Source organism: Loigolactobacillus binensis (assembly GCF_005405165.1).
GTDB lineage: Bacteria > Bacillota > Bacilli > Lactobacillales > Lactobacillaceae > Loigolactobacillus > Loigolactobacillus binensis.
In genome coordinates this window covers 1-57,671 of the sequence record NZ_BJDN01000010.1, presented here as the reverse complement: position 1 = coordinate 57,671, position 57,671 = coordinate 1, and the positions used below count along the sequence as shown (strand labels likewise).

At 42.6% G+C, this 57,671-nt stretch carries 55 protein-coding genes and 1 riboswitch (1 of these 56 running past the window's edge); of the genes, 10 read left to right on the top strand and 45 right to left on the bottom strand.

Going from position 1 to position 57,671, the window contains the following annotated elements:
* The 7 genes from xerD to dnaE all read right to left on the bottom strand — a co-directional run.
* On the bottom strand, positions 1-492 hold the 5' portion of the coding sequence (xerD, locus tag FFM78_RS06340) for a site-specific tyrosine recombinase XerD (RefSeq protein ID WP_137637634.1). Its footprint begins 396 nt before the window's first position; 492 of the gene's 888 nt are visible here — the first part of the coding sequence; its start codon is at positions 490-492; its stop codon lies off the left edge, out of view.
* A 24-nt stretch (positions 493-516) separates the two neighbouring features.
* On the bottom strand, positions 517-1,002 hold the full coding sequence (gene fur / locus FFM78_RS06335; RefSeq protein ID WP_137637633.1) for a ferric iron uptake transcriptional regulator: 486 nt from the start codon (positions 1,000-1,002) through the stop codon (positions 517-519).
* A gap of 33 nt (positions 1,003-1,035) precedes the next feature.
* Entirely contained in the window at positions 1,036-1,914 is an 879-nt protein-coding gene (locus FFM78_RS06330; RefSeq protein ID WP_137637603.1) for a CvfB family protein, read from the bottom strand.
* A gap of 36 nt (positions 1,915-1,950) precedes the next feature.
* A complete protein-coding gene (locus FFM78_RS06325; protein WP_137637602.1) occupies positions 1,951-2,415 on the bottom strand; it encodes a DUF441 domain-containing protein in 465 nt (154 codons plus the stop codon).
* A 184-nt stretch (positions 2,416-2,599) separates the two neighbouring features.
* On the bottom strand, positions 2,600-4,360 hold the full coding sequence (gene pyk, locus FFM78_RS06320; RefSeq protein WP_137637601.1) for a pyruvate kinase: 1,761 nt from the start codon (positions 4,358-4,360) through the stop codon (positions 2,600-2,602).
* A gap of 61 nt (positions 4,361-4,421) precedes the next feature.
* Positions 4,422-5,381 (bottom strand): 6-phosphofructokinase, encoded by a 960-nt coding sequence (pfkA, locus tag FFM78_RS06315; RefSeq protein ID WP_137637600.1) that lies wholly within the window; start codon positions 5,379-5,381, stop codon positions 4,422-4,424.
* Between the two features lie 143 nt (positions 5,382-5,524).
* Positions 5,525-8,869, bottom strand: a complete 3,345-nt coding sequence (gene dnaE / locus FFM78_RS06310; protein ID WP_137637599.1) for a DNA polymerase III subunit alpha — start codon at positions 8,867-8,869, stop codon at positions 5,525-5,527.
* Between the two features lie 205 nt (positions 8,870-9,074).
* Between dnaE and FFM78_RS06305 the strand changes: the two genes are divergently transcribed.
* A complete protein-coding gene (locus FFM78_RS06305; protein WP_137637598.1) occupies positions 9,075-9,257 on the top strand; it encodes a YjzD family protein in 183 nt (60 codons plus the stop codon).
* Between the two features lie 34 nt (positions 9,258-9,291).
* Here the strand turns inward: FFM78_RS06305 and clpB are convergent, their stop codons facing one another.
* From clpB to rpsU, 15 genes are all read right to left on the bottom strand, one after another.
* On the bottom strand, positions 9,292-11,892 hold the full coding sequence (gene clpB / locus FFM78_RS06300; protein WP_137637597.1) for an ATP-dependent chaperone ClpB: 2,601 nt from the start codon (positions 11,890-11,892) through the stop codon (positions 9,292-9,294).
* 193 nt (positions 11,893-12,085) lie between these two features.
* Positions 12,086-13,324, bottom strand: a complete 1,239-nt coding sequence (gene pepT / locus FFM78_RS06295; protein ID WP_137637596.1) for a peptidase T — start codon at positions 13,322-13,324, stop codon at positions 12,086-12,088.
* Positions 13,325-13,353: 29 nt separating this feature from the next.
* Positions 13,354-14,478, bottom strand: coding sequence for a Nif3-like dinuclear metal center hexameric protein (locus FFM78_RS06290; RefSeq protein WP_137637595.1), 1,125 nt, complete (start codon positions 14,476-14,478; stop codon positions 13,354-13,356).
* Positions 14,471-15,169 carry a tRNA (adenine(22)-N(1))-methyltransferase gene (locus tag FFM78_RS06285; RefSeq protein ID WP_137637594.1) on the bottom strand — a complete coding sequence of 233 codons (699 nt, stop codon included), beginning with the start codon at positions 15,167-15,169 and terminating at the stop codon, positions 14,471-14,473. Before FFM78_RS06285 ends, FFM78_RS06290 begins: the two co-directional genes overlap by 8 nt.
* A gap of 281 nt (positions 15,170-15,450) precedes the next feature.
* On the bottom strand, positions 15,451-16,566 hold the full coding sequence (gene rpoD / locus FFM78_RS06280; RefSeq protein WP_137637593.1) for an RNA polymerase sigma factor RpoD: 1,116 nt from the start codon (positions 16,564-16,566) through the stop codon (positions 15,451-15,453).
* Positions 16,567-16,701: 135 nt separating this feature from the next.
* Complete coding sequence (gene dnaG / locus FFM78_RS06275) at positions 16,702-18,564, bottom strand: DNA primase (protein ID WP_137637592.1); 1,863 nt, start codon at positions 18,562-18,564, stop codon at positions 16,702-16,704.
* 154 nt (positions 18,565-18,718) lie between these two features.
* Positions 18,719-20,800, bottom strand: a complete 2,082-nt coding sequence (gene glyS / locus FFM78_RS06270; protein WP_137637591.1) for a glycine--tRNA ligase subunit beta — start codon at positions 20,798-20,800, stop codon at positions 18,719-18,721.
* A 2-nt stretch (positions 20,801-20,802) separates the two neighbouring features.
* Complete coding sequence (glyQ, locus tag FFM78_RS06265; RefSeq protein WP_137637590.1) at positions 20,803-21,705, bottom strand: glycine--tRNA ligase subunit alpha; 903 nt, start codon at positions 21,703-21,705, stop codon at positions 20,803-20,805.
* A gap of 267 nt (positions 21,706-21,972) precedes the next feature.
* Complete coding sequence (recO, locus tag FFM78_RS06260) at positions 21,973-22,749, bottom strand: DNA repair protein RecO (protein WP_137637589.1); 777 nt, start codon at positions 22,747-22,749, stop codon at positions 21,973-21,975.
* Positions 22,750-22,768: 19 nt separating this feature from the next.
* Entirely contained in the window at positions 22,769-23,680 is a 912-nt protein-coding gene (gene era / locus FFM78_RS06255; RefSeq protein WP_137637588.1) for a GTPase Era, read from the bottom strand.
* A gap of 25 nt (positions 23,681-23,705) precedes the next feature.
* Complete coding sequence (locus FFM78_RS06250; protein WP_137637632.1) at positions 23,706-24,095, bottom strand: diacylglycerol kinase family protein; 390 nt, start codon at positions 24,093-24,095, stop codon at positions 23,706-23,708.
* On the bottom strand, positions 24,079-24,555 hold the full coding sequence (gene ybeY / locus FFM78_RS06245) for an rRNA maturation RNase YbeY (protein ID WP_137637587.1): 477 nt from the start codon (positions 24,553-24,555) through the stop codon (positions 24,079-24,081). Before ybeY ends, FFM78_RS06250 begins: the two co-directional genes overlap by 17 nt.
* Positions 24,556-24,583: 28 nt before the next feature.
* Complete coding sequence (locus FFM78_RS06240; RefSeq protein ID WP_137637586.1) at positions 24,584-25,552, bottom strand: PhoH family protein; 969 nt, start codon at positions 25,550-25,552, stop codon at positions 24,584-24,586.
* 231 nt (positions 25,553-25,783) lie between these two features.
* Entirely contained in the window at positions 25,784-26,230 is a 447-nt protein-coding gene (locus FFM78_RS06235) for a GatB/YqeY domain-containing protein (protein WP_137637585.1), read from the bottom strand.
* A gap of 29 nt (positions 26,231-26,259) precedes the next feature.
* Positions 26,260-26,436, bottom strand: coding sequence for a 30S ribosomal protein S21 (rpsU, locus tag FFM78_RS06230; RefSeq protein ID WP_010010010.1), 177 nt, complete (start codon positions 26,434-26,436; stop codon positions 26,260-26,262).
* A gap of 268 nt (positions 26,437-26,704) precedes the next feature.
* On the opposite strand from rpsU, the gene FFM78_RS06225 reads away from it, so the two are divergent.
* Positions 26,705-27,538, top strand: a complete 834-nt coding sequence (locus FFM78_RS06225) for a pyruvate, water dikinase regulatory protein (RefSeq protein WP_137637584.1) — start codon at positions 26,705-26,707, stop codon at positions 27,536-27,538.
* Between the two features lie 157 nt (positions 27,539-27,695).
* On the opposite strand, the gene FFM78_RS06220 is transcribed toward FFM78_RS06225, so the two are convergent.
* On the bottom strand, positions 27,696-28,613 hold the full coding sequence (locus FFM78_RS06220; RefSeq protein WP_137637583.1) for a deoxyribonuclease IV: 918 nt from the start codon (positions 28,611-28,613) through the stop codon (positions 27,696-27,698).
* A gap of 113 nt (positions 28,614-28,726) precedes the next feature.
* On the opposite strand from FFM78_RS06220, the gene brnQ reads away from it, so the two are divergent.
* Positions 28,727-30,091: a branched-chain amino acid transport system II carrier protein gene (gene brnQ, locus FFM78_RS06215; protein ID WP_137637631.1), complete on the top strand. Its 1,365-nt coding sequence runs from the start codon at positions 28,727-28,729 to the stop codon at positions 30,089-30,091.
* Between the two features lie 69 nt (positions 30,092-30,160).
* Here brnQ and FFM78_RS06210 read toward each other — a convergent pair whose 3' ends face one another.
* Complete coding sequence (locus tag FFM78_RS06210) at positions 30,161-30,892, bottom strand: MIP/aquaporin family protein (protein WP_137637582.1); 732 nt, start codon at positions 30,890-30,892, stop codon at positions 30,161-30,163.
* Positions 30,893-31,205: 313 nt separating this feature from the next.
* Complete coding sequence (locus tag FFM78_RS06205) at positions 31,206-32,081, bottom strand: YitT family protein (RefSeq protein WP_137637581.1); 876 nt, start codon at positions 32,079-32,081, stop codon at positions 31,206-31,208.
* Positions 32,082-32,290: 209 nt separating this feature from the next.
* Between FFM78_RS06205 and FFM78_RS06200 the strand changes: the two genes are divergently transcribed.
* Positions 32,291-32,509, top strand: a complete 219-nt coding sequence (locus FFM78_RS06200) for a P8 family protein (RefSeq protein WP_137637580.1) — start codon at positions 32,291-32,293, stop codon at positions 32,507-32,509.
* A gap of 57 nt (positions 32,510-32,566) precedes the next feature.
* On the opposite strand, the gene aspS is transcribed toward FFM78_RS06200, so the two are convergent.
* On the bottom strand, positions 32,567-34,336 hold the full coding sequence (gene aspS / locus FFM78_RS06195; protein WP_137637579.1) for an aspartate--tRNA ligase: 1,770 nt from the start codon (positions 34,334-34,336) through the stop codon (positions 32,567-32,569).
* Positions 34,329-35,630, bottom strand: a complete 1,302-nt coding sequence (gene hisS, locus FFM78_RS06190; RefSeq protein WP_137637578.1) for a histidine--tRNA ligase — start codon at positions 35,628-35,630, stop codon at positions 34,329-34,331. Before hisS ends, aspS begins: the two co-directional genes overlap by 8 nt.
* A gap of 397 nt (positions 35,631-36,027) precedes the next feature.
* On the opposite strand from hisS, the gene FFM78_RS06185 reads away from it, so the two are divergent.
* Positions 36,028-37,335 carry an N-acetylmuramoyl-L-alanine amidase family protein gene (locus FFM78_RS06185; protein ID WP_171001851.1) on the top strand — a complete coding sequence of 436 codons (1,308 nt, stop codon included), beginning with the start codon at positions 36,028-36,030 and terminating at the stop codon, positions 37,333-37,335.
* A 114-nt stretch (positions 37,336-37,449) separates the two neighbouring features.
* Here FFM78_RS06185 and FFM78_RS06180 read toward each other — a convergent pair whose 3' ends face one another.
* From FFM78_RS06180 to FFM78_RS06115, 14 genes are all read right to left on the bottom strand, one after another.
* A complete protein-coding gene (locus FFM78_RS06180) occupies positions 37,450-37,773 on the bottom strand; it encodes an AzlD domain-containing protein (RefSeq protein WP_137637577.1) in 324 nt (107 codons plus the stop codon).
* Positions 37,766-38,548, bottom strand: coding sequence for an AzlC family ABC transporter permease (locus FFM78_RS06175; RefSeq protein ID WP_137637576.1), 783 nt, complete (start codon positions 38,546-38,548; stop codon positions 37,766-37,768). Before FFM78_RS06175 ends, FFM78_RS06180 begins: the two co-directional genes overlap by 8 nt.
* A gap of 74 nt (positions 38,549-38,622) precedes the next feature.
* On the bottom strand, positions 38,623-39,255 hold the full coding sequence (locus FFM78_RS06170) for an HAD-IA family hydrolase (RefSeq protein ID WP_137637575.1): 633 nt from the start codon (positions 39,253-39,255) through the stop codon (positions 38,623-38,625).
* Positions 39,256-39,330: 75 nt separating this feature from the next.
* On the bottom strand, positions 39,331-39,777 hold the full coding sequence (gene dtd, locus FFM78_RS06165; RefSeq protein WP_137637574.1) for a D-aminoacyl-tRNA deacylase: 447 nt from the start codon (positions 39,775-39,777) through the stop codon (positions 39,331-39,333).
* A gap of 39 nt (positions 39,778-39,816) precedes the next feature.
* Entirely contained in the window at positions 39,817-42,057 is a 2,241-nt protein-coding gene (locus tag FFM78_RS06160; RefSeq protein ID WP_137637573.1) for a RelA/SpoT family protein, read from the bottom strand.
* A 211-nt stretch (positions 42,058-42,268) separates the two neighbouring features.
* Positions 42,269-42,616 carry a hypothetical protein gene (locus FFM78_RS06155; protein ID WP_137637572.1) on the bottom strand — a complete coding sequence of 116 codons (348 nt, stop codon included), beginning with the start codon at positions 42,614-42,616 and terminating at the stop codon, positions 42,269-42,271.
* Positions 42,617-42,642: 26 nt separating this feature from the next.
* Complete coding sequence (locus FFM78_RS06150) at positions 42,643-43,386, bottom strand: 16S rRNA (uracil(1498)-N(3))-methyltransferase (protein WP_137637571.1); 744 nt, start codon at positions 43,384-43,386, stop codon at positions 42,643-42,645.
* A 2-nt stretch (positions 43,387-43,388) separates the two neighbouring features.
* Positions 43,389-44,333, bottom strand: coding sequence for a 50S ribosomal protein L11 methyltransferase (gene prmA / locus FFM78_RS06145; RefSeq protein WP_137637570.1), 945 nt, complete (start codon positions 44,331-44,333; stop codon positions 43,389-43,391).
* A gap of 33 nt (positions 44,334-44,366) precedes the next feature.
* Positions 44,367-44,852 carry a DUF3013 family protein gene (locus FFM78_RS06140; protein WP_137637569.1) on the bottom strand — a complete coding sequence of 162 codons (486 nt, stop codon included), beginning with the start codon at positions 44,850-44,852 and terminating at the stop codon, positions 44,367-44,369.
* Positions 44,849-45,478, bottom strand: a complete 630-nt coding sequence (locus tag FFM78_RS06135) for a DNA-3-methyladenine glycosylase (RefSeq protein ID WP_306438922.1) — start codon at positions 45,476-45,478, stop codon at positions 44,849-44,851. The genes FFM78_RS06140 and FFM78_RS06135 overlap by 4 nt, the downstream gene beginning before the upstream one ends.
* An 81-nt stretch (positions 45,479-45,559) precedes the next feature.
* Positions 45,560-45,934, bottom strand: coding sequence for a hypothetical protein (locus tag FFM78_RS06130; protein ID WP_137637567.1), 375 nt, complete (start codon positions 45,932-45,934; stop codon positions 45,560-45,562).
* Between the two features lie 442 nt (positions 45,935-46,376).
* Positions 46,377-47,267 carry a sce7725 family protein gene (locus tag FFM78_RS06125; protein WP_137637566.1) on the bottom strand — a complete coding sequence of 297 codons (891 nt, stop codon included), beginning with the start codon at positions 47,265-47,267 and terminating at the stop codon, positions 46,377-46,379.
* A gap of 41 nt (positions 47,268-47,308) precedes the next feature.
* A complete protein-coding gene (locus FFM78_RS06120) occupies positions 47,309-47,950 on the bottom strand; it encodes a hypothetical protein (RefSeq protein ID WP_137637565.1) in 642 nt (213 codons plus the stop codon).
* A gap of 16 nt (positions 47,951-47,966) precedes the next feature.
* Positions 47,967-48,170 (bottom strand): hypothetical protein, encoded by a 204-nt coding sequence (locus tag FFM78_RS06115; protein WP_137637564.1) that lies wholly within the window; start codon positions 48,168-48,170, stop codon positions 47,967-47,969.
* Between the two features lie 177 nt (positions 48,171-48,347).
* Between FFM78_RS06115 and FFM78_RS06110 the strand changes: the two genes are divergently transcribed.
* Positions 48,348-50,021, top strand: coding sequence for a phosphoenolpyruvate carboxykinase (ATP) (locus FFM78_RS06110; RefSeq protein ID WP_137637563.1), 1,674 nt, complete (start codon positions 48,348-48,350; stop codon positions 50,019-50,021).
* Positions 50,022-50,164: 143 nt separating this feature from the next.
* Here FFM78_RS06110 and FFM78_RS06105 read toward each other — a convergent pair whose 3' ends face one another.
* Complete coding sequence (locus FFM78_RS06105) at positions 50,165-51,262, bottom strand: FAD:protein FMN transferase (RefSeq protein ID WP_137637562.1); 1,098 nt, start codon at positions 51,260-51,262, stop codon at positions 50,165-50,167.
* A 160-nt stretch (positions 51,263-51,422) separates the two neighbouring features.
* On the opposite strand from FFM78_RS06105, the gene FFM78_RS06100 reads away from it, so the two are divergent.
* Entirely contained in the window at positions 51,423-52,010 is a 588-nt protein-coding gene (locus tag FFM78_RS06100; RefSeq protein WP_137637561.1) for a hypothetical protein, read from the top strand.
* 76 nt (positions 52,011-52,086) lie between these two features.
* Here the strand turns inward: FFM78_RS06100 and FFM78_RS06095 are convergent, their stop codons facing one another.
* On the bottom strand, positions 52,087-53,829 hold the full coding sequence (locus tag FFM78_RS06095) for a putative glycosyltransferase family protein (RefSeq protein WP_137637560.1): 1,743 nt from the start codon (positions 53,827-53,829) through the stop codon (positions 52,087-52,089).
* A gap of 227 nt (positions 53,830-54,056) precedes the next feature.
* Positions 54,057-54,656 carry an ECF transporter S component gene (locus FFM78_RS06090; RefSeq protein ID WP_137637559.1) on the bottom strand — a complete coding sequence of 200 codons (600 nt, stop codon included), beginning with the start codon at positions 54,654-54,656 and terminating at the stop codon, positions 54,057-54,059.
* A 124-nt stretch (positions 54,657-54,780) separates the two neighbouring features.
* Positions 54,781-54,904: riboswitch (FMN riboswitch) on the bottom strand.
* Positions 54,905-55,138: 234 nt separating this feature from the next.
* Here FFM78_RS06090 and FFM78_RS06085 point away from each other — a divergent pair.
* A complete protein-coding gene (locus FFM78_RS06085; RefSeq protein ID WP_137637558.1) occupies positions 55,139-55,366 on the top strand; it encodes a hypothetical protein in 228 nt (75 codons plus the stop codon).
* A gap of 38 nt (positions 55,367-55,404) precedes the next feature.
* Here FFM78_RS06085 and FFM78_RS06080 read toward each other — a convergent pair whose 3' ends face one another.
* The gene (locus FFM78_RS06080) at positions 55,405-56,283 is read right to left on the bottom strand and encodes an RluA family pseudouridine synthase (protein WP_137637557.1); all 879 of its coding nucleotides are present in this window, start codon (positions 56,281-56,283) and stop codon (positions 55,405-55,407) included.
* 153 nt (positions 56,284-56,436) lie between these two features.
* Between FFM78_RS06080 and thiD the strand changes: the two genes are divergently transcribed.
* Together thiD and FFM78_RS06070 are read left to right on the top strand one after the other, a co-directional pair.
* Positions 56,437-57,243 carry a bifunctional hydroxymethylpyrimidine kinase/phosphomethylpyrimidine kinase gene (thiD, locus tag FFM78_RS06075; RefSeq protein ID WP_137637556.1) on the top strand — a complete coding sequence of 269 codons (807 nt, stop codon included), beginning with the start codon at positions 56,437-56,439 and terminating at the stop codon, positions 57,241-57,243.
* Between the two features lie 97 nt (positions 57,244-57,340).
* Complete coding sequence (locus FFM78_RS06070; protein ID WP_137637555.1) at positions 57,341-57,538, top strand: hypothetical protein; 198 nt, start codon at positions 57,341-57,343, stop codon at positions 57,536-57,538.
* The last annotated feature ends 133 nt before the right edge of the window (positions 57,539-57,671 follow it).

The following is a 57,671-nucleotide window of genomic DNA, read 5'->3' as shown; positions in this document are numbered from 1 at the left end:
GATCAAGCCTAAGCTTAAATGCAATTCAGCCATTTTCAAATGGGTCAATTCGCTGACACGTAAGCCAGTGGCATAAAGTACTTCGAGAATTGCGCGATCGCGAATGCCAATGGCGTTGGTCGTATCCGGTACAGCCAACAACCGTGTGATCTCTGCTTGGGACAGTACCTGTGGGAGGTGCTGCTGTTTTTTAGGTGAATCCACCTGCTGCATTGGATCAATGGTCAACTGTTCAGTTTCCACTAAATACCGATAAAATTTACGTAGGCTGGAAACCATTCGAATCACACTATTATTGGCCATTTTTTGTTGTTTCAATGTTGCCAAAAAATTAAGGATCACAAAACGATCCTGATCAAAATCAGTTAACTTTTGTTGCTGTAAATATGAACTAAATTTAGTTAAATCACGGGTATAACTGCTAACCGTGTTTTGGGCTAGGCCTTTTTCTACTAATAAATAGCGCTTAAAATCGGCCATTTGATTGGTCATAACATCCAATATACGTCAACTCGCTTATTGCTTCTTTGTTTTAGCAGCCTTAGCCTCACGATTACGCCGCTGGCAATCAGCACATAATCCTTGAAAAGTCAGCTTATGATCCTGAACTTGAAAGTGATACTGTTGTTCAACTAAACGTTCAACATCATGTAGTAGATCCTCATGTACTTCTTCGATCTTTCCACATTGAACACATTGCAAATGGTGATGAAAGTGATGTTGTGGTCCTTCACGGCGCAGGTCATACCGAATCAAACCATCGGTAAAACTAACCTTATTAACGATCCTTAAATCAGTTAAAATTTCTAAAGTCCGATAAACGGTCGCTAAACCAATATCCGGCGTCGATTTTTTAACTAATAAGTAAACTTCTTCAGCACTTAAATGACCTGTCTCATTTTGTAATAAGGAAACGACCGTTGCTTCCCGTTGAGGTGTTAGTTTAAAACCCGCTTGATGCAATTGCGCTTTAATCTTTTTAACGTATGCCTGATCGACCATGTAGATCCCCTCACTTTTACTCACATCAATTATTTACTGTTCAATCTGCGCCACTAAAATTGTTTCGCCAGCAACCTGCTTGACCACGCCAGCCTTCATCAAATGACCTAACGCCCGCTTAAATTGACCCTTACTAATACCAAAATACTGTTTGATCGCATCCGGACTGCTTTTATCCGTATAAGGCATTTTCTGACCAGGTTGATGTTGTAAAACTGCTAAGATCATTTGCGCATCATCCCCAATTGCTTCATAGGCGCGGGGCCGTAAAGATAAATTTAAAATCCCATCTGGCCGTACCCCGATGACGCGTGCCTTAACGTGTTGGCCTAAGCGTGGCTCAGCATCACGTTCACTAGGATGGATAAACCCTAAATAATGTTCCGCAGTAAAAACATAGCTGCCAACCACTTTTAAACGATAGACAGTACCGTTAATATTGGCATTTTTTAATGAAGGTGCTGCCTTTTGGGCCATATGCTGGAATCGTTCTTCATCAGCAAGCCGTCCCCATAAACGCTCCTTATCGTCAACTTCCAGACTGACTAATAAATAATCACCTCGCGCCGGCCAAAGTTGTTTCATAGTTGGGAGCTCGTCTAAGGAAACGACCACGTCTTTATTAGGTAGACCGATATCAACGAAAACACCGAGATCATGACGCACGGCAACAACCGGAGCAAAGTCGAAGCGCCCAATTTGTACTCGGGGAATCTTAGTGGTGAGCTGTAGGTCGTGATCTTCATTTTCATAGGCAAAACCGGTGATTGCGTCGGTCACCTTATGAATTTTTTCCAATTCACTTTTGGCGATCCGGTAAGTAAAACCTTCTCGCTGTGCAAAATAATAATCTTGATTTTCGTCGGTGATGGTCACCGAAATCTTTTGGCCAATTGCCTGTTTTGCTGTCATAATAACTCCATTCTTAAAATATAAAATTTAATCAATTTATTTGATCAATGATAAAGATTGCATTACTTGAATAATCACAAAGGTCATCCCTGAAGCGATCACCGGACCAGCCGCAATACCTTTAAACAAAACTACACCCATGATCGTTCCAAAGACTAAGGCAACGGTGATCTCCGGACTTTGTGCGAGTAAACCGACCCCTTTACTGGATAAAATTGCCACTAAAATACCACAGGCCACAGCGATAAACCCGACCGGCGATTTAAAGGCATTAAACAGATCCTTAAACCCGATCTGACCCGTAGCAATCGGGACCAAAATTGCCACTGAAATTACCGTGACGCCCCAATTAATACCTTTAGCTTGGATCGTGGTTAACAGTTTTTGTGTGTGGGGAATCAATTTTAATGCTAAAACAACCACCGCCGCAATCACCAACGATTGATTTTTACCTAAAAAAGCGACTAGCAAAATAATCGCTAAAAATAACCAACTTTCCATGGGTCCTCCCTAATACTGAAATTAAAATCACTGATCACTGTTAATTACCAAGCCAAAATCGCCTGCAAAGCTGTAAAATCTAAATACATTTTTTGCGACCATTTTGCCAAACTTAGCCATTCTCAGATTAATCATAGCACAAAAAAAAGCCATCGTGTCAAACACGACGGCTTTAATTCAAAAATTACATTGCGTTAGAAGCACCACGGTAGATGATCCCACGACGAGAATCAACGGTGATCACTTCGTCGTCAGCAATCAATGAAGTTGCGTCAGTTGCACCAACGACAACTGGGATACCCATTGCAATACCCACAACGGCCGCATGGCTAGTCAAGCCACCAGCTTCAACGATCAATGCGCTTGATTTTTCAATTGCTGGTAAGTAATCTTTATCAGTTGTCTTAACAACTAAGATTCCACCTTCAACAGCTTTTTGATTAGCTTCAGCAGCTGAAGTCGCGATAACAGTCTTACCAATAACGGTTTGATCGCCAACACCTTGGCCTTCAACTAATTTTGAGCCGATCAATTGAATCTTCATAACGTTAGTTGTCCCACGTTCGCCAACTGGTACACCGGCAGTGATCAAGATCAAGTCGCCTTCTTTAGCGAAGCCCAAATCTTGGGCTTTTTGTGAAGCCAAGTTGAACATGTCATCAGTTGATGCAGGCTTGTCGGTTACGATTGGTTGAACACCCCAGTTAACGGCTAAGCCGCGACGAGTGCGTTCGTCAAACGTAATGGCCAAGATATCTGACTTAGGCCGATACTTGGAGATCATCCGGGCAGTGAAGCCAGATTCAGTCGCAGCAACAATCGTACGGATACCTAAGTTACGTGCAGTGTGGGCAACGGATTGACCAATTGCTTCAGTGACATCCGTTTTACTGAATTCCTTCAAAGCAAATGAATCAGCATCGACCATTGACTTTTCAGCGCGTTCAGCGATTTTAGCCATTGTCGCAACAGATTCAACTGGGTACTTACCATTAGCACTTTCGCCAGAAAGCATCGTTGCGTCAGTACCATCAAAGATGGCGTTGGCAACGTCAGTCGCTTCGGCACGAGTAGGCCGTGGGTTTTCTTGCATTGAATCTAACATTTGTGTTGCGGTAATAACGGGTTTGCCTAAAACGTTGCACATCTTGATCAAACGTTTTTGGATAATTGGAACATTTTCAACTGGAATTTCAACACCCATATCACCACGAGCAACCATCAAACCATCAGAAACCTTTAAGATCTCGCTGATGTTATCAATGCCTTCTTGGGATTCGATCTTAGGGAAGATTTGGACGTGTTCCATATGTTTTTCTTCTAATAATTCGCGAATATCTAAAACATCTTGTGCTTTACGAACAAAGCTTGCAGCAATGTAGTCAATGTCATGGTCTAAACCAAAGCGGATATCAGAGGCATCCTTTTCAGTAATACCAGGCAAGTTGATTGAAACACCAGGTGCGTTAACACCTTTACGGGAGCCAAGTAAGCCGTCGTTTTCAACTTCAACGACAAGTTCCTTGTTAGCTTCGTCTTTTTCAGTGATCTTCATGTCGATCAAGCCATCATCAAATAAGACATGCCCGCCAACCTGAACATCATCGTATAAACCTGGATAAGTAACCGCAATCTTATCCTTAGTCCCTTCAATAGATTCATCCATTGAAATACGTGTTACATCACCGGTTTTGAACGCAATTTTGCCTTCTTTTTCAACTGTAGTGCGGATTTCAGCACCTTTAGTGTCCAGCATAAAGCCGATCATTTTACCAGTTTCTTTAACTGCATCACGTGCTTGTTGCATCCGATCATCATGTTCAGCATGGTCACCATGTGAGAAGTTGAAACGGAATACGTTAGCACCAGCTTCGATCAATTTCTTAATTGTTGCTTTATCGGAACTAGCAGGACCAAGTGTACTTACGATCTTGGTTTTCTTCATAGGTAGAATCTCTCCCTTGGAATTTTTTATAAAAAGACATTAACGTCATTTTTACCTTGAATTAATACGAAATATTACTGTTTAAATCAAACAATGATAATTCGGCATGATGCTTGGAATCAAACAAGTCTAAAATGTCATGCGACACGATCTTGTTATTTTCGACACCAACTGCTAAGCCACCCTTACCTTGTAATAGTAAGTCAACTGCATAGGCACCCATTTGTGAAGCCATGACCCGATCCCGAGCAGTCGGTGAACCACCACGTTGAACGTGACCTAATACAGTAACCCGTGTATGGAAATCGCCAAACTTAGCTAATTCATCCGCAAATTCATCAGCGTGCATCACGCCTTCGGCTAAAATGATCAAGCTGTGTTTCTTACCACGATTACGACCGGCACGAATTTTATCCGCAATGGCCTGCATATCAAATTCCTTTTCGGGAACAATAATTGCTTCCGCACCACCAGCAACACCCGACCATAAGGCGATATCACCGGCACCGCGACCCATTACTTCAATGACAAAAGTCCGTTCATGACTAGTTGCTGTATCACGAATACGATCGACTGATTCCAATACGGTATTAACCGCAGTATCAAAGCCGATGGTAAAATCAGTGTAAGGGATATCGTTGTCAATCGTTCCTGGCAAACCGATTGCGTTATAACCATGTTCAGTCAAACGTAAAGCACCATGATAAGAACCATCACCACCGATAACGACTAACGCCTCAATACCAAACTTGTTTAATTGTTCAATACCTTTTAATTGACCCTCAACTTGAGCAAATTCTGGATATCTAGCTGAATACAAGAACGTCCCACCACGCTGAATCTTGTCACCAACTGAGGATTCATCCATTTTGAAGATATCCCCGGCAACTAAGCCAGCATAACCATAGTTAATTCCGTATACTTCTAATCCTTCGTGGATTGCTTTCCGAGTGACTGCACGAATTGCCGCGTTCATACCCGGCGCATCGCCACCACTGGTTAAAATCCCAATGCGTTTCATTTCTTCACCTCAGGCATTTTGATTAAGTTGTTAAAGCACAAACACTTGTACTCAAACCCAGACAATATCATACCACTTTTCAGAAAATATGTCTGCTTTATCTTTGAAATTTTCATCACAAATTAACTTTAAATCGTTTTCAATCACAGTGCTGGCAAGGATTGCGCTTTCACCACCACATTGTCTGCTCCTAAAACGGTCTTTAAGCGGTCAACCACCTCACTCGTCAGATCAATCCAATAAGCTTGATGCAACAATAATTTACGCTTAGTTGCTGGGTAAAATAACAATACCGGCGTTTGCCCCTTATTTTGTTGCAACAATTTTTGAACAGCAGTCGTTAATTCTTCCGTTAACCGTAGAAAAAGCATTTTTTGCGGCAATTGCTTAGCCAGCACACTGGCTGCCTGAACTTGTTCGGCGACTAATTGCAGTGCTCCCCGCTGCTCATCGGCCTTACCGGCTACATAAATAACCTGACCTTTTTCCAACCACTGACTGATTTGCCGATATAATCGCGGAAAAACCGTCACATCTAACTCTGCCGTAGGATCATTGGCCGTGATAAAAGCCATTTGCTCACCACGTTTAGTCCGAATCACCTTGATCCGCTTAACGAATAGCAAAACGGCCTGCCGCTTACCGATCACCAATTCACTGACATTCACAGTCGGTTTCAACCATTGTAAATTAGCGTATTTTTCCACTGGATGGCCGGAAAGATAGGCGCCTAAATAAGTTTCTTCTTGATCTAACTTTTCTGCTAAGGTTAAATCAGGAACTGCCTCTTCCTTCAAAGCCAACTCTTCGGCTAACAACTCACTTTGCCCGCTAAACGCCGTATTGGCGATCAACTGCGGCACACGCTTTAGTAAAGCACCACGATTGGGATTAAACTCATGAAAAGCGTCACTATAGATCAATGGTTCTAAATAACTCATACTAAGCCATTTAGCGTTGAGTTGTGCCAGGCGCTGTAGAAATTGTTCCAATGAAGTAAAGCGACCATTATTTCGCCGCTCAGTTAATAAATCAACGACAAATTGGCGGCGTAAACCCTTGATACATAACAACCCAAAAATAATTTTATTCGTCCGTTGGACAGTATAAGTCAACTGACTTTGATTGATGGCCGGCGGTAAAATCGTTAAATGCCGTTTTTTGGCCTCCGCCAAATAACTTTTGGTTTTAGTGGGATTACCGATCACTGAATTTAGTAATGCCGCAAAAAAAGCAGCCGGATAATGGGCCTTTAAATAAGCTAATTGAAAAGCCACCATACTATAAGCCACTGCATGGGAACGATTAAAGCCATAATCTGCAAAGCGCTCAATGTAATCATACATTTGCGTCGCAACATCTTGCGCGTACCCGCGGTTTTGTGCCCCGGTAACAAACTCGCTGCGCTTCGCGTCGATCACCGCTTTTTTCTTTTTACTCATAGCTCGGCGTAAACTATCGGCTTCACCTAAGCTAAAGCCACCCATGACGGCCGCAACTTGCATAACTTGTTCCTGATAAACTAATACTCCATAAGTCGGCGCCAAAATAGCAGCAACTCGTGAATCCGGATAGTCAGGTTCTTTTTGCTCATGCTTGCGCTTAATAAAAGTGGGAATATTCGCCATTGGTCCTGGTCGGTATAACGCATTGACCGCCACAATATCCTCAAAACCAGTCGGGTGTAATTCTCTTAGCACGTTTTTGATTCCCGCTGATTCAAACTGAAAAACGCCATCGGTATCTCCCTGTTGAAACAACGCAATCGTTGCCGTGTCGTTTAACGGAACTTGCGCGATGGGTAACACTTTACCAGTTTGTTGCTTAATTAAATTCAACGCGTTAGCCAAAATGCTTAAGTTACGCAAACCTAAAAAGTCCATTTTCAACAAACCTAAAGCTTCAACGTTACCCATCGGAAATTGGGTCAGCAGGATCCCTTCGCTGCCAGTTTGTAACGGTACATAATCAGTTAGATCCTGATCACTAAGTACGATCCCCGCCGCATGTGTCGAATAATGCCGGGGTAAGCCTTCTAACTTACAAGCGGTTGTATATAATAATTGATTCCGCGAGCTATCGCTGACTAAATTACGTAAACGTAGTGATTGCTGATAAGCAGTTTTTAGATCAATGTGTAACACATTGGGAATTGCTTTGGACCAATCGGCCAGCTCAAATTGAGTCAAACCCAACACCCGACCAACATCCCGTAACGCCTGCTTAGCCGCTAACGTCCCAAAAGTGATGATTTGCGCCATATGTTGCTGCCCGTATTTTTGATGGACATACTGTAACAACTGTTCCCGTTTATTATCCGGAATATCCAGATCAATATCCGGCATATTGTGCCGTTCTGGATTTAAAAAACGTTCAAATAACAAATTGTACTGCAGGGGGTCAACTTCAGTGATTGCTAAAGCATAAGCAACTAAGGCCCCAGCGGCCGAACCACGCCCCGGCCCGGTTAAAATATTGACTCGGTGGGCGTACTGCATCACATCCCAAATAATTAGAAAGTAATCATCAAAGCCCATTTTTTGGATCACGCCTAATTCATAATCTAACCGCTGTTGATAAGCAGGCGGGATCGTCCCCGCTGTAAAACGCTGCTGCAATCCTTGCTGGGCCACCTGCCGCAAAAAAGCGTGACTTGATTGCTCAGTTGGTACGGGAAATTTAGGTAGTAAATTATTGTGCAACTTAATGGTCAACTGGCTGCCTGCTGCCAACGTTGTTGTTGCCGTTACTGCTGCCGTTAAGCCGTTAGCACGATAACGCTCAGCCACAGAGCTGGCAGGCATTAAATAATGGGTCCCATCTGCTTGAGGCGTATCCGCTGCAAGTGTTGTGCCCGCCTTAATGTGCTGTAACACGGTAACGCTAAAAGCATCCTGTGCATCTAGGTAACGTACATCCTCTAAGGCAATCAGCGGTACATTACTTTGCTGACTGACCGTCTTTAACGCCGGAATATAAGGTTGTCCTTCTGGCTGTAAGCTAACGCCTAAATAAAGTTGTGCCGGTTGTAAAGCTTGCAATTGTTGAATGTACTGTTGTGCTTGGGTCAAGTCACTGGCAGCCAACAATTCAGGAAGTTCGGCCGCATACGCCGGTGTGATCACCGCCAAAGCCTGTAAATATGGCCGTAATTCATTTAACGACACTGGTGTTGTACTTGTCATTAAATGCGTTGATAATTTTAATAAAGCCTGATAACCGGCCTGATCAAGGGCATACACTAATAGCGGAGCCACTTGCTCAGTCGCCAATAATCCTTGGGGGGCAATCGTCAATCCTAAAATTGGCTTAATTGTCGCCGCTTGACAAGCATTATAGAAGTCGATACTGGCTGATAATGATTGAAAATCAGTTAAGGCCAACGCGGTATAACCCCGCTCCTGCGCACCTTTGACTAACTCGGCGATCGTCAACGAACTTTCAAGTAAACTATAGGCACTTTTTACTTGTAATTGAACAAAGGTCAACTCGCCACGTCCTTTCTGTCTTCCCTTTAATTATAACAAACGCCAACAGGTTCCCCTAATTGCTTGCCCAAGTTTTATTAGCGTCTCAGCGAATATCATTTTTATTAATTTCAGCATTGGCACGGCGGCTAAGTCATTGTTGATTCAATCCTTTAACTTAGCCGTAAATTATGCTAAAATCATCAAGGTAGAAAGAGGTGGCGACATGAAAGAAATTATCGTCGTGCTTTGGGCTGTGATCCTTGGTCAATTAGTTGGTTATATTGGTGCTGCCGTGACTTCATTGACCTATAGTCCAGTAACTGTGGCAATCATCTCGGCAATTTTCGGATTGATCGTTTGTATTTTACCACATATTATGGATACGAAATCAGCAACAAGTAAATAAAAAAGGCCGGCTCATTGCCGGTCTTTTTTGCTGTTTATTTTTCTGCAATAACTTTATTTTCAAAAACTAATTGCCCATTGATTAAATTGATATTAATGGTTGTGTGAGGCGCAACCCGGCCAGCAATAATTTCCTTGGCCAGCGGAGTTTCCACCTCACGGGTAATAAAACGCCGCAGCGGCCGTGCCCCGAAGGCCGGATCGTAGCCTTGATCAGCGATCCATTTCTTGGCACTATCAGAAATAGTCAAAGTTAATTCTTGTGCGTTTAACCGCTGACTAAGCTGTTGTAATAACTTAACGACGATGGTTTGCACATCACTTAGGCTCAACGGCGTAAACATAATAATATCATCGATCCGGTTAAGAAATTCTGGTTTAAACTTAGTTTGAATCAACTGTTGTACCTGCGTTTGACTGGCAGCAGTCAATTGGCCTTGTGAATCCACTCCATTCAGCAAGATCTCTGAGCCTAGATTAGAAGTCATAATAATGATCGTATTTTTAAAATCAACGGTTCGCCCTTGACCATCAGTTAGCCGACCATCATCTAATACTTGTAGTAAAATATTGAACACATCCGAATGTGCTTTTTCCACTTCATCGAGTAAGACGATTGAATAAGGATTCCGCCGCACGGCTTCCGTCAACTGGCCGCCCTCTTCGTACCCAACATAGCCAGGAGCAGCACCAACTAAACGTGAAACCGAAGCCTTTTCCATGTATTCACTCATATCAATTCGCACCATGTGGGACTCAGAATCAAATAAATTTTCCGCCAAAGCTTTAGCCAATTCTGTTTTACCAACTCCGGTAGGTCCTAAAAATAAAAATGATCCTAACGGCCGATTGGGATCTTGCAGGCCGGCGCGCGAGCGGAGCACCGCATCGGTGACGGCAGTGACCGCCTGATTTTGACCGACTACCCGTTGATGTAGGCTATCCCCTAAATGCAGTAATTTTTGGCGTTCTCCTTGTACTAGTTTTGCCACGGGAATGCCAGTCTCACGGCTGACCACCGCCGCAATCTCTTCATCAGTAACTGACTCTTGGACAAGCCAATCTTCCGGTCGATCTTGTTGTTCTAAATCAGCCAATTGTTTTTCCAATTCCGGAATCGTACCGTGTTGTAAGCGGGCCGCAGTTTCCAAGTCATATTGGCCTTGAGCATCTTGTAAGGCGCGCTTGGCTTTATCAAGTTCCGACTTTTTAGTATTGACCGCCGTGATATCTTCTTTTTCTGCTTCCCACTGCATCTTTAAATTATTGGCCTCTTCACGCAAATTACTCAATTCACCTTGTAAGTCCGCTAAACGTTTTTTTGAAGCCGTATCAGTTTCTTTCTTTAAGGCCGCCTCTTCGATTTCCATTTGCATTAATCGCCGGGTAACCTGGTCTAATTCAGTGGGTTGTGAATTCATCTCCACATTAATATTAGCACTGGCCTCATCGACAAGATCAATTGCTTTATCCGGTAAAAAACGATCGGTAATGTAGCGGTCTGATAAGGTTGCCGCCGCAACTAGGGCGTTATCATGAATGCGCACACCATGAAAAATTTCAAAACGTTCTTTAAGTCCCCGTAAAATGCTGATTGTATCCGCCACCGTTGGCTCTTGAATCAAAATTCGTTGAAAACGCCGTTCAAGGGCTTTGTCTTTTTCCATATACTGTCGGTATTCGTCTAATGTTGTAGCTCCAATCAAATGCAGTTCACCGCGCGCCAACATCGGTTTTAGTAAATTACCTGCATCCATACTACCTTCGGTTTTACCTGCACCAACAATGTTATGAATCTCATCAATAAAAAGAATGATCTGACCATCACTTTTTTTGACCGCCTTCAAAACACCTTTCAAACGCTCTTCAAATTCACCACGGTACTTTGCACCCGCAATTAAAGCGCCCATATCTAAGCTAAAAATTGTTTTATCTTTTAAATTATCAGGTACGTCTTTATTGACGATCCGTTGTGCAAGACCTTCAACGATCGCCGTTTTGCCCACGCCAGGCTCACCGATCAAAACCGGATTGTTCTTAGTTTTACGCGATAAAACGCGGATCACATTGCGAATTTCTTCATCCCGGCCAATGATTGGATCTTGATCGCCGGTCCGGACGGCCTTAACTAAATCGCTCCCATATTTTTCTAAAGCCTGATATTGTTCTTCTTGATTTTTTGAAGTGACGCGTTCACCGGCACGCATTTCCGTGATCGTTGCTTGTAGTTTTGCCGCTGTGATCCCAGCCTGCGTTAAAAACTGGGTCAACGGGTGATACTTTAGCGTCATTAACGCCAAGATAACACTTTCTGTAGCAATGAAATCATCCTCAAAACTGGCCCGTACTTGATCCGCGGCCTGTAAAACCTTATATAAATTCTGGCTCATATTTTGCCCGTATTGCACGTTGCCTTCAACTGCAGGGATCTCGTCTAATAACTGGTCGATCCGCGTTTCAAATTGGGCAAGATCAACACCAGTCTTTTCATAAATCTTACGACCTAATTGACCCGGCTGGATTAAAAATTTAAACAAATGCACAACATCAATTTCTTGATGTTTTCGGGTCACCGCAATTTGTTGTGCCTCTGCTAAAGCATCCTGAACTGCTTGGGTTAATTTTTCTGGATTCAAAGTATAACCTCCCTGTAAAGTAACAATGAAAAAATCGGCAGCACTACACCGCCGACCTATCCTTTAATTATCAATAGTTAAATGATAGCACGAACAGGTGTTCAAAACAACTAATTTGACTATCTTTGACTAAATGCTTGATACCTTACCCTACCACACTTTTACATGCTACTAACTCCGACTGCAGACCGAATTATTTTTGACTATTTAGGCGGGAGATTTCCAGAATAACATTAACTGCTTGGGTCATCACTTGTTCCGAAATAAATTCGTAACGGCCGTGCATATTTTCCGGACCAGCAAATAAATTAGGCGTTGGTAACCCCATAAACGAGATTTTTGATCCATCCGTTCCACCCCGAACAGGCGCGATGATCGGCTTGATCGCTAAATTCTCCAGCGCCGTTTTTGCTAACTCAACACTGGTCATATCTTTTCTCAAAATTTCAATCATGTTGTAATACTGATCAAAAATATCTAAGCTGACCCGTTCTGCAGCAAATTGTTGATTCAACTGATCAGCAACTGCCTGCGCCTGCGCCTTACGTGCTGCGAGGCCAGCGCGCTCAAAATCACGAATAATATAAGTCATATCCGCTTCTTCTACCGTTCCAGTTAATTGATAAAGGTGAAAAAAGCCTTGTAGGCCAGCCGTTTTCTCGGGAACTTCAGCTTGCGGTAAGCCGTTTTGAAAATCGACAGCCAACTGTAAGGCGTTGATCATTACCCCTTTGGCCGTTGCAGTATGCACATTTTTGCCTTGAATATGGACCTTCATTTCAGCGGCATTAAAAGTTTCGTATTCTAATTGTCCAGCGGAACCGCCATCAACTGTATACGCAAACGCAGCATTAAAATCCGCTACATCAAAATGATCCGCACCGGTACCAATTTCTTCATCAGGGCCAAAACCAACTCGTAATTCACCGTGTTTGATTTCCGGATGTTGGCCTAAATATTCCATAGCCGTCATAATCTCGCTGACACCAGCCTTATCATCACCACCTAATAAAGTACTACCATCCGTGGTGATCAAAGTATGCCCAGTGTAATTGGCCAAGAAAGGAAAGTCGTCAGTATTCAAGGTATACTTACCAGCAGTATCCAATTGAATCGGTGAATGACCATCATAATTCTTAACAATTTGCGGGTTCACACCTTCAGCGTTGAAATCAGCTGTATCAAAATGGGCTAAAAACCCGATCACCGGTACCGTATGATCTAGGTTACTAGGTAAAGTACCGATCACATAACCACTTTGCTTAAGGTAATGAACATTTTGTAAGCCAATCGTGCGCATTTCTGCAGCTAGCTCATGAGCAAAAGCCGTCAAACTCGGCGTCGAAGGGATCGTTGTTGCCGCTGGGTCTGAACGTGTATTTACCTTGACGTAACGTAAGAAACGGGGAATTAGGGTTGTATAAGTTGCCATTTATTTTTCCTCCAACTCAAAATTTAGTTTTAATGAATAAAAGTAAACGGATCGGTATTTATTTTTGACGCATGAAAAGTCACATCGTTCCAACCGGCGGCCTGCGCCCATTGTTGAAACAACGGTACTGCCTTAGCTTTAACAATGCTTTCAACGTGATGGCCAGGATCGATTGCCGATAAATTAGCGGCCAACATATCGTGAGCCGTGTGATAGTAAACATCACCAGTCACAAAAACATTCGCCTGTTGCTGTAAAACATAAGGATAGAACTTACCGCCGTCACCACCGATCACTGCCACCCGCTTCACCAATTCATCCGGATGGTGTGTTATCAAACGTAAACCCTGCAATCCAAAAGCCTGATTCGTGAATTCTGCAAATTGTCGAATTGTCATGGTTCGCTCCGGCTCACCGATGCGACCTAGGCCAAATTGTTCACCACCAGTATTATCCAAAGTTAACAGATCATAGGCCGGCTCTTCGTAAGGATGAGCCGCCAATAAGGCTGCCAGAACCTTATCCGTCAATTCCTCTGAAAAAACGACTTCCACTTTAACTTCAGCCACTGCTTCAGCTTGTCCAACCTGCCCAATAAATGGATGTGCCCCTGCGGCTGGAGTAAAACGACCAGTACCGGGATGGCTGAAACTTGCCGCCGAATAATCGCCTAGTTGTCCAGCACCGGCTGCAGCCAATGCTTGTCGCAACGCCGCTGCATTAGCTTCGGGAACATAGGTTGCCAATTTTTTGATCTTACGTTGATAACTAGGCCGCAAAATTTGTACATGCTGCAAACGTAGTTGTTGGGCCAGCCAGTCATTCATGCCACCATTAGCATTATCCAAATTTGTATGCGCGGCATAAACAGCGATCTGATGGCTTAATAATTTGGCGTACATCGCATTTTGCGGATCATCAGTAACCAAATTTTTAGCGGGGTGGAAAACCACTGGGTGGTGTGCAAAAATAAAATCGACTTTTTGGGCAATTGCTTCTTCGACCACCTCCGGACGCACGTCCAAAGTAACCAATACCCGGTGCACTGGCTGTTCGATCGACCCTAGCTGCATCCCAGTTGGATCACCTGGTTCGGCTAAATACCGCGGTGCAAATTGTTCAAATTTCTGAATGAAATCCTTAACTTTAACCATTCAATACCTCCATGATCTGCTGATTTTCCGTTTTTAAGGCACTAATTTTAGCCGGTTGTGGCTGCTGAGCTTGCGTTAGATTCGCCAATATCCGCTGATTAGTCAATAATTGGTGCTGCCATTTTGCATGAAAAATAGGGGTTTTGGCTCGTACTAAACAAGGACCAAACTTGATTTGTTGAGCGGTGTACACCACAGGCTGTGAGCTTGGTTCAGCCACGATGATTTCATAAGTATGCTGATCTTCCCGTAAAATAGTTTCGGCCACAATCATAAATTGTTGCTGGGCCAACCAAGTACGAACAACATCTGCTTGGACATTGGGCTCTAGAATTAACCGTTGAATGTTTTTAAGCTTTTGGCTGCCCCGCGCCAAAATATCCCGAATCAAATTGCCACCCATTCCGGCGATCACGATTGTGTCAATTTGATCACCGGCCTGAATTGCGGTTAAACCATCGGCTAACCGTACTTGAATTTGTGTGGTTAATCCTGCTGCAGCCACCGCAGTTTGTGCTCTTGAAAACGGGCCAATGATCACTTCGCCGGCAACTGCACTGGCCACTTTTCCGTTGGCCACTAAATTGATTGGTATCATAGCGTGATCCGAACCAATATCGGCCAAACGCGCACCTTGGGGAACATAGCTAGCCACTGCCGTTAAACGCTTAGTTAAATGATTTTTATTCACAATCTTCCATCCTTTACTCCACAGAATAGGTTACTTCTATTGTAACAGTCAGGCCAAATATTGAAAATCTTTTATGCTAATCAACAACCGCTTGTACGGCACACCAAAAAAACGACAAAAAAAGACGGCCTTCATCGCTGACGACCGTCTTTTTTGTATTAATCATTTATTTTTTAATTAGTTTTCCTAATCAAGCTAGTGGCAGTCAGTTAGAAAAATACTGCCGCAATCCTAAGCAAAATCAATTACAAGTTGCCCCTATATCTAAATTGCTCAAACCCTTATTCCAAGAAATCTTTTAATTGTTTAGACCGACTAGGGTGACGTAATTTGCGTAACGCTTTGGCCTCAATTTGCCGAATCCGTTCTCGGGTCACACCGAAGACTTTACCAACTTCTTCCAAAGTTCGTGTTCGTCCGTCGTCTAACCCAAAACGTAAGCGCAACACATTTTCTTCCCGATCAGTTAACGTATCAAGTACGCTTTCCAATTGTTCTTTCAATAATTCATAAGCCGCATGATCAGCTGGACTAGTAGCGTCTTGATCTTCAATGAAATCACCTAAATGTGAATCATCCTCTTCACCAATTGGCGTTTCCAATGAAACTGGTTCTTGTGCGATTTTCAAAATCTCCCGCACTTTATCAGTTGGCATATCCATCTCTGCACCAATTTCTTCTGGTGTAGGTTCACGACCAAGATCCTGTAATAATTGCCGTTGGATCCGAATCAGCTTATTGATCGTCTCGACCATATGCACCGGAATCCGAATCGTCCGCGCCTGATCAGCAATTGCTCGGGTAATCGCCTGGCGAATCCACCACGTTGCGTAAGTTGAAAATTTGAACCCTTTGCGGTAATCAAACTTTTCGACCGCCTTCATCAAGCCCATATTACCTTCTTGGATCAAATCCAAGAATTGCATACCACGACCAACATAGCGCTTAGCAATCGAAACTACTAACCGCAAATTAGCTTCAGCCAAACGTTGCTTAGCCTCACCATCACCTTGTTCGATCTTTAATGCCAACGCTACTTCTTCGTCAGCTGTCAATAACGAAACGCGACCAATCTCCTTTAGATACATCCGTACAGGGTCATTGATCTTGATTCCCGCTGGCGCCGAAGTATCTTTTAAAGCTTTTTTAGAAATTTTCTTTTCTTTTTTTAAGCTTTGCTGTGATGGTTCACCATTTTCATCAACGACACTGATTCCTTGGTCTTCGACTCGAAGAATAACTTTTTCAATTGCTTCGGATTCCAAATTAAACGGAACAACGATCTTAGCAGTCAATTTATCCTCTTGAATCTGTTTATCCGGTTTATATTCTTTAATAAGTGCTTTGAGTGCAGCCTCTAACTTTTTATTGTCGCTCTTAACATTCTCTTTTGCCATTCGCTCGGCCTCCCTATTTCAATCTCACGCTAACCAATGCTGTACACCTTTACTAAAAGTCACAGTAATTGCTCATTATCGCCTCCATAATAACGCTAATGATGCGCTAGGTACACTATGAATGCTTAACCTATTTTAACCTTGCTCAGCCGCCGAATGTGCTACTGGCTGCATTTGTTTTCTTAAACGAATGATTTGTTGCAAGGCATGCAACGAGCCCACGTTATCACCACCACGACTAGCTTCTTGCAACTGAGCTTGTGCGTCGTTTAATTGTTGTTCCAAACTAGCTTGTTGCAGCGCTCGTAAATAATCTTGCAACTGCTCCTGTACCGTATTCTCATCAAAAGCTAGCCGATCGATGGCGATCACTAAACTCTGCAAACGATCATCTGTGATTTGATTCATAAATTGAGCGATCACAAACTGATCATGGTCAGCAAAATACCCGATCGCTAACTGATAAATCGCTTGGTACCGCTCATGAATAAACTTAAAATCCGTTTGTTCTTGTAACGCAATTCGAACATCAGCTACCTTAAAATACAAGTTCAGTAAGCCCCGTTCGGCACGTTCGGCACGGGTCAATTTAGTTTGCTGTTGATGTACTTGTGGAACCGCCATTGGTGCTGCCATCTGGGCCTGCTGTGCCGGTGGCTGGCGTTTAACTGTTGCATCAACCAAATAATCTTGTAACTGTGTCACTAAGGCTTCATAAGTGACCTGTAACGACTCACTTAACCGGTTCAAATAAATATCACGCTCAACTGCAGAACTAACATTAACAAGTTCATGCAAGGCAGCATCGATATAAGTTAACTTCTCTTGTTCATTATCTAAATTACGACCTTGTTTTAAATAGCGCAGTCGAAAGCCAACGGCAGTTTCCATACCACCGCCGATCACATCACGAAAACGCTGCTCCCCATATTTATTGACGTATTCATCTGGATCAAGTTGTTCCGGCAGCGTAACAATGCTTAACTGAAACCGGGGATCATCATGTAACAAAGTGATCACCCGATCAGTTGCTTTCATTCCCGGCGTATCACCATCATAACAAACTACTAAATGATCCGTTGATCGTTGCAATAAATAGAGCTGCTCATTGGTCAAGCTAGTCCCCATTGAAGCAACGCCATAGGTGATCCCTGCGCGATAGGCAGCGATCACATCCATGAAACCTTCAAATAAAATGGCTTGCTTAGCCTTACGAATTTCGGTCTTGGCCACATCAAAATTAAATAACACATTGCGTTTATTAAACAACTCAGTTTCTGGACTGTTCAAATACTTAGGTTGGCCTTCACGCTTAGTCAAAGCACGGCCTGAAAAAGCAATCACATTCCCCTGTGCATCTTTGATTGGAAACATGACCCGATCAACAAAGCGATCCCGTAGCGTACCATCATTATTTTCTAAAAATAAACCAGAATGACGCAATAGATTAAAATCAAGTTTTTTCTCGGCAAAAAAGCGCGTCAATAAGTTATTTTCCTCTGGCGCATAGCCAATATCAAACGTATCAAGAAGCGTCGGCGTTAATTGTCGTTGCTGTGTATAAGTCAACGCCTGCTCCCCTAATTTTGTGTTGAGTAAAATATGGTGAAATAACGCTGCTGCATCCTGATAGAGTTGGCGTAGTTGCTTTTGCTGTGAATTTAACGCCGTTTCTGGTCGCGCCTGCACCGTGTAGCCAGATAAATCGATTCCCACATGGCCAAGTTCAGCTACCCGGGTCACCGCTTCTGGAAAAGATAAATTTTCAACATCCATGATGAACTTAAAAACATTACCACCACGACCACAACTAAAACAGTGAAAGATCTGTTTGTCCTCAGCAACTGAAAATGACGGTGTGCGCTCTTCATGAAAAGGGCATAAACCAAATAAGTTTCGGCCAGACTTTTTCAACTGGACATATTGTCCAACCACATCAGTGATATTAACGGCACCGCGAATTTGTTCCACCACTTCTTCTGGAATTCTTGTTGCCAAAGTGATCACCTACCTTTAAGCCCTAAGCTTCGAAAAGTCGCACCCAAAATGAGTGCGACTTTTCACTGCCGAATGAGCACAAAAATACATCATTAACTATAGCACAACTAGACTAGAGCAGCAATGAATTTGCTTAACCACTTAACCGAATATTTTATTTAATAATCAATTGGTTTAAGTCGGCAATACCAAAAATCAAACGCGCCAAAATAACTAATTGCTTCAGCCGATTAGTTCGTACTGCTTGATCATCCACCATGACCATCGTCGCGTCAAAATAAGCGGCAATCAAGGGCCGTAATGCTTCTAACGCCTGATAATTTTCGGCTAGCGTTTGCTGATCAGCTTGCTGGCGCAATTTTTCTACTGCCGTATACAGTTGTTTTTCAGCATCGTTTTCAAATAAGGTTGGATCCACCGTCAATGTATCCTGATCATTAAAATCAGCTTTTTCGCTTAAACGTAAAACACGGGTCAGTGCTTCAATAGTTGGCTTAAAGGCCGGATCATCTTTTTGCTGCTCCAATAGTTTAGCTGCCGCAAACATTTGCTTTAAGTCATTTTCATGACTGGCCAAAACAGCGTCGACGATATCGTAGCGTATTTTGTGCTGACCAAACCATTGCCGCATCCGTTCATTGATAAACTGTTGAAAGGCCGTCACATTAGCAGCAAATTTCAACCCATAAGTGGCCTTATGCTCAGTCAGAACCTGACCGATCTGCTGCTGCAAAGCAGTAATATTGAGGTGCCACTCTTCGGTCTTAACAATGCGGACGATCCCAGCGGCTTGTCGCCGTAATGCATACGGGTCATTGGAACCATTAGGAATCAGTCCAACCGCGAAGAAGCTGGCAATACTATCAAATTTATCGGCCACCGCCAAAACAGCGCCAATTTTAGTTTGTGGTAAGACGCCATCGGCAGAAATTGGCAAATAGTGTTCACGGATCGCCGTGGCAACTGTAGGCTTCTCACCTTGCAATAAGGCGTATTTTTCACCCATGATCCCCTGTAATTCGGGAAATTCACCGACCATTCCGGTCATTAAATCAAATTTATAGATCTCACTGGCCCGTTTTAAATCAGTTAATTCAGGTGCAGTTAAACCAATTTGTTGACCTAATACTTGCCCGATCAACTGAACACGCTGCATTTTTTCGTATAGTGTCCCAATTTTTTCATGGAAGGTAACTTTTTTAAGTCGCTCAACATAAGTGGCGATCGTCTGCTGCTGATCTTCATTATAGAAAAACTGGGCATCCTCCAGCCGTGCAGTTAACACCTTTTCGTTACCGCTGATCACATTATCTAAGTAATCAGCATTACCATTACGTACGGAAATGAAAATCGGCAATAATTTACCGGCCTGATCGCGAGCGTAGAAAAAGCGTTGATGATCCTTCATTGAGGTGATCAGTACTTCATCAGGCATTTGTAAATACTTAGTTTTAAACTGTCCAGCAAAGGCCGTCGGGTACTCAACTAAATTGTTAACTTCTTCCAGTAAATCTGGATCTAAGGCGACAACCCAATTATTTTTAGTCGCTAAAGCCTCGATCTGTTGTTTAATTGTAGCCTTACGTTTTTCTGGATCAACCACCACAAATTGTTTAGCCAACGCCGTTTCGTAATCACTAGCCTGTGCTAAGTCAACTGGCTGGCCTAAAAAACGGTGTCCCTGAGTTGTTCGGCCACTTTTAATATTCAACACCTGCAGGGGGACGACTGTTTGGTCAAGTAATGCTACCAACCAATGGATCGGCCGAATATATTCAAAATCAAAGTTGCCCCAATGCATATTAGTCGGAAAGGTCATGCTGGTGATAACTTCCGTTATTCCACTTAGCACCTCCGCCGCAGTTTTACCAGGCGTAAATTTGTTCACAAAAACATAATCTTCACCTTTTTGTTTTTTAAACGTGATGTCATCCGTAGTCAGTCCTTGCCCACGAACAAAGCCTTGTGCTGCCTTGGTCCAATTGCCGGCATCGTCTTGGGCGATTCGTTTGGCCGGACCGCGTAATTCCTTTTTGACATCGGCCTGTTTGGTAGCTACGTCAGTCAGCATAATCGCCAAACGCCGTGGTGTTGCGTAAGATTTAATGTCACCATACGCCAAACGTTGCGTTTTTAAAAAATCGGCTGTTCGCTTAACTAACTGTTGCCGGCTAGGCGTAACGACGTGCGCCGGAATTTCTTCTAAGCCAATTTCCAATAAAAATGTTTGTCCCATGATTATGCCTCCTCCTTTTTAGCCGTATCCTTTAATAATGGGAATCCTAATTTCTCTCGTTCCGCCACAAAGGCCCGCGCAACGGAACGTGCCATATTACGAATTCGTGCTAAATAGCCGGCCCGTTCAGTCACACTAACCGCACCACGAGCATCTAACAAATTAAAGGTATGACTGCATTTAAGAATATAGTCATAGGCAGGATGAACCAAACCGTTTTCGATCTGCTTCTTAGCTTCCGCTTCGTACATATCAAATAATTGTAGTAACATTTCTTGGTTGCTTTCTTCAAAGGAATATTTTGAATGCTCGTATTCTGGTTCTTTAAAAATTTCACCATATTTAACGCCGTCGCCCCATTCCAGATCAAAAACGTTGTTCACGTCTTGGATATAAGAAGCTAAGCGTTCGATCCCATAAGTGATCTCGGAAGTAACGGGTTTAACGTTTAAGCCACCGACAACTTGGAAATAAGTAAACTGCGTAACTTCCATTCCATCGAGCCAAACTTCCCAACCAACACCGGCACAACCCATTGAAGGATTCTCCCAATTATCTTCAACAAAACGAATATCATGTTCCAAAGGTTCAATACCTAATTCCCGTAAGCTGCCTAAATAAAGTTCTTGGATATTAGCCGGCGAAGGTTTCATGACCACTTGAAATTGATGGTGTTGGTACAAACGATTAGGATTTTCACCGTAGCGACCATCAGCAGGACGCCGGGAAGGCTCCACATAGGCCGCATTCCATGGTTCCGGACCGATCGCCCGTAAAAAAGTATAGGGACTCATGGTACCCGCTCCTTTTTCCGTATCGTAGGCCTCCATCAGCATACAACCTTGTTGCCCCCAATAGCGCTGCAAGGTCAAAATCATATCTTGAATATTTAACTTTTGACTCATGATCAATCCTCCACTCTTATTTTAACGGAATATAAAAAGTCCCCATGTCGCCAAAAACACGACATAGGGACGCTAATGCGCGGTTCCACCCTAGTTCTAGCGGATCAACTCCGCTAACCCTTAATTATGATTTAATTCGAACTCGAGAGTGCCACGCTAAATGATCACTTGCCTGACTTACACCGCCACAGACTCGCTAATAGGACCACTTAACACCGTTCCGTCTTCATTCACTGATACAGATTTTACGGCTTTTTATAAAAGTTGTCAATCATGTTTCAACAAATCATCCCATTTAGCCATTTCATCAATAAAGTGTTTACTCTTCAACGATAAGCCAACACTATCTTGATAGATACGATCTAACATCCGCCGCAGTTCTTGCTTAGTCGTTGCCTTAACCGTAATTGAATTCAGTTTGTGCAAATCGATCACGGAAAATAAACGTAATAAATAAATTGCCCGCGGACTTGCATGAAAGCGGTATGGATCTAAGGTCCAGTGTTGCTGGCATAAAAGCCCGCCGTAACTTTGCGAATAGTCGAACGGCAGATCCGTCCGCTGACAAATAACGCAACTTTCCAGCCGGGGCGCAACACCAAATACTTGCAACAATTGGACCTCCATAATATTCGTAATGATCTGCGGGTCAAAACCATCGTCAATATAGCGCAAAGCTAATAGGGTTTGCTGGTACCATTGCGCCAGCGGTTGACTATCGGGAAAAGCCACATCGATCAAGCCGAGAATATACGTTGCATAAGCATTTAGGGTAATATCTTGGCTAATGGTTTGCCACTGTCGATATTCTTTAGCCGCATTGATAAATGAAAGCCCTTCATCCCGAATGTTACCGACAAAGGTCCCATGGGTAAAAGGCAAAATGGCTGCTGCTAGGCGAAAGCCACGTTTACGTGCCCCGCGGATAAAAAACATTTTCTTTCCGAATTGATCGGTTAAAATTTTGACCAGCATATCGCGTTCCCGATAATCTTTACGCAACATAACGATCCCATTAAAATCCGTAATTTCTCGTTGGGCCAACGTAACCTCCTATAACTGCCTAATAGTTCTTTTTCTGATAACCTAATTCGTTTAAATAGCGCTGATTATCCCGCCAATTTTTGTCAATTTTGACCCATAACTGCAAATAAACCTTATCGCCTAATAAATGCTCAATATCCAAACGCGCCCGCGTACCGATTTCTTTCAGCATTTTACCACCTTTACCGATGATAATTCCCTTCTGACCATCGCGTTCAACAATGATCGTCGCTTCGATTTTTAACTTGTCCTGATCATTACGCCGCATCCGTTCAACATTAACCGCTACGGAATGGGGAACTTCATCGCGCGTTAATTCCAGAATTTTTTCCCGGATCAATTCGGAGACCACAAAATATTCGGGATGATCGGTGATTTGATCGTCGGGATAATATTGCGGACCAACCGGTAATTGTTGCTCCAAAGTCGTTAATAATTCAGCCACATTGTTGCCTTCCAAAGCTGAGATTGGGAAAACTTTGGCAAAGTCCATTTCGGCTTGATATTGTTCAACAAACGCCGGTAAATCATTGGGATGGACGGTGTCAATTTTATTAACCACTAAATAAACTGGCTGTTTGACCCGTTTCAACTGAGCAATAATAAAGGCATCCCCAGGCCCAATTTTATCGCGGGCGCTAACCATAAATAAAACCGCATCAACTTCATTTAAAGCTGAAGTCGCCGAGTTCATCATAAATTCATCTAATTTATTCTGTGGCTTATGAATACCAGGTGTATCAATAAAAACGATTTGACTTTGTTTCGTCGTATAGATCCCCTGAATTTTATTACGGGTAGTTTGGGCCTTGTTTGACATGATCGCCACTTTTTGACCAACAACTCGGTTTAAAAAGGTCGATTTACCCACATTCGGGCGCCCTACAATCGCGACAAATCCAGAATGGAATGCTGCTTGTTCTTCACTCATATTCACTGCTCCTCAAATTAGATAACTAAAATAGCTTTAACAGGTGTGGTCCCAGAATCAATAGCCCCACAATGATGGCAAAACCGGCCGCCATTAAAACTGCCGCTGCCGCAATGTCTTTCGCATATTTGGCGGCGCTGACATAATGATGCGTGGTTAACAAATCAACCACATTTTCAACGACCGTATTGGCCAACTCACTTTGCAGTACCATGAAAATCGCCAATAATAGCCATAGCCAGTCGCTGCGCGTTAGTTGCAACCACCAACCGACACCGATAACCAATAAGCTGGCCAATAAATGCCAACGCATATTACGTTCCATCTGCACCACAGTAACTAGGCCCGCCACAGCATGTTGCATACTTTGTGCTAAATTGTGGTTTTTAGTTGTTTGCTTATCTTTTAAGGCCATAAGCATCTAAGATTTCCCGCTGTAGAGAAAACATAATCTTTTCATCTTCTGGTGAGCGCATATGGTCATAACCATTTAAATGTAAGAACCCATGAACCACTAGAAAACCAAGCTCACGCTCAAAAGAATGCCCATAATCATCAGCTTGTTCCTGTGCCTTATCAACTGAAACCATCAAATCACCAATATTGCGTGGTACATGTTCGCCTTCAGGCATGATAATCACATCCTGATCATCAGGATCTTCTTCAATAGCAAAACTGATCACATCAGTGGCCCGATCAGTATCCCGATAATCTTTATTGATCTGATGAATCTCATCATTATGCATTAACGTCACAGACATTTCCGTATCTGCTGGTAATTTCATATAATTACCTGCAAAATCCAAAACATCCCGAATTAATTGCAAATGTTCTGGTGACGCAGTTTCCGTATGGTCAAATATTTCTAAATCCACACAACTTCCTACCCTTCAAAAATAATATTTAAGCTTGCCGACTCTGCCGATCATAGGCAGCAATAATGCTGGCAACAACCGGATGGCGCACCACATCAGCGGCACTAAAGCTAACGAAAGCGATATGCGGAATATTTTGTAAGATCCGCTGTGCCTGAACTAGCCCACTATTAGCACTACGTGGTAGATCAATTTGCGTTACATCCCCATTGACGATCATTTTTGATCCAAAACCTAAACGGGTCAAAAACATTTTCATTTGTGCCGGAGTGGTATTCTGTGCTTCATCTAAAATGACGAAAGCATTATCTAAGGTTCGCCCACGCATATACGCTAACGGTGCAATCTCGATCACACCCCGATCCATTAAACGGGTGGTGTGTTCTGCACCTAAAATATCATACAACGCATCATAGATCGGCCGTAAATACGGATCAACTTTTTCCTTGAGATCTCCAGGCAAGAACCCTAAGCTTTCACCGGCCTCAACAGCTGGACGCGTTAAAATTATTTTCTCGACCGCACCACTTTTTAACGCAGCTACTGCCATGACCACTGCTAAATACGTTTTCCCAGTACCAGCCGGTCCGATCCCAAAAGTCACATCATTATGCTGGGTTGCTTGAACATATTCACGCTGGCCAAAATTCTTGACCCGAATCGGCTTGCCACGGCGATTTTTGATCAATTCAGTCGCATAAAGGTCCTGAAAATAGTCCAAGGTCCCCCGGGTTGCCATTTTGATCGCACTGACCACATCTTCGCCACTAATGGCGATTCCTTGCCCTAATAACTGTAATAAATTGGTTAACACAGCGTAGGTTCGACTGGCCGCTTCACTGGTCCCAGTAATTTTAATTTCATTACCAAATGCGTTTAATGTAACGTGTAGGCCATCTTCTAATAGGTTTAAGTTCTTATCCTGATTACCCATTAAGCTAAGTGCTTGTTCGGGGCTACTGACGCGAAATACCTTAACGTCCTGTTCTTCTGTCAAAAGCGTGCTCCTTCTCCATAGAATTTTTACTGTATGCCATCATTAATGACGTGAGTCAAATTCGCTTTGACCTCACATTTTCAAGTAAACTTAGCGGGTCAACCCACTAAATTTCACGACTTGATTATCATTAAAAATGATAGCACAACCCAGCCTAAAAAGCATCCGCAAGTCACCAGTCAATTTTAGCGCCAAAAAAATAGCCACGCAGCTGCGCGGCTATTTTACTGACTATTTAGTTAAAGCTGCTTTGACTAAGCGATTGACTAAGGCACCATCCGCTCTGCCCTTAACTTGAGGCATTAGCGTTTGCATAACCTTACCGAAATCTTTAGTCGACGTGGCATTAAGTTTGGCAACAGTAGTTGTGACTAGGTCACTAACTTCAGCTTCAGTCAGCTGTTGCGGCAAATAATGTTCGACTAGCTTAATTTCCGTCTTTAGCGGTGTGACTAAATCTTCACGCCCCGCCTTAGAAAATTCAACTAGCGACTCTTTACGTTGCTTCAGTTCAGTGGCAAGTACCGCTAGCTCTTCTTGTTCATTAAGTTCGTGACCAAGCTTGATTTGTTCATTCGTAACGGCGGCCTTCAACATCCGCACAACAGCTAATGTAGCTTTGTCGCGTGCTTTCATTGCGGTCTTCAAGTCAGCATTTAACGTCGCGATCAGACTCATGGATACTCATCCCTTAGTAGGCAAGTAAACTAGAACTTTTTACGTTTTCTTGCTGCTTCTGATTTTAATTTACGTTTAACACTAGGCTTTTCGTAGAATTCACGTTTACGGTATTCTTGCAATGTACCATTTCTGGACACAGTGCGTCTGAAGCGCCGAAGAGCATCATCAAGAGATTCGTTTTTACGAACGACTGTCTTTGCCATTATGATATCCCTCCCTCCGAGCTCAAAAATGGAACCGTTTTGCAAGATTGCTCTCATAAAATTCGATTCGTTTTTTATTATAACCAACGGTTGCCGCCCCGTCAATAAGAAAGCGGCATGCAAACGATAATATTTGCTTGCTTTTTTAATTTGATACTAATCGGCTTGTATTTTATGCTATTATGAAAACAATTACAGAAACGTGAGTCCACCGCATCTGCAACGGCTACTCACCCTAAATCATCTTACTATAAAGGAGCAACGTCACATGCCGAGTAAAATTGAGATCAAATTTTTTATTATTTCTGATTCCGTTGGCGAAACAGCCTTAAATATGGCCCGTGCTGCCTTAGCCCAGTTTACAACCGTTGATCCAATCTATTACCGCTTTCCCTTTACAAACTCCCATAGTCGCTTAGACAGTGTCCTTAAACAGGCCGTTACCGAACGGCCAATTATTATCCAGACCTTGGTCACTGGTGATCTAGCCAAACGAGTCAACGACTTTGCGGCTGAACAAAAATTGACTTGCTACGATCTCCTGAGTCCGATCATGCAAGAGATCAGCCGCCGTTCCGGAGAAATGCCCCATGGTGAAGCTGGCGCGATCCATCGCCTAAATGATCGTTACTTTGATCGGATCTCCGCCATGGAATTTGCCGTTATGTACGATGACGGTAAGGATCCCAAAGGTTTTCTTGAAGCCGATATTGTTTTACTAGGTGTTTCCCGAACCTCGAAAACGCCATTATCACTTTTTCTAGCCAACCGTAATTTAAAAGTTGCCAATTTGCCGCTAGTTCCTTCTGCCCATATTCCCGAACAAATTTGGCAAGTCGATCCCAAAAAAATTATTGGTTTAACCACTGACGTTGCGGTTTTAAATAATTTCCGCCGTGAGCGCATGCTTGCCTACGGACTTAATCCGGATACAGCCTACTCTGACATGAACCAAATTACGGCCGAATTAGACTTTGCTAAGCAGCTTTACGATAAAATCGGTTGCTATGTGATCAACACTGCGCACCGTTCAATTGAAGAAACTGCTACTTTGATCCTGGAGCATATGGGCTTAGATCATTACGGCAATAAAAATCTTTAATAAAAGCAATTGCGCTTACGTGAAAACAATGAAATTAAGTTGGGCAAGTATTTATCTTTCAGTCAGTTGTTAGGATCAGCACAACTCCCAACGTAGTTAACTTAAGAAACGTACTACTACTAAATTAATTCATTTTTTAGTAGCAGTACGTTTTAATTTAACCAACATTTTGGTCAAATGGCCGTTGACTGGTAATTGCTTCTATTAGATCAGGCTTCATTTGCTGTTGCTTTAGCATAGCGATCTCATAACCATAGGGTGCATAACTTGTCCCAGTTGTTGTTTTGACCCAAGGCGTTTCCATGATTTTAGGGATGCGGGCTAGCTCAGGTAAGTGGGCAACAGCGTTTAGCGTTGAAAAACCAATTGTACCTAAACCTAAATTTTCATGGCGGTCTTTATGGCTACCCTGCGGATTTTTAGAATCATTTAAGTGAACAACCTGTAAGCGCTCAAGACCGATCACTTGATCAAATTCGGTGAGTACACCGCTTAAATCATCTTTTATATTGTAGCCAGCATCATTAGTATGACAAGTATCAAAACAAACACTTAATTTTTCGTTCAACGTGACCCCTGCAATGATCTGGGCAAGTTCTTCAAAGCGGCGACCAACTTCGGTCCCCTTACCAGCCATAGTTTCCAATGCGATCTGCACCGTTTGGTCAGGCTGCAATACCTCGTTTAGGCCTTTAATAATATTAGCGATCCCGGCGGCCGCACCGGCACCTACATGTGCACCAGGATGAAGGACGATTTGCTTAGCACCTAACGCTTCGGCCCGTGCAACCTCTGCTTGTAAGAATTGCACTGCAAAGGCAAAATGATCTAATTTGATCGTATTAGCCAAATTAATAATATACGGTGCATGGATCACAAGACTTTGTAAGCCATGGGTTTGCATATAAGCCTGACCTGCAGCAATATTTAACTCAGCTATTGGCTTACGCCGTGTATTTTGCGGTGCTCCAGTATAAATACTAAACGTGGTCGCCTGATAACTTGCTGCCTCCTTAGCCGAGCCCAACAGCATTTCTTTACCGCGCATAGCCACATGAGAACCAATTAATAACATTACTACCGCATCCTTTTACTTTTATTCAAAAATTAGGTAATCTAATAAGGTCAATCTAGTTTTTATTTAAGCATAATCAGCAGTACAAATGCAATTGAGGAGGAAATAATTTGGTGCAGCAACATCGTTTGACTAAGCGCGAATATCTCTATATTGGTTCTATGCTCTTTGGTTTATTTTTTGGGGCTGGTAATTTAATTTTCCCCGTTTTCCTTGGTCAAAATAGCGGGCAAAACATTGGCCAAGCCAATTTAGGCTTTTTAGTCACTGGTATCGGGTTACCTCTATTAGGGGTAATTGCCATTGGTATGTCCCAGAGCAAAGGGGTTTTTGAATTAGCTAAGCGGGTCGGTCGCCCTTATGCCTATCTATTTACGATCTTATTGTATTTGACCATCGGCCCTTTTTTTGCGTTACCACGTTTAGCCACCACTTCTTTTCAAATTGGGATCATTCCCTTCTTAAAAGCCGGCCAACAGACTGGCGCTCTACTTATTTTTTCAATTATTTTCTTCGCTATTACTTGGTGGTTTGCCCGCCGGCCATCACAATTGATCGCTGTTGTCGGTAAATATTTGACCCCGGCTTTTTTGATCATTCTGGGGCTATTACTGATCACCGCGTTAACTCGACCAATGGGTGGTATTGATCACGCGACGGTCACTCACGCCTATCAGCAACAGCCCTTTTTAGTCGGTTTTACTGAAGGCTATAACACCATGGATGCCTTAGCTGCACTTGCTTTTGGTGTGATCGTCACGGATACAATTCGCAAGTTGGGCGTGACCAAACCCACTACGATTGCACTGGATACCATGAAATCTGGCCTGATCAGTCTTATTTTAATGGGGGTTATTTACACATTATTAGCCCTGATGGGAACTATGAGTCTTGGTCAATTTAAACCAGCAGCTAATGGTGGAATTGCTTTAGCCGCGATCGCTCATTATTATTTTGGTGACTTTGGTAGCTTTTTATTAGCTTTGTTAGTTATCCTCGCCTGTATTAAAACCGCAATTGGCCTAGTATCAGCTTTTGGCGAAACGTTTCAAGACTTATTTCCTCAGGGCCATTATCTTTGGTATATTACTGGGGCCAGTATTTTACCGGCGCTTTTTGCTAACGTTGGTTTAACGGCGATCATTGCTTATTCCACGCCAATTTTAATGTTCATTTATCCATTGGCGATCACGTTAATGTTGCTAGGTATTGGCAGCGCCTTGTTTAAGCACCGCCAAATCGTTTATGTGACCACCACTCTTTTTACCTTGATTGCGGCGATTGCTGACGGCGTTCACGCAGCACCAGCAGCAATCGCTCAAACGACTATGGCTAAAACAATCGTTAACTTGGCCACTAACTACCTACCTTTTTTCAAGTTTGGTATGGGTTGGTTAATTCCAGCGTTAAGTGGTTTAGTGCTAGGCTTACTTTTAGCACATTTCTTACCACCAAAAACACCCACCCAACAAATTTAAAAAGCAGAATCCCGATCAGGATTCTGCTTTTTTGTTACGGCTGCTTAACCTTTTATTGGATAATATAAATCACATAAAAATAGCTTTAAACAAGGCAACTGCCACTAAACCAGCAAATAAAGGTGCAATAACTGGCACCCAGCTATAGTTCCACTGCGAACTCCCCTTATGTTTTAGCGGGTATAACGCGTGAACTAAGCGCGGCCCTAAATCACGGGCTGGATTTAACGCTGGCCCCGTAGCACCACCTAATGAAACGACCAAAGTCATCACCAGAAAGCCTAAGGTGAAATTAGCCAAATAAATATTGTCTTTGAAGAAAATACCGTGAGTAATACCTAAAGCCCCAAAAACGAGAATAAAAGTACCAACAAATTCATTGATAAAACCATTCTTGTTAGAGTGAATAGCGTCGATCGTGGAAAAAGTACCTAAAATCGCTTCGTCTTCTGTTGTTTTGTCATAAAATGGTTTATAACACCAGATAACGATTAACTGGCCAAAAATGGCCCCGAGCATTTGAGCAATCAAATACGGGATCACTTCATTCCAAGGAAATAAACCGCTGGCGGCCAGGCCTAAGGTGAAGGCAGGATTAATGTGATTTCCTGACACCGAGCCAAACATCATTGCTGGAATCATAACCCCAGCACCGTAGCCAAGGCCAATCAAAACCCAGCCGCCGTGATAACCTTTTGTTCCTTTCAATTCAACATTAGCCACCGAGCCATTACCAAGAATCACCAATAAGGCCGTACCAATAAACTCGGCAATCGTCCGCGTCATCAAACTATGGTCCATAATGTCCTCCTAGGTATGCGGCACATTTCGTAAAATGTCCCCAATTTATAATATGTGGTGGTACGGTAAACGGTATTCACAACAAAAATCGTACCAGCTACACGCGATCAAAGGTTTAAGCAGCCTGTTGTGCTGGTAGATCGCTAAATTATTGTGATTGTTATTTTGTATTGGTACCGCTTACATAAAAGAAATTATAGCATAGATAACTGCTTGCTGAAAACACTTATTTTATAGTTAGCTACTTATTTCACATAGCCGCGCCAAAAAAATTACCCCGCCTTCACGACGAGGTAATTCAACGATTATTTATTTAAATCATCGGCTCATAAAAATGACCGAGAATTTTAACGGTATCCGAAATACTAACAAAGGCTTTAGGATCAGAATCACGCATTGCGACTTGGAGGTCATGCATCTCATAACGTGAGATCACAGTAAACAAAATTGTTTTTTCATCGTGTTGATAAGCCCCTTCAGCATCATGCACAATGGTGATTCCCCGACGCATTCGATTTTGAATATGATCGATCACTTTACGTGGTTTATCAGTGACGATCATGACCTGCATTTTTTGCTGCCGAGTATAAACCATATCCATAACTTTCCCATTGACAAAAATACTCAACGCACTATAAAACGCGTACGGCCAACCAAAAACAAAACCGGCCGCCACAATGATAAAGGCATTAAAGCTGATATTGATGGTGCCAATACTTTTCCCGGTTTTTTTACCGATCACCAAACCGATAATATCGAGTCCGCCAGTTGAGATACCATTTTTCAAGGCCAAACCCGTCCCAAAACCATTGACTACCCCACCAAAAATCGCACAAATAATGGGATCAAACGTGATTTGCGTAATCGGGATCAGCTTCATCATTACACTGGAAAAAACAACCGCGATGAAGGTAAAGATCGTAAAGCGGTGACTGATCTGGCGCCACGCTAAAACGAATAATGGCAAATTAAGTAAGAATAACAAAACAGGGATCGAGATGCTAACTGAAAAAAAACGCCCACTTAAAGTCGACAATAGCTGTGCAAAACCAGTGATCCCTGACGCGTAAATATTTCCCGGTTGCCAGAAAAAGTTCATTGCGATCGAAACGCAAATTGAATATAAAAAAGCCGTTGAAACTTTAGCGGTATATTGATGACGCCGCATCACGCGCTGTAAATCATCCATTTTTCTTTATCTAACCTCTTTTAATTTTGTTCACTGAACCCCATCTACTTGGCACTACTTCATGCATTATACCATATCAATTTTAGTTCGCACTGCCGCTGACAAATCTAATTTTCAACGTCAATAACTTGCCCACTATTTTCAAAAAGCGCTATACTAGAAAGTGAACTAAGGTATTAGTCCGTAACTAAATCTAGGAGGTAGATATTATGGCAGAAGTCACAGAAGCACATATTCTTAACGAAAAAATGAGCGAGGCATTTGACTGGAGCGATAGCAATACGGTCGTCCGCGATGCAATCTGGGATTATTTCATGGAAAAGAATAATCACAACACCGATAAGACCGTTGTTGACGTTAAGCCGTACACCAGCGATAAAAGTGAGGACGAAATCAAGCAGTTCATTGAAGCTAATCTAAAAAAATAATTTAGTACGAACAAAATGACCACTGGAATTAATTCCAGTGGTCATTTTTTATGGCACTTATTTATCGTAAACCGTTAAATCCAGATCTAATAATTGTTTATTGGATACTTTACTAGGGGCATCCGTCAAAGGATCACCCGCCTTAGAGTTCTTCGGAAAGGCGATCACTTCCCGAATATTATCCTTACCTGCTAATAACATTGCAAAACGGTCTAACCCGATAGCTAAGCCGCCATGCGGTGGGAAACCGTAAGTCAAAGCATCCAGTAGGAAACCAAACCGTTCCTGCGCTTTTTCTGGTGAAATGCCTAAAGCTTTTAACATCTTTTCTTGGAGATCACGATCATGGATACGAATCGAACCGCCACCAAGCTCGTAGCCATTCAAGACGATATCGTAGCTTTGTGCATGTGCCTTATGGGGATCTTCACCATCATTTAAGTAATGGATGTCTTCTTCATTAGGCATCGTGAACGGATGGTGCGCTGCCGTCCAACGTTGGATACCTTCATCGTATTCAAATAATGGCCAGTCAACTACCCAGATAAAGGCAAATTTACTTTCGTCGATCAAATTCAGTTCTTTGGCAAAGAATTTACGCAAATAGCCGAGTGTATCAGCGACAATCTTACGCGTATCAGCAGCAAATAATAATAAATCACCGGTCTTAGCGCCTAAGCGTTTACTAATAACAGCTTCTTGGCCCTTAAAGAATTTAGCAATTGGGCCGGTAAAACCATCGTCAGTTAGCTTTAGCCAAGCTAATCCCTTAGCGCCAAAACGTTTAACGTAATCCTGAATTTTGTCAATATCTTTGCGGGAATACTTGTCGGCAGCACCTGGAACACAAATGCCTTTAACCTGACCACCAGCAGCAATAGCGCCACTGAAGACCTTAAACTCAGTTTCCTGCATCAAATCAGATAGATCAGTTAATTCCAAGCCAAAACGAATATCCGGCTTATCAGAGCCAAAACGAGCCATGGCTTCATTCCAAGTGATCCGTGGAATCGGTGTTGTTAATTCGATCCCTTTTGTAGCCTTCATAACGGCCTTCAATAAGCCTTCCGTTAATTCCTGGATCTCTTCTGCACTAAGGAAACTAGTTTCCATATCGATCTGGGTAAACTCTGGTTGGCGATCACCACGCAGGTCTTCATCACGGAAGCAACGTGCGATTTGGTAATAACGATCTAGCCCGGCGCCCATCAATAATTGCTTAAACAATTGTGGTGACTGCGGTAACGCGTAAAAATGACCTGGATAAACCCGTGATGGTACCAAGTAGTCACGCGCTCCTTCCGGCGTTGACTTTGTTAGATCAGGTGTTTCTACATCGATAAAGCCGGTTTCGTCCAAATAACGATGCGCCGCTTGAGTGATCTTATTGCGAATCAATAAGCCTTGCAACATTTCCGGCCGGCGCAGGTCCAAATACCGATATTTCATTCGTAAATCAGCAGAAACGTTAATGTTATCTTCGATATAAAATGGTGGCGTTTTTGCTTTATTTAAAACAGTAACGTCATGGATCTCAACTTCGACTTTACCGGTTTTCATATTCGAATTGATCGCGTCGGCAGCCCGCTTAGTGACTTTACCTTTGGCTGCAATCACGTATTCAGACCGAACTTTGTCGGCAACTGCCCACGCATCATGCCCAAATTCTTGGCTGAAAACTAACTGTACGATGCCTTCCCGGTCACGTAAATCGATAAAGATCAAGTTACCTAAATTGCGTCGTTTTTGAACCCAGCCCATTAAAGTCACTTCTTGACCGACATACTTTTCATCAATTAACCCTGCATAAGTTGTGCGTTTATCCACGTTTTTCTCCCCTTATTTGTGCGATCACCGTGGCAAAATCCTGTTCGATCTCAGCCAGTGGCACCGTAATTTCATTACCTGTTGCCATATTTTTCAAATGCGCCGTTTTAGCCGCCAATTCACTTTCACCAATCGTGACTACCACTTCCGCATTCAAGCGGTTAGCCATTTTAAATTGTGCCTTTGGTTTCCGCGCTAGATAATCGTGTTCAGCAGTAAAGCCGGCATTACGAATAGCCTGGGTCACTTGGACCACCGCGGCCTGGGTCTCTTCGCCGATACCGACCACATAAGCCGCTAAATCAGCCGTATTCGGCACCTCGATCCCGTCAGCCGCCATCACTAGTAGCATTCGCTCCAGGCCTAAACCAAAGCCAAAACCAGGAGTAGCTGGCCCACCGATTTCTTCAACCAGACCATTATAGCGGCCACCAGCGCAAACTGTCATATACTGTCCGCCAAAAGCTTTTGAGTTGGACATGATCTCAAAAATCGTGTGGTTGTAATAATCCAATCCACGAACCATGGTGGCATCCACTTCATAGGCAATACCCAGGTTATCTAACAGCGCTTTAACCGTTGTAAAGTGCGCCGTCGACTCTTCATCCAGAAAATCTAAAATTGACGGTGCATCAGCAACAATTGCCTGATCTTTTTTATCTTTACTGTCGAGGACACGCAATGGATTTTTGTGTAAGCGAACCTGTGAATCCTGACTGAGTTCGGCAAAATGCGGTTCCAAGAAGTCGATCAATGCTTGCCGGTACGCCTGACGTGAAGCCAGATCACCTAAAGTATTGATCACTAATTTTAGACCACCGATACCGATTTTTTTAAATAAGCCTAACGCCATAGCAATCGTTTCAACATCAACTGTTGGACTAGGACTGCCTAACGCTTCAACCCCGATTTGATGGAATTCACGCATCCGCCCAGATTGAGGCCGTTCATACCGGAACATTGGCCCCATATAATAAACTTTGACAGGTTTAGGATGCTCCGGACCAAATAATTTGTTTTCAACATAAGCACGGACAATTCCGGCCGTTCCTTCTGGCCGTAAAACGATGTGGCGTTTGCCTTTGTCGTAAAAGTCGTACATTTCCTTAGTCACAATATCCGAAGTATCCCCAACTGAACGGGAAAACACATCAAAACTTTCAAAAATTGGCGTCCGGATCTCTTTAAATTGGTAATGACTGAAAACCTGACGTGCCGTTTGTTCAACGTATTGCCATTTTTCGGTATCACCAGGTAAAATATCCGCAGTCCCTTTTGGTCGTTGATAAACCATACTAAACTCCCTTTCTTTGGCGCACGTACAATAAAATTAACTAAAAAGCGCCCCTGTCTTCGACAAGGGCGCATTGATTGCACGGTACCACCTTAATAATTACTCGACCGTCATTTAAAATTATAAATTAGATCACTTATCAGATAACGCTGTTCGCGAAAGCACCAGGCTTTACCTCAAAAGTGTCATGTTGCAGGTGTGTTTACGCTAGTTCCAGCCTAGCTAGCGCTCTCTAAAAAACAATCTACCTACAAGCTTACTTTGTCTTCGGTCATATTAAGTTCACAATTACGTTACCGAAAATAAGGTTAAAAGTCAAGTCAGCCTGGCGAAAAGTACTGTTTCCCACCCAAGGATTTGCTATAATTAAAGTAATTAATTTTTTGAAGGTGAAGAGTTGCGTCACACAACTAAACAAATCATTAGCGCTGTCCTGCTACTAAGTCTCATTTTTAGTGGTAGCTGGCTCAGTGTGCCGGCCACGGCTTATGCGCATCAAGAAACGATTACCGTTACTGCCAATACCGTTAACGTCCGTATGGGTCCTGGCTTAGCGTACGATACCATGGCCCAGTTAAAAAAAGGCGATAAGATAACCGTGATTACTCAAAAAAACAGCTGGTATCAAGTCCGGCTGGCCAGTGATAAAATTGGCTGGGTGGCGAGCTGGTTACTAAAAAATACTGAAATCAGTTCGGCAACTAATGTTAAGGGTACCATCAATACTGCTAACGTCGCTGCTAAAGAAAATCCGGCTGACGACAGCGATACCTTAGGCACCCTCCAGGAAAATGCGGCAGTAACAGTAGTTTATGAGCAAGCTGGCTGGAGTCAGATCCTATTTAAACAATCAGTAGCTTGGATCAAAACGGCCTACATCACTGAACAAAAAAACAAAGATAACACACAAAAATCCACACAACAATTAACTGTCGATCAAAGTATTAAAAGCATGACAGTCCATGAAGCCAACGCCAAGTTGCGAGCGACCCCCGCACTTGGAGGTCGTATTGCGGCAACGCTAACTCGTAAAACCCAACTTACTTATTTGGCAACCGCCGGCGATTGGTATAAGGTCCAAACTCAGGCGGGTAAAACTGGCTACGTCGCTAACTGGGCGGTGACCCCCTCGACTTCAAATAAGCCAGTAACCACTAACGCTAGCGACTTAGCGGAGGCCACCATTGTCTTAGATCCTGGCCACGGTGGCCGTGATTCCGGCGCTTTGTCCCAGAAAAAGACTTACGAAAAAACGTACACCTTGCAGATCGTCAAAAAAATTGCGGCTAAATTGCGGCAGGCCGGTGCCCGTGTCGTGCTAACCCGGAAAAAAGATAAATATGTGGGCTTAGCACCGCGACCTGCTCTGGCCAAAAAAGTCCACGCCGACGCGTTTATCAGTATTCACCTTGATTCTAGCCCTAAGGATAATCAGGCCAGCGGCACGACAACTTACTATTATGGTAAAAGCAAGGACAAACCCCTAGCCAAAGCCTTAAATCAGCAATTCAATAATTTGACTTTAGACAATCGTGGCGTTGAATTCGGTAATTTCTTAGTTCTGCGGGATAATAAGCAGCCTGCTGTTTTGCTGGAAATGGGTTATATCAATGACCGTCACGACTATAAACGAATTCGTTCCAGTTATTATCAAACTAAAGTTGCCGATGATATTTACACAGGCTTAAAACAATATTTCAAGTAATTACGTAGCACAAAAATACCCGCTTACTGAACAAAATTGATTCAGTAAGCGGGTATTTGATTACAATAAAAAAAACCGCCCAGCAACAATTCTGCCGTAGCGGTGCGGTAATGATCAAAAAACCAGTGCCAAGCCCATAATCGCAGCTAACCCAACCACCACCGTGACTAACATTGATTTGGTTTTAGCTGCCACAACAAAAACTAAAATAGTTGAAAAAATTTCGGTTAAATTTTTTGTATTATAAGTATATTGTGCAGTGACAAAAACATCTTTGGCGATCAAAGCGGTAAATAATGCCACAGGAATGTACTTCATCCACTCATCAAACCATTTGGGAATCTTACGTTTTGAAAAATATAATAAGGGAATGACCCGCGGGATAAAGGCAACTACCGCCGCCAATACAATCAAAATGAGATAATCAAGGTTACTCATGGTCGTCGGTCGTCTCCTTTGGTAATTCTTTAAAACTTTCATGTCGGCGGCGCAAACGTAATGAGCGCAACAGTAACGGATTGGATCTACCTTCTAAACGATGTTCCAACATGAAACCAACAAACGATGCTACTAACGTCGCGATTACCAGCCCCATCGTACTGCGCATCATAATGATCAGCCAAACGGACAACACAGCAGATAGCCCCGCCACAATGATCGAAAGTAAATTTTTCACCTGCATGACCAGCATATAACCAAACAATGCCGTTAAAGTAAAATTAACTAGATTAACATCAAAATGAATTAAGTTTCCGATCGTTGACCCGACCATGTTACTGATCGTCCAAAACAATAAAGAAAAATGATTGACCATCACAGCCTGGTGTCCATTCCACTTCTTATCAGTAGCAAACTTTAAATAATTGATCGCATAATTTTCATCGTTCATTGAACTGGAGAAATAAATCAAAAAAGGTAAAGGTTCCTTTTTTAAAAACGGCGATAAACTGGCGGACAATAAAGCATAGCGCATCTCCAAAAAAAGTAACATCAACAAAACTTGCAGCATCGGGGCGTGAATTGCCAACATCGATGCGATCAAAAATTGTGCCCCACCAGAAAACACCATAATTGATAACAAGCCCGCAAACAAAATATTAAAACCTGCTGAATGTAACAAAATCCCGCAGGCCAATCCGATTGGCACGTAACTTATACAAAGTGGTAAGGCAATTTTAAATACGTTAAACCAATTTTTGTCCTCTACTTTCAAAAGTAAGCCTCCAAATCTAGCAAACAAACCTAAGCGATTATACCATAATGGACTGGTAAATTTATAGTCCTCTTTTAATCGCGCGCTTGAAAATAGGGAATGATCTCTGGCAAAGTTGTGATCACAATGTCGGCTGTTGGTGCACTATGAAATTGATCAACATCAAAGAAACAGCCTTTAATACCCGCATTTTGTCCAGCAACAACATCTAATGGCCGATCACCGATCATCACCGTCGTAGCTGGATTCAATTGATGCTTAGTAACTAAATAATTGATTGCTTCTGGATCTGGTTTCCGTTTAAAATTCTGCTCGCTGGTTACATATTCACTAAATAGCGGTGTAAAACCACCGGCAGCCAAAAATCGTTCTGAACCCCGATCACGATGGGTCATTAAGAAGTTTTGCCCGCCGTTGGCAATAATGGCCTGACAAGTGGTTAATGCCGCAGTAAAAGGCTGCGGATCCTGTTGTGTTTGCCGTTCGATTTCGTGATAGCGTTTTGAAAGCACTGCAGGCTCGATCGCTAAGGTTTGGCCAAACTGTGCAATAGCAGTTTTAACTGAATCTTCCTTAATTAGGCGGTATAAACTTTGCCGGTCAACTTTCAGGCCATATTCAGTTACTAATTGCTGTAATGCCTGCATAATTCCTGAATATGTATCATAAAGTGTGCCATCAAAGTCCCAAATTGCCGCTTGTAGCATATAATAATCCCTTACTTTCTATCTGCTGATTTAATCATTTGAGCGAAATCGCCTGATCGTAATGTTGTGAAATATCTACTTGTTCTCAGTATCAAACAAAATGGTGACCGGACCGTCGTTGACTAATGTTACCGCCATATCCGCACCAAACTTACCGGTAGCCACTTCAACGCCAGCTGCCTGTAGTTTTTGATTAAACCAATCATAATACTCGGCCGCCTTAGCTGGCTGACCTGCAGTAGCAAAACCCGGTCGATTGCCTTTACTTGTATCCGCGTAAAGTGTAAATTGAGAAACCGATAAAATCTGGCCTTGGACTGCCGCTAATGCTAAATTCATTTTACCTTGTTCATCTTCAAAAATTCGCAGCTTAGTAATTTTTCGAACTAAATAATCAAGATCAGCTTCAGTGTCTGAATCTCGGACAGCGACTAACAATAAATAACCACGCTGTATGGCCCCAACTACTTGCTGATCGATTGCTACACTAGCTTTTTTAACACGCTGCAAAACCACCCGCATTTTAGGATCCTCCCATTTAGTTGATAGTCCCCGCCTAACTCACTCGTTTGAGCGCTTAACACTATAGACATCAGGAATATTCTTGATACTATCGATCAAGCGAGTTAGATGGGCCAAGTTAGTGATCGCCACCGTGACGTGAACCGTCGCCATATTATCGTGATCAACCTTACCGCTAACCGAAGTCAAATTCTTAGTCTGTGCATTCAACGTTTGTAAAACATCATTTAACAAACCAGAACGATTGTAACCGTAAACCTCCAGATTAGCATCATAGGTTGTGCCTTTAGCCGCTGCATCTTCCCATTCAACTTCGATCAGTCGATTGGCTGTATCAACTGCATTTTGAACATTGGGACAATCGGCACGGTGAATTGAGACACCGCGGCCTTTGGTGACATAACCGACGATGGGATCGCCAGGAACCGGGTTACAACATTTGCTTAGGTGAACCAACAAGTTGTCAACGCCTTGGATCACAACGCCGCCCTCGTGCTTAATTTTAAGCTTCTCTGATGGCTCTTTTGTCTTAGCCTTAGTTTTACCCTTAACGGTGGTTGTATCGGCTAAAACCGTCTGTGCTTGCTTTTCTTGGGCAGCTTTTTCACGCTGATGCCGCGCTCTTTCAGTTAGCCGGTTACTAACGACCAACGGCGATAACTCACCGTAACCGACCCCGGCCAATAATTCATCCGTGTTACTGAAATTAAACCGGCTAGTGACTTGCCCTAGAACCTCTTTATTTAAATAGTCCTTAGGCAAAAAGCCCATTTCAGTCAGCTGCTTTTCAAGCATATCCCGACCTTTTTCAATATTTTCGGAACGATCGGCCTGTTTGAAAAACCGTTTGATTTTATTGCGGGCCTTACTAGTGCTTACTAAATTGATCCAGTCACGACTGGGTGAAGAATTTGGTGAAGTTAAAATATCAACAATATCGCCATTTTTCAATTGATAATTTAACGGCACGATTTTACCATTGACTTTGGCGCCCACTGTTTTATTACCGACTTCAGTGTGAATGGTATAAGCAAAATCCAGTGGCCCTGATCCTTGGGATAATTCATAAACATCGCCTTTAGGTGTAAAAACGTAAACGCGATCTGAGAAAATATCACCTTTGACACTTTCCATGAAATCGGCAGCATCGGAGGTTTCGTTGCCTAATTCCAGAATTTCACGGAACATATCAATTTTTTTACCGTTAGAATCATACTTGACCTCATCCCGTTTGCCTTCTTTGTAGGCCCAATGTGCAGCCACCCCGAATTCAGCAACCTGATGCATTTCCTCAGTACGAATTTGAATTTCCAGCGGTTGGCCTTTAGGACCGATCACTGTCGTATGCAATGACTGATACATATTGGCCTTAGGCATCGCAATATAATCCTTAAAGCGCCCAGGCATCGGTTTCCATTTAGTATGGATCGCGCCTAAAACGGCATAACAATCCTTGATCGTATCCACGATCACCCGAATGGCCAGCAGATCATAAATCTCTTCAAATTGTTTATGCTTATCCCGCATTTTCTTATAAATCGAATAAATATGCTTAGGCCGACCATAAATTTCGTACTTAATATTAAAATCAGTCATCGAGGCCTTGATCTGTTTAATCGCCTCGTCAATATAAGCTTGGCGTTGCGTTCGTTTAGAATTCATTAAATGGACGATTCGATAATATTGCTGCGGATTTAAATAGCGCAATGCCGTATCTTCTAATTCCCATTTAAATTGACTGATCCCTAAGCGATCGGCTAATGGCGCATAAATTTCCAAAGTTTCATTGGCGATCCGCCGTTGCTTCTCCGGTCGTAGATGTTTCAAAGTGCGCATATTATGCAACCGATCAGCTAACTTGACCATGACGACACGGAGGTCTTTAGCCATCGCCAAGATCATTTTACGATGATTCTCGGCCAAGGCATCTTTATGGGCCACATATTTGATCTTACTCAATTTAGTAACACCATCGACAATCACAGCTACATCCTGACCGAATAATTCTTGAATGTCACCTAAAGTGATATTCGTATCTTCAACCACATCGTGCAAGAAACCTGACGCCACAGTTGCCGGATCCATTTTCAGCTCTGCCAAAATCGCCGCGACCTGAATTGGATGAATGATATAGGGTTCACCAGATTGACGCGATTGTTCTTTATGAACGTAAGTCGCAAAATCAAGCGCTCTTTTCACAAACGCAACATGCTCATCATTCATATAAGTTTTAACTAACGCAATACTTTCGTTAGCTGTATAAACTTTATCCTCAGCCATAAACCCCACATCCTCATATTCATTTTGATACAAAAACAGCACGGTAGCTATCAAGCATGCGTGCCTAAAATCATGATTAATTAGCGTGCCGATAGTTTACCGTACGCACTTAATCGTCTTGATCATAATACCGCTAGTACTGTATCTGATTATAACACGGCTAGCATGATCCACAGTTAACAGACTCAATACAAATTATACCTAAGGGCGACTATTTTGCAACCGCCAGCGCTGCTTTGCGCAAACTGTATGCCAAGTAACTTAAAAACAGGTAGATACCGGCAAACCAATAACCATATTTACCGTACATTAAATAAACAATAATAGCAAAAATACCAGGGAAGATCACTAGCCACCAACCGGCTAAATGCCGATTAGCTAAGAAAATACCAACAGCGATGGCAGCCAACATATTAACAATAATAAAAAGAACGGCGATCCGTGTGACCTTGGCCACCGCTAACCAATGGAAGCTTAGCGGTAACAACCAAGTCACGATAAAACTAAATAAAATCAATTGCGCCATAGGATGTTGCATAAATTGTTTGATTTTTGTCAAAATTAAACCTCCGTGTCTTAAACTTATCAACGTAATTCCCACAACGTTGACAATGCACTTAATAAATATAAAGGTGCCGTTTCTGCCCGTAAAATTCGGGGACCTAATCCAACAGCAACAAAATTAGCGGCCTGTAATTGGGCAACTTCTGCTGGCGCCAACCCACCTTCTGGGCCAAATACCGCCACTAATTTTTGCTGTGCCTGTACTTGTTGTGCTGTCGCCACTAAAGCCGCTGTTTCACCTTGTTTAGCCGATTCTTCATACGCCACAATGCCATAGTCCTTGACTACTTTAGTCAAAGCGGCCAGTCCGGAAATAATCGTTACACTGGGAATCAAATTACGGTGCGCCTGGCGGGCCGCTTCCAAAGCAATTTTACGCAGGCGGACTAATTTCTTATCCTGCCGTTGTGGCTCCCACTTGGCGATTCCGTATTGGCTAGCAAAAAAGATAAATCCACTGGCACCAAGTTCGGTCCCTTTTTGAACGATCCAATCGGCCTTATCTTTTTTGGCAATGCTGCAGGCAATGACCACTTGACTAGGCAGTTCTGTGTTAGTTAACAGCGTTGTGCCTAAACGTACCGCAACTTTTGTTGGGGTCAAGTTTTCGATTGTACCGTAATAAGCTTGGTGTGCCGCCGTTACCACTTCGATCTGATCGGCCACCTGCGCGCGCATTACTCGTTGAATATGATGCGCAGAGGTCCCGGTTATTTCCACCTGTTCACCAGCCGCCGCCGTTTGGTCAATAAAATAACGTTGCATGCTTAGTCCTCCTGTTGCTGGGCGATGATCCCATACCAATCACCTTCATTAAGAACCTGAACGATGGTTAGATCTGCCGCGATAAGTGCCTGCTTAACACTAGCTACTTTAGCCGCAATAATACCTGACAAAATCAAATAACCGTTTGCCTTTAATAAAGGCTGAGCTTGGGGGATCAACGGTAAAATGATCTCTGCTAAAATATTGGCCACGATGATATCTGCGGATTGCGTGATCCCAGTCAATAAATTATTGGCCTTAACCGGCACCTGTGCAGCAACTGGATTTAAGGCCAGGTTGCTAGCCGCCGCCTTTACCGCCACTTCATCAAGATCATAGGCAAAAACCGAACCGGCACCTAATTGTTTCGCCGCAATACTCAGTACACCAGAACCAGTGCCCACATCCAGCAAAGTTTCACCACCCCGAATCGTAGTTTCTAATGCTTGTAACGCTAATTTGGTGGTGGGATGAGTTCCAGTACCAAATGACATCCCTGGATCTAAAATAATCAATTGCTCACCAACCTGTTGTGGTCGATATTTTTCCCAACTAGGGACTACCGTTAAGTAACGACTGACTCGTACAGGATGATAATACTTTTTCCAGGCGGTTGCCCAAGCGCCTTCATTAACCAACGCAGTGGTCACTTGATTAGCACCAATTGCCAAACCAAATTCCGGTAATTGATTAACACGTTGCTTGATCAGTGGTAAAATTTCCGGCACAAAAATTGTTTCTGGATAATAAGCAGAAATTTCTGCACCTGCTTGAATATGCGCATGTTTCGTGGGGTCAAAGATCTCACCATACGGGCCCAATGACTGTGGCTTAAAATCAGCTGCATCATTGATCTGTACGCCGGTTGCACCAGCCTCCATTAAGATATTAGCTACGGCTTCGACGGCCTCGGTGGTCGTGGTTACTTTTACCTCTGTCCATTCCATTAAATTAACCGCCTTTCTGATTAAATTATCGTTTTAATAACGGGGATAAGCCAAATATTCAACCAAATGGGCTGGCTGTGCAGCAATTCGTTGCTGAAAAACAGCGGGCTGCCAATGTAAACCAAATGTTGTGACCGTATCTTCGTTTAAGAAGTCCATTAAATCGCTGAGACCATCGGCTAACAAATCAGGTAAATAGCTGAACAACCCGTCAAGTGTTTGCCGTGTTAGTCCACGCTTGCCATCAAATGGGATCAGGGCCAAATAATCGGCCGCTACGGTTGCCGGATCCAAGCGGGTCGCGTCGTAAAACAAAATTTGATCTTGAAAATCGATTTTATTCTGTGCATTGACTTTACCGTCAGCGTCAGCTATTGTTTGGCCAATTTGATTTTGCGCCGTTAAATTCAATATTAATTCAAACACGTGCTCCCGTTTATCCCAATTAAGTTCTAACTGCCCGTCGCCTGTATAATCTGCCACTTGTGTCGCTAAATAATCTAATAAAGTTATTTTCATGATTGCCACCCATAATTTTCTAAATTCAGCGCGCGCTTTGGTATTTTGGACACAAACGGATTGTGGGCCACATAGAAACGCAATGGTGCGGCCTGCCACTTCCCCTGGACACCAATACCGATTCGGGAAGCAGCCTCAATTTTCAATGGCCGTTTGCCTGCGGTTAAGTTTAAAGTCAGCGCACTATCCGTATAGTTCTGTAAATTCAAGCTAAGATCCTGAATCCCCAAAGCTGCCATCAATTTACCAGGACCATTGGTTAATTCAAAATCCGTTCGTGCATGCGGCCGATGTTGCCGCATGATTGCTTGACCTAAATGAGGTTGCAAGCCACGAATCAAGATCCCCTGGGGCACTCCTTGTGGTTGTGTGCTGACGTTCAATAGGTATTGTCCATAAATGGTGTAGATATAGATCGTCCCGCCGGCCTGGTAGAGCGCCTCATTTTTAGGTGAACGGTGCCCAGCAAAAGCATGTGCAGCCCGATCAAGTTCACCTAAATAAGCTTCTGTTTCCACAATATAACCAGAAAGTACCCCGGCAGGACTATGATAAAACAACTGCTTACCTAATAATTGGCGGGCTAAAGTGGTCGTATCACCTTGTTCAAAATAATCCTGTAGCATACTGAGCATCTGCTTTCCGTTATCACCAATTTAGTTATAACACGAAAAACTCGCCAGTTTAACCGACGAGTTTTTACAACCTTATTCAGCCTGTTTACCCCAAAGCATAATGTCTAAGGAACCATCTGCATAATTAAAGTATTCAATACCAAGTTCCTGGCTTGATTGATTGACTACATCGTAATATTGCTTAGTGTCTAAACTACCAGGATGGATCACACGTGCATACAAATACTTCGCCATCTCATGTTGCATTGGCTTTTCAATGGCCTTCGGTGCACTAAAAATAAAAGTTGTATACAGCATTTCCTTAGTCGTATAGTCAAAGCTAACCTTTTTGATCGGTAAGCCACCGAAATTAGGTTCCTTCTTTAGATCATCAACGAAGGTATGCACCTGTTCTGCAGTAAATTTTTTTGTATAAAATAAAACGTGCCAAAGCTGTTCAATTGCCACATTGATCCCCTCTACTTCACAATTAAGGTTAAGTTGGTTAGCTTAAACCCGCTAATCAACTTTCTGATGTTACGGACGATGACCATTCAACTTTCAGCAAAAGGCGCTGAGTTGAAACATGGCTCTACTTCACAATTAAGGTTAAGTTAGCTAGCTTAAATCCGCTAGCCAACTTTCTGATGTTACGGACGATGACCATTCAACTTTCAGCAAAAGGCGCTGAGTTGAAACATGGCTCTACTTCACAATTAAAGTTAAGTTAGCTAGCTTAAATCCGCTAGCCAACTTTCTGATGTTACGGACGATGACCATTCAACTTTCAGCAAAAGGCGCTGAGTTATCATCTATTTCTTAGGTTTTACTGACATCAATTTTTTGCTGTTTCAATTATGCCATATTCGTTATGATGATACCAGTCTTTTACCATGATAGCCTTGTTGGATCAACATTCATGGTTATTCACATTAAGAATTTGGGCCACTAATTCCAGATGATGCATCAACAACCATTGCTTAACTTTACCTAAACCAGGAAAATGCGCTTGCTGAATACTAGTCTGCAAAGCAGCCAAGCCCAGAGTTAATGGCACTTCTGGATGTAACTTTAGCCAAGCCACTAGCTGGGTGCCTGCACTAAAATATTTGGCCTTAGGCTGTTTAAAATCACTAAAATCAGTCGAAATAAAATGATGTAACCACAACTGCCGTGACCGCGGCACAGTAAGTGTTAATTTTATAAAAGGAACCGGATATCCTTTATCACTATAACCAGCCCCGACCGTCACAAAATCGCTAAAACCAGTTGCAGTCGCGAACCACGGCTGATCACTGAAAAAAGTTTGTGGTTGTAATAAATAATCGGCACCATCCCATCCTTGTGGTGTTGGATCAGTCAATGTAACTTGATAGTTCAGTTGCCGCCGCAGTCGATGACTGGGGCCAACAATAACTAGCTGCTGTGATTGTGGCTCTGGAAAGACAGTCAACACATCAGGATGCGTAAAAAGTAAAACGTCAGCGGCTAAATAGTCGGCTAATGAGGTTGCCTTAGTGACCAATAACGCATGTTTAAAATACGGACTAGCTTGCCATTGAGTTAACGGATAGCGCTGCTGCCGATGTTGCTGATAGGTACCGACTTGCGGATTACTGATGATAATCAGTGGTCGCCCAGCTGTTATAAAGGTTGCCACGCAATCGGCTAAATAATGCGAATCCCGTACTGGTTCAATAATGGGTATCACTGCCAAAGACAATTTGTCGGCTTTTTGGAGTGCCAAAAGTGCCTGTAATTCAAACTGTTTGCCCCGCAAATAAGGATAATAGATTCGCATCAATCGGCAACCATATTAGCTTGATGAATTTGCTGCAGTAATTACTGATAATCCGCCTCAGTGGCCGCCAACTCGGCTTTCAACTGATCAACAGCATCACTACGCACCTCTTTAATGAATTGCTCGTAATAGTTGGTTCGTAGCTGACTAGGATCATAATGATGACCGCGTTTACGTAGTTCAGCATACAGGCGTTCCGTTGAATACGCCGCTAGGCCAAGCTTGGCCTGCTTAAATTTATCGGCTTCCCGTGCTAACGCCAACATAAAATGAGTCATTAAAACCGCCGCAGTGGTTTGTAGATCTTGGCGGCGGGCCGCCTTAGCGACAGTTAAATAACCCGGTACAGCAACAGCTGATTCGCGTTTGTAGGAATGGTAAACTAGCACGCCAATATGTGCCGGGATTTCCCGGGCTACTTGCGCATATAATGCTGCAGTTAAAACAAAATAGTTGTAATGACCAACAAAAGAAAGTCGCGCATTTGAATGAAAATCGGCCTTAGAAATCTTTAACTCATAACACCGCCATTCCGGTTGCTGATCAGCATCATTTCGCAGAGCCAAGGTATCAACGATGCCCAGGTCATCCGGCAAGGCTACTTCTTCAACTGCTGAGAATCCTTTCTCGCGACAATATGCATATAGTGTCTGCTCCAACGCTAAAGTTTGTTTTGTTTTCACGATCTAGATCCCTTCCTTAATAATTTAACAACTCTGTCGCTTTAGTCACTGTCAGCTGTTCAGCCGTGACCCCTGTGACCACAACTTCATCCCCTAGCGTCAATGGCGCGGTCCCAACAAAATGATAAAAAATTCCGAAGAAACTAATAGTTCCAGCAATATTAGTTTGATCGATAATAAAATGGCGGCCAATTAAACGTGCATCTAAAGATTGAGCCATCTTCAAAACTCCTCCGAAAATTATTTGCTATTTATTGTAGCATTTTTTAATTCCTGGACAAACCAAATTTCTAGATCATAACTAAATTTTAGCAACTACCTGCAGCATTAAGCTGACTTGTTTGCGCAAATTTGTGGTATCATCCCTGTAAGCGTATACAAAGGAGAGGTGATCTTTATGAGCACGATCGTTCGATATAATGAAAAGGATATTCGCGCAGCTAATCCACTTTTTTCGCAAATCAGAACGACTATTGAATCCGCTTTTTACGGTAACAATATGTTGGCCGTCAACGACGTTGCAACTGCCTACAAGCTTGCTAAGATAGCTCCTGAAACCACTGTAACTGATCTGCCAATCAGTCACGCTGCTGAATTAGGATTACCCGCGGATGCAGTGATGCTGGTCAATAATCACGGCCGCGTAATTGGGCGCACTGCAGCCGCTCGTCGGCGAATCGGAGATCCCGATGTCGACGATGTAAAAATGGCCGGTCTTTTACGAGATGCTATTTTTGCAGGGACCCAGCAACAATTCTACAAAACACAGGTCGTGGTTGGTCTAGATGAAGATTTTATGATTGGCGCGCACCTTGCTGTTCCTAAAGGTTACGAAAACAATCTGCTTTCTTACCTGTTAAATTTCCAGCCGTTAAACCAAGCTTATCAGACCCGTTATCGACAGTCTAAACCCTATCCAGAAGGCGACATTTTCATTTACGCTGACCCTAGTTTTCATCATCCCGAATTTCCTGATGGCCTGGCCTTATTTGATGCTAAACATAATGTTGCCGCTATTTTAGGCATGCGCTATTTTGGTGAATTAAAAAAAGCAACTTTATCTTTGGCTTGGGCGACTGCCCACCGCCATGGTTATGTCGCGTGTCATGGCGGCGAAAAGGCTTTTCATTTTGCTAATCGTCCCGATCAAGTTTTCGCTATGTTTGGTCTTTCCGGCTCCGGTAAATCGACTTTAACGCACGCCAAACACGGCGGACGCTTTAAAACCACGGTATTACACGATGATGCTTTTATTATTTCCCGAACCGACGGCAGTTCCGTCGCGTTAGAACCCGCTTATTTCGACAAAACCAACGACTATCCTTCCGGAACTGAAGAAACTAAGTATTTCATGACCTTAATGAACGTCGGTGTCACGTTAAATCAGACCGGCAAAAAAGTACTAGTTACTGAAGACCTGCGTAACGGCAATGGCCGCACGGTCAAATCACGTTATGCTTCAGCTAATCGTGTAGATAAAGAAGCGGCGCCGATCGACGCTATTTTCTGGATCATGAAGGACGATAGCCTGCCACCAGTGATTCAAATTACAGATCCAACTTTAGCCGCCACCTTTGGGGCAACGCTAGCGACAAAACGCTCTTCCGCCGAAAACTTGGTTGGCACAGTAGATCGAAATGCTTTAGTTATTGAGCCGTTTGCTGACCCATTTCGGGCCTACCCATTAGCCGAAGATTATGCCGATTTCAAAGGCTTGTTCGCCGAACGGCAGGTTGCTTGCTATATTCTAAATACTGGTTTTTACAACGGTAAAAAAATATCCAAAGAAGTGACTTTAAGTATTTTGGAAGCTATTGTCGAACAAAAAATCACTTGGCAGGCTTTTGGTTCGTTAGCTCACCTAAATTATGCACCCCTGGCTGAATTTCCAGTTGATTTTAGCGATCCTACGTACCAAACACTATTGACCACAAGACTTCAAATTCGATTAGATTGGATCACACACTACGAAAAAACACATCCGCAGGCTCCCTTACCCGCTGAAATCAGTCAAAGTTTGACCAATAAAAGAACTATCATTCTTTATTTAGAATTAAAAAAGAACTGTTAATATTAATTAATTTTAAATATCTATTTACAAGTATTATAAAAAGAATATTTAATCTATTAAATTAATTTTACTTTTGTTGTGAATACAAAAAGGCTAACAACAATTGCAGTTGCTAGCCTTTAGTTTACATAATTTTAATTATGTTAATTATCCTGTACAGTTAATTTACTAGGATCGCCCATTTTATAGCCTGATTTCTTGGTTAATTTAAAGGTTTTCTTTAACCCGTTACTGATATAGACTTTCTTATCCTTAGTCACAAAAACAGCTTGAATATTTTTCTTATGCTTACCGTTGATATAAGCCAAACCAGCCTTAACGCCCTTATTAAAGGCCGCATTAGATAATGCATCACCATCAACCGACTTCGGTGAAATGATCGTTACCCCAGCCAAATTGTTTTCGTAGGGATAGCCCGTTTTACGGTTAAATAAGTAGATATAAGTGTGGCCATTGGCCTTCAAGTATTTCTCGTAAATACCGGCCGTCACCACGGATAAATTTTTTGCTGGCAATGTTCCTAGAGCCGTTCCTCGAGCTGCATACGGATCCTGTACACCGACCTTCCAAGGTTTGTTTTTACCATCAGGCGATGACCCCATTACTACCACATTACCGCCTAAATCAATGATCGCGGTGTTAACGCCATTTTGCCGGAAAACTTGACGTACTTGATCAGCAATATAGCCTTTAGCGATTCCCCCAAAATCGAGCCGCATTCCTTTTTTTGTTAAGTAAACAGTACGCTTAGCCGCATCTAATTTAACATCGTGATAATCCACCAACGGTAGCGCCCGATCAATTTCTGACTGCGCTGGCACCCGGGCGCCTGGCAAACCGATCTTCCATAAATTAGTGATCGCGCCGATCGACATATCAAACGCGCCATTGGAATTCTTACTATAGTACATGGCCTTTTCCATTAACGGCCACATATCTTTGCTGACCTTAACCGGTTTAATGCCAGCATTCGCATTGATTTTGTCTAATTCAGAATGCGCCTTCGTCAAGGTTGCTTGTTTTTCTGTTCGTTTGATCCGATCAAACCCTTTTTGCAGCACCTTTTTCTTGCCTTTATTATAAATCGACAGCGTACAAATCGTACCCAGCATAAATTCACTGCGTTTGTACGGCTCAGAAATAACCGGTGCTGTCGTTTTTTTAGCCGAACAGGCAGTTAATACCAGTGGTAAAAGCAGTAAAACTACTGCCAAAATAAGTGGTTGTCGTTTTCGTAACATCATTAGTGACTCCTTTATCCATTTGCTTGATCCTTACCCAGTTTAGCGAAATGAGAACGCTATTACAATAAGCTAAGTAGTAATTTTCAAAATTTGCCGTTTCTTTTCAACGGTAAATCCTTTACAATGATGACGGAAACTAATTGTGAGGTGTTTGGTATTGAAAGCGGCAAAAATTTTAAGTCAAATTGAAAAAGCAAAACAGCAACATACTTTAATAGAGGTTTACGTCAAAAAAGAAAACGGCGAATTTGAGGTCGGCTATCCGCTGATCAGTGATCATCGCTGGTTGATTTTAGCTACCTTAAATAATCAAGGTCAGTTTGCTGGTTATACCTTATTTGCGCTTAAGCGAATCAAGCGCGTTCACAGTAAAACAACTTACCTACAAATTCTCGACCATTATCAAGCCTATTTAAAGGAGCAGCAACAGTACGATCCCTTTAAACTTAGCGCTAAAAGTCCTTTGATCGCAAAATGGGCTAAACACCCATTACCGGATTTATTTGCGTTACTGACTAAGCAACGTGCTTATATTACTTTAGCCGGCCGCTTTGATATTGCACCCGTCAATCAGATCGTCACCGCCACCGCCCATCATTTTACTTGTCTGCCATTTGATCCATTAACCTACCAACATGGTGAACCCGTTATTCTTGCCTACAAAGACATTTCCTTCTTACAATTTGGCGATAGTGCTGCCCTACTTTATCAGCAAATTAGTAAAAAATTAAACGAAAATAGTTAAAAAACGCTGGGCATAATTGAACTAAATTATGCACCAGCGCTTTTTTATGAACCGCTAAATTAAAGACTGGCCCAAATTACAGAACTAGTTTTCGCAAAGCGTATTTACTAAACCATTTAACCAAACCTACTCCTAATAAAATTGACCAAGAAATCAGGGATAAAATAAGTAAATTAGTGAAGCTGCTAGGCTGTTTAAATTTTAAAATAAGCGTATTGTGCCCAATTCTTTGAGGAACAACAGGAGCACCAATATTAGTTTCATCATATTCGGCCGTTGTCAGTGGTCGCCCATTAAGCTCAAGCTTAGATTCTTTATACACGATCAATGGAACCTGGCGATAATCTTGGCGATCGGCTTCCCAGGTCAAACGCAGCCGACCACCAGCAAGAACTTGATGATTAAACTTTCTGTGAGTATCAATTATTTGCTTTTCATACTCATCCGAGCGTTTAAAACTTAGCCGCTTAAATTCGGTTGGAATTGGCAAATAATCCGGATGACGCTTTTCCACCAAAGTCAATAACTGACCAGGGTGTTTAGCATGCAGTGAACTACGAATCTGATTAGGTGTATCCGCCAAAACGGTCACCCCAGTCCAGCTGTCAAGCACATCAACCGAATGATAGGTTTCTGCCTTAAGTGCCATACCGAGCATATTAGGTGCTAAGCACAAAATAACTGCCACCAACGCACCAATTTGATAGTACAGCGGCTTGCCACGCCGATTTAAATATAACTGCGTTGCACTAATCGCAACACCGCAAAATAACAACGGATAGGCAATAATCGTAAAGCGCACTGGAAACTGTAATGTGCTTTGCAAAAAAGGAAACAGACGCTGTAAAGTCACCCACGGGAATAGATCAGAAGCAATAAATAAAATTAATCCGCCAAGTACCGTCACAATACGGTTAACACTGGTCACTTTCTTACTGATCAGTACATAAATTATTTGTGCTGCAAATAGCACTAAACAAACCGCCCCTAATTGATTGCGTTGCCCTAAAATCATTGAAAATTGTAACGCGTTATGCTCTAGGTCAAATTTTGCCGGTTCGGCGATCCGATTATTAGCAAAGATCGTCAGGAAACTTCCCCAAATATTAGCAGTTAACAAAATAGTTAGTAGCGCCGCTAAAACCGTTTTAAAAACCATATTCAACTTATTTTGTGTCTGCCACAACCCAATCACAAAAAACGGCAGTAAAACCAATGTAAAAATAATCGTACTTAAAATATGGATCTCAATGATCACCGCCATGATCAGTGCTAATGGTATTATTTTAACCGGCCGCTGATGATCACTGATCATCCTGACTGCGCAGAGCAACATAAATGGTGCTAACGCGGCTCCCCACGCATTTAAGTTTTGTGATAAGCCCCATCTAGGTAGCCAACCAACATTCATAAATAACAGGGCTGCCACCAAGGCAATTCGCTTTGTTGCCTGCATTTGACTTGCTAACCGATACATACCAATACCGCCAATAGTATAAACTAGCAACGTGGAGATAATTTGAAAATGATACCAGCTCCGAACCAAAATCAGTAAAACACCACTTAAATAAGCAAAATATGGTCCGTACAGGGCATTAATGATGCGCCCGCTTTGTTGAAAACCATAATTCGTTTGAAAATAACTAAAATTAAAGTGTTGGATTTGCTTTGCCGCATCATAAATTCGATTAAAATGGAAAATCGCATCCGACCCCACGATCGTACTGTGCAGTATGACTTGCGGTGCCACAAGTAGCACCGCCATGCCCATGATCAATAAATACGGTAACACCCGCCACCAACGGATCCTTTTAAACATAATATCAAACCCCACTTATACTATTTCATTAAAAAGCGCCTTCCAACGCGATTTTAACTATACTACATTATTCATAGGGTTATGATCATATTTAGTATTTTTAAATCTATTTTATAACAATATTTACTTCTACTTGGCAACTTAAAAAAACAAAATCAGAGGTCATGACCTGAATAGCAACGGTCACAACCTCTGATTAATTTTGGTTAAATATGATAGAAAATAACTTAAACTTTTTTAACTTGCTGTGGTAAGACTTTACGCGAAAGCCACGGCAACAACTTCTCGTAAGCTACTAAGAAGACGATGCTGACCAATACTCCCTTAAGTAAATTAAATGGAACAACCGTTGTCGCCACTAAATTCAGGATTGTCGCGTTGATCTGAATACCAGAAAACTTCATGTACATCGGCAATAATACTAGCACATTAGCAATACTCATAAAAATGGTCATTGAAATCGTCCCGGTGATGAAGCCACCTAACATGTTGCCCCGACTAACTTTCAAAGTGGTACGATCACGCTTGAAGAAATAGTAAACTGGTAAGGTGAAGCACATCGTCGCTAGGAAATAAGCCACATCACCGATCAAACCAGGGATACCCTGCCCTTTAGTAATAAAGTCGAGCAAGCCTGTGATCAAAGTTGTAAAAGCTCCTGCAGCCGGACCATAAAGGAACATACTAATAAAGATCGGTAAATTACTAAAATCCAGTTTTAAAAACGGTGAAGTTGGTAAGATTGGAAATTGAAAAAACATTAATAAATACGAAATCGCCGCTAACATCGCGATCATAACTAACTTTCTGACGCCCATTTTTGCCATGATAAATCCTCCTAAAAGGATTCAACTCTAGGTAATTGGTTTCTCTTACACAAATAAAAACGCCACCAAAATGTCTTTTTCAAGCACTTCAATGGCGTTAGTCTTATTTTATTGCGCAAAATAAGCCTATCTTCTTTTATCTAGACTTTAACTATCGGTATCGGTATTACACCGATTCGGCCACCAATATTGGTGGGTCGTGGACTATAACCACCGGTCGGGAATCTCACCCTGCCCTGAAGACGAACCTTTATTAATTTTTAACAACTACAGCTTAGCATGAAAGCGTCATGATTACAACCACTTTGTTACCCTTTTTAATTTAAGAACAAACAAATAGCCGTTTTAACTAGCAGTAATCGATTTGATAAACACTGATTACACCAATATTTAGTCTGTTTACTGTTATTTATAGCGTTTTCAGTTACAATGAAGGTAAGTTTCAATCACCCTGATCTATATAAAAAGGAAGTGTGCCAGCGATGAACGAAATTGTTTTCTTCAATCCAGGCGACGCAATTGCCAGCGGCTACGATTTCAATGAGGCCCTGCGTAGTGCCGAAATTTTTCACCGTGACCAAAAACAACATGAATTGATGATCGTCAAAGAAGTCGATGGCGAAACCTACGCAATTTTCAACGCTGTTGACGCCAAAACCGCTGATTCAGCTGCTAGCGGCTACCACGTCTCCAAACGGTTACCTAAGTAATACCCAACCAGGACTGTGCCTGTATAAGGCATAGTCCTTCATTTTAACAAAGCCTGCATGTCGCTTGGCATTGGGCAAGTGAAGTGCATAACCTGTTGTGTAAACGGATCGTAAAAATTTAATTCATAAGCATGCAGGGCCTGGCGTTGAATGCCTTGGTCTAAGGGTCCCCCGTACAATTGATCGCCTAATAGTGGGTGTCCTTGGGCAGTGAAATGTACGCGAATTTGGTGCGTTCGTCCCGTGTATAACTTAACTTTGACCAAGGTTGCTGTCGCCAACTTGCTGACCTGCCAATACTCGGTTTTGGCTGCTTTTCCATTGGCCATGACTTGCCGCCGGATTGCCTCGCCTTGACGGCCAATTGGTTGAGTCAAAAAACCGTGTTTAGCGGTTAAATGCCCTGCGACAATAGCATAATAACGTTTATCTAAGCTATGATCCATCAATTGTCGGGCAATCAAACTGTGCGCAAAACGGTGACGCGCCAGTAAAACGAGACCACTAGTAAAACGATCTAGCCGCGTTACTACATGGGGAACAGTATCAGGACTATTTTGCTGCTGTAACCACCCTAATATCCGATTTAGCAAAGTATCAGTTTGGTTCGTCGGTCCGGGAATACTAGCCAACCCGGTCGGTTTATTAACTACTAACCAATTATTATCTGCATAAATCACCTGGATCGGTTGTGTACTAACGGTCAATCGCTGATCACTTTTTTCTGGTGGTAACTGAATCGTAATCTGATCACCAGGATGAACCCGTACCCCGGTCGAGGCAGCTAATTGGTTGTTGATCAGAATCTTTCCCTGGCCGGTGACTTGCTTAAATAAGCGTCCGCTGATACCATGCTGCTGTAGGAAATAACGTACTTTTTCTTCATTATCATCGGTTTTACGCCAACTAAATTCCATTGATTTTTGCTCCTAGTTTTATCATTTAGTAACTTAATTATACCTAAAATTCATAACAACGCCTATAATTCGCTTAAATTAGAATTAAGCCTATTAATCACCGCAAATTTTAAGTATAATAGATTCAATTTATAACAAAGGTGAGTGAGTTAAATGGCAAATGAATTTCCACAAGTAGTGACAATTGCTGGATCCGATAGCGATGGCAGTGCTGGAATGCAAGCAGATCTATATACCTTTTTTGCACGCAAAGTTCATGGTGCTGCGGTGATGACAACGGCGGTTGCTGGTAATTCCTACGGCATCCACGCTAGTATTTCTTTACCAACTGATTTTATCGATCAAGAATTCGCTGATCTTGCAGATGATTATAAAATCCTGGCAGCAAAAACTGGGATGTTGGCTGATAGTACATTGATCAAAAACGTTGTCAAAAACTACCAGAAATATGATTTTGGCCCCTTAGTCGTTGATCCTGTTATCATGACTAAACACGGTGCTCAATTATTGGAGGAAAGCGCTTTTGCAACCTTACGGGAAGAATTAGTGCCTTTAGCAACAGTGATCACGCCGAATTTCTTTGAAGCTGAAAAATTTGCGGAAATGAAAATTCAATCAGCGGCCGATATGGAAACTGCGGCCCATAAATTACAGGCGTTAGGTGCTAAAAATGTAGTGGTCAAAGGTCAACATCAAGACGACACTCAAAAAGAAGTTCGCGACTTTGTTCTCTTGGAATCAGGTAAATCTTTCTGGTTAAGTGAGCCTTACGTTAAAACTGAGCGGGTCAATGGTACTGGTGATTCCCTTTCCGCTTGTATCGCTGCGGAAATCGCCAAAGGAATTGATATTGAAACCGCAATTCGCACTGCTAAAAAGTTTGTTCATGTGGCAATTGCTAACGAAATTCAGGTTGGTCATAAGTTTGGGCCAATCAATCATTGGGCCTACCAAGACTAATTCGTTCAGAAGCTTGCATCCCCGAAAATTATCTGCTATGATTGCTTTCGATAAAGTACATAATTAGTTAATTTTCGGATAAAGCGAGGTTTTCATCATGTGCCGTAAGTTCTGGCGTAACGTTATTATCAGCGCAATTCTGTTCATTTTCGTTTTGCCGTTATTAGAGATTTCCTGGCAAATTGCCCTGTTTAAAGTTATTTTCACCAGTTTGGCTGGTTTGATCCTTGTGACTAGCATCTTCTATTTTGAAGATCGCGCTGGTATGTTAACTGACCAACCCAAAAAAGAGTAAGTATTTGGCTATTACGCCAAACACTTACTCTTTTGGCTCTCTGTCAAATCCTGTTGATAGTCAATTTTACAGTGTTAGAAGTTACTTAACTTCTAATGCTGTTTTTTTACTTGGTTTGGTCCGCATTTGTTGC

What these genes read in the sequence shown, in the direction of transcription:
- pepT (WP_137637596.1), bottom strand. Translation starts at nt 13,324, where the DNA reads ATGGCAACTTATACAACCCTAATTCCCCGTTTCTTACGTTACGTCAAG.
- FFM78_RS06225 (WP_137637584.1), top strand. Translation starts at nt 26,705, where the DNA reads ATGCCGAGTAAAATTGAGATCAAATTTTTTATTATTTCTGATTCCGTT.
- FFM78_RS06125 (WP_137637566.1), bottom strand. Translation starts at nt 47,267, where the DNA reads ATGCGAATCTATTATCCTTATTTGCGGGGCAAACAGTTTGAATTACAG.
- dtd (WP_137637574.1), bottom strand. Translation starts at nt 39,777, where the DNA reads ATGCGGGTGGTTTTGCAGCGTGTTAAAAAAGCTAGTGTAGCAATCGAT.
- FFM78_RS06135 (WP_306438922.1), bottom strand. Translation starts at nt 45,478, where the DNA reads ATGCTACAGGATTATTTTGAACAAGGTGATACGACCACTTTAGCCCGC.
- glyQ (WP_137637590.1), bottom strand. Translation starts at nt 21,705, where the DNA reads ATGAGTCAAAAGTTAAATATTCAAGATATGATTTTGACCTTGCAGCGC.
- FFM78_RS06330 (WP_137637603.1), bottom strand. Translation starts at nt 1,914, where the DNA reads ATGACAGCAAAACAGGCAATTGGCCAAAAGATTTCGGTGACCATCACC.
- FFM78_RS06205 (WP_137637581.1), bottom strand. Translation starts at nt 32,081, where the DNA reads ATGGATGATTTACAGCGCGTGATGCGGCGTCATCAATATACCGCTAAA.
- FFM78_RS06140 (WP_137637569.1), bottom strand. Translation starts at nt 44,852, where the DNA reads ATGAAAATAACTTTATTAGATTATTTAGCGACACAAGTGGCAGATTAT.
- FFM78_RS06305 (WP_137637598.1), top strand. Translation starts at nt 9,075, where the DNA reads ATGAAAGAAATTATCGTCGTGCTTTGGGCTGTGATCCTTGGTCAATTA.
- FFM78_RS06200 (WP_137637580.1), top strand. Translation starts at nt 32,291, where the DNA reads ATGGCAGAAGTCACAGAAGCACATATTCTTAACGAAAAAATGAGCGAG.
- FFM78_RS06080 (WP_137637557.1), bottom strand. Translation starts at nt 56,283, where the DNA reads ATGGAATTTAGTTGGCGTAAAACCGATGATAATGAAGAAAAAGTACGT.
- FFM78_RS06115 (WP_137637564.1), bottom strand. Translation starts at nt 48,170, where the DNA reads ATGGCTCAATCTTTAGATGCACGTTTAATTGGCCGCCATTTTATTATC.
- FFM78_RS06150 (WP_137637571.1), bottom strand. Translation starts at nt 43,386, where the DNA reads ATGCAACGTTATTTTATTGACCAAACGGCGGCGGCTGGTGAACAGGTG.
- era (WP_137637588.1), bottom strand. Translation starts at nt 23,680, where the DNA reads ATGAGTGAAGAACAAGCAGCATTCCATTCTGGATTTGTCGCGATTGTA.
- FFM78_RS06160 (WP_137637573.1), bottom strand. Translation starts at nt 42,057, where the DNA reads ATGGCTGAGGATAAAGTTTATACAGCTAACGAAAGTATTGCGTTAGTT.
- FFM78_RS06210 (WP_137637582.1), bottom strand. Translation starts at nt 30,892, where the DNA reads ATGGACCATAGTTTGATGACGCGGACGATTGCCGAGTTTATTGGTACG.
- prmA (WP_137637570.1), bottom strand. Translation starts at nt 44,333, where the DNA reads ATGGAATGGACAGAGGTAAAAGTAACCACGACCACCGAGGCCGTCGAA.
- FFM78_RS06110 (WP_137637563.1), top strand. Translation starts at nt 48,348, where the DNA reads ATGAGCACGATCGTTCGATATAATGAAAAGGATATTCGCGCAGCTAAT.
- glyS (WP_137637591.1), bottom strand. Translation starts at nt 20,800, where the DNA reads ATGGGACAAACATTTTTATTGGAAATTGGCTTAGAAGAAATTCCGGCG.
- hisS (WP_137637578.1), bottom strand. Translation starts at nt 35,630, where the DNA reads ATGGTTTATCAACGACCAAAAGGGACTGCGGATATTTTACCTGGTGAT.
- FFM78_RS06085 (WP_137637558.1), top strand. Translation starts at nt 55,139, where the DNA reads ATGAACGAAATTGTTTTCTTCAATCCAGGCGACGCAATTGCCAGCGGC.
- FFM78_RS06170 (WP_137637575.1), bottom strand. Translation starts at nt 39,255, where the DNA reads ATGCTACAAGCGGCAATTTGGGACTTTGATGGCACACTTTATGATACA.
- FFM78_RS06070 (WP_137637555.1), top strand. Translation starts at nt 57,341, where the DNA reads ATGTGCCGTAAGTTCTGGCGTAACGTTATTATCAGCGCAATTCTGTTC.
- FFM78_RS06290 (WP_137637595.1), bottom strand. Translation starts at nt 14,478, where the DNA reads ATGGTTAAAGTTAAGGATTTCATTCAGAAATTTGAACAATTTGCACCG.
- FFM78_RS06235 (WP_137637585.1), bottom strand. Translation starts at nt 26,230, where the DNA reads ATGAGTCTGATCGCGACGTTAAATGCTGACTTGAAGACCGCAATGAAA.
- rpoD (WP_137637593.1), bottom strand. Translation starts at nt 16,566, where the DNA reads ATGGCAAAAGAGAATGTTAAGAGCGACAATAAAAAGTTAGAGGCTGCA.
- rpsU (WP_010010010.1), bottom strand. Translation starts at nt 26,436, where the DNA reads ATGGCAAAGACAGTCGTTCGTAAAAACGAATCTCTTGATGATGCTCTT.
- FFM78_RS06220 (WP_137637583.1), bottom strand. Translation starts at nt 28,613, where the DNA reads ATGTTATTAATTGGTTCTCATGTGGCTATGCGCGGTAAAGAAATGCTG.
- FFM78_RS06325 (WP_137637602.1), bottom strand. Translation starts at nt 2,415, where the DNA reads ATGGAAAGTTGGTTATTTTTAGCGATTATTTTGCTAGTCGCTTTTTTA.
- FFM78_RS06105 (WP_137637562.1), bottom strand. Translation starts at nt 51,262, where the DNA reads ATGTTACGAAAACGACAACCACTTATTTTGGCAGTAGTTTTACTGCTT.
- thiD (WP_137637556.1), top strand. Translation starts at nt 56,437, where the DNA reads ATGGCAAATGAATTTCCACAAGTAGTGACAATTGCTGGATCCGATAGC.
- fur (WP_137637633.1), bottom strand. Translation starts at nt 1,002, where the DNA reads ATGGTCGATCAGGCATACGTTAAAAAGATTAAAGCGCAATTGCATCAA.
- pfkA (WP_137637600.1), bottom strand. Translation starts at nt 5,381, where the DNA reads ATGAAACGCATTGGGATTTTAACCAGTGGTGGCGATGCGCCGGGTATG.
- FFM78_RS06090 (WP_137637559.1), bottom strand. Translation starts at nt 54,656, where the DNA reads ATGGCAAAAATGGGCGTCAGAAAGTTAGTTATGATCGCGATGTTAGCG.
- pyk (WP_137637601.1), bottom strand. Translation starts at nt 4,360, where the DNA reads ATGAAGAAAACCAAGATCGTAAGTACACTTGGTCCTGCTAGTTCCGAT.
- FFM78_RS06250 (WP_137637632.1), bottom strand. Translation starts at nt 24,095, where the DNA reads ATGGCCTTAAAAGATAAGCAAACAACTAAAAACCACAATTTAGCACAA.
- FFM78_RS06095 (WP_137637560.1), bottom strand. Translation starts at nt 53,829, where the DNA reads ATGTTTAAAAGGATCCGTTGGTGGCGGGTGTTACCGTATTTATTGATC.
- FFM78_RS06180 (WP_137637577.1), bottom strand. Translation starts at nt 37,773, where the DNA reads ATGAGTAACCTTGATTATCTCATTTTGATTGTATTGGCGGCGGTAGTT.